Consider the following 57,671-nt stretch of genomic DNA (forward strand, 5'->3'; position numbering starts at 1 on the left):
AGCTAAACTTAATGGAAATGATTGAGATATAGTCTTATTAGGTCCACAAGTTGCATATGAACTTGATGAAGTAAAAACATATTTTGAAACACCAGTTTTTGTAATTGATAAAGAAGATTATGGAAAAGCAAATGGTGAGAAAGTTTTAAAATTTGCATTAGAAAATTGTAAATAAAACTAATAGAAATATTTTATTAAATATAAAATTAAATAATTAAAAAAAATTATCATAAAAGCATTTTTTTTTTTTTTTTTAATTAATATTTTAATAATAAAAACTATAATTTAAGTGAATAAGAAAAGGGTAAAGAATAATGGAATCAGTGTTAGAAAAATTAGAGAGAATGACTAAAAATATTGAAAATACAAGTTATAAAATAATTTCAAAAGAAATAGTATCTAAATTTTTTAAAGGTATATTTTATAATCAAGAAGATCTTGCAAATTCTTGTTATGTTTCAGTTTCACAAATAACTAAATTTGCCAAAAAAATTGGATATTCAGGATATAGAGAGTTATTATTTAATTTAAAAAATGAATATAGTCATTATGGATGAGATAAAAAAAATTTAGAAATATCAACAATTGAAAAATTTGATCAGCTTTCTAAATGAATAATGAAAAATGAAAAATTTGTAAAAACTATAGCAAAGGAAATTAAAAATAAAGAAATAATAAATGTTTATGTTTCTTATCAAGTTAGACATGCAGCAACGTTCCCCCCAAATTGGGAAAGTTTTTTTTTTTTTTTTATCATTTTTTATTCATTCTAATTCTATCATTATTATAAAAGTCCAATCATGCTCATGCTATTTCCATACATTGATTAATGTTTTCAATATGACATGTTCTTATAGTTTCATCTTTTAAACGACCATGAAAACTTTCATGTTTACCATTATGATGAGGTGTTCCTGGTTTTGAATAGCTTCTAATAATTTGAAAATCAATTTATAAACTTATGTAATCCAGAGAGGTATATTGATTTCCATTATCTGAATGTAATAATATTGAACCTAAATATTTTTTATTTTTATATGCCATTTCTACAGCTTCAAGAACAAAATCTGTTTTTTGATTATCAATTCTTTTAGATTTTCCTATTATTTCTCCAGTTAAATTATCTTGAACTGTGCAAATATAACCTTTTTTTGTTTTAACTGAAAATTCAGTTATATCACTAGTTCAAATATTTTCAAAACCAATTTCTTTTGCTTCTTTTAAATAATTCTTTCTAATAGTTTCGTTATATCTTTTAATCTCATGTTTAGATTGTTTCTTAATGTAATATGCAATATGATTAAATTTTTTAAATATACGTTCTAATTTTTTATGATTAATTCTGAAAGGGTCAATATAATTTAATTTAAAATATAGGGCTCATCTTTTAGCACTATAAGCACTAAGGAAATTATTCCTTTCAATTTCTGAAATAACTAAATTCATAATTCTTGTATCATCCAGGAAATTCATTAAAGTTTTATTTTTTTTATATGTTGATGTTCTATTAATATTTAAAATTTTACAAATCATTGTTCTATTGCTCTTGGTATTTATCAATAATTGTTGAACTATTTCTTTTTGGTTTTGGCCTTGGAGGCTCATTGCTTTTTTAAAATATCATTCTCCTTAATTAATTCCTTATTGTAATCAAATAGAATTCCTACAAACAGATCATTTGCCTTTTGAGATATACTGTAATCTATTTTATAAGGTAAACGAGTTTTTGAATCACCAATATCTGTATTTTTGTATTTGTTTATTATTGTTCCAATTGATCCTGTAGTTGAGTTAAATTTTAATGCTATTTCCTTTAGAGAATAACCATTCAAACTTAATTCAATAATTTTTTCTTTTTCTTCTTGAGTTCACTTTCTAAACTTTTGTCCTTTTTTTGCCATATACTTTATCCTTTTCTATTATTGTATAAAAATTGTTGCCTAAATGGGGGGAACATTCCAGCAAAATATATAGTTGAATTATTTTCATCTTTAGATAAAGTAGTTAAAATAATCTCTCATGAGTTGAGAAAAGATATGAAGCTAAATAAAGAAGAAGAAATAAATTTGGTCATTCTTTGTTCAAGAGATAATGATTCATTGTTAGCAGTTTATGAAATTCAAAATAATCCTAAACAAAAAAGTTTTTTAATAACAACTGAAAGACAAAGAGAAAAAATTAAAACTTTTTTTACAGATCAAATAATAATTAATTATGAATTTGACAATTCAAAAAAAATATATAGAAATATAGGTTTAGAAATGTTATTCTTGCATATCTTTGAAGTTGTTCAAGAACTTTCCATATAGTAAAATACTTTCTTAATATGGAAAATTTGTTACTTTTCTATTTATAAAGTGGAAAATATCACTGTAAGGAGGATAGAAAAGTGGAAATAAATTTATACGCGCCAGTTGAAGGTGAAATAAAAAATATTGAACAATGTAAAGATTCAATGTTTGCAGATCGTATGCTTGGTGACGGATTAGTTATAATACCTTCAGAAAATAATTTTAAAGGCTTTTTTGATATAGCAACAGTTACCATGATTTTTGATACAAAACATGCTTATGGATTTGAAGTTGAAGGATTGCAGTTTTTAATTCATTGTGGAATGGATACTGTTTCACTTAATGGAGAAGGTTTTGAAACAAATCTTAAAATTGGAAGTAAAGTTACAAAAGATGATATTTTGTTTAGTGTTGATATTGAAAAAATAAAAAACAAAAAACTTTCAATTGAAACTCCAATAGTTTTTGAGTTTAATGAATTAAATGAGTATAAAATTAAAAACCTAAAAGTTGGAAAAGTTAAACAGGGAGATTTAATATGTACAATTGAATATTCATTTGAAGAAAAAGAAAACAATGATTTAAGAACAATTATTGATCCTGTTGATTTTTTTAATACTTCGAATAAATATGAAAAAGGAGCAATACAAATTAATAAAAGCGTAGGAAGTCAATCTAATTATGGAGAAGTTTATAATTGTATGACTAGATTGCGTTTTACTATTAAAAATAGAGATTTAGTAAATGTAGAGGAGCTTAAAAAAATAAATCTTGTAAAAGGTGTAGTTTGAAATGGAAATGAACTACAAGTTGTTATAGGACAAGATGTATATAAAGTTAAAGATGAAGTTATTAAAAATAATAATGAAATAAGTGCTATAAGAACATCTTTGGGAATTACAAATAAGAAAACTCCTTTAGGAAGAAGAATGTTAGCAATGTTTTCTGGTATTATGGTAAAACTTATTCCAATTATGGTAGGGGCGGGATTAATACAAGCAATAATAGCTATTTTAATTCAAGTAGGAGTTATGCCAAATATTGTATTTAAAATTACTGAAAGTTCAGGACCTAACGATGTTCTTTTAACTCAAGCACCTGTTGGATGAGCAGTATTATATGCAATGGGAAGATCAACAACTTTCTTTATGGGTATATTATTGGCAGTTTCAGCAGCAAATTATTTTAAATTATAAGGATTAATGGGAGTTGCTTTAGGAGTTATTTTATGTTGCCCAATGTTTTTTTATGATGGAGGAGCAATGGGTTTAGGAAGTGATTTTGTTTTATTTGATTTAGGAACAATTGATACAGGAAATCCTATGTTAGATGGAATAACTAAGATAAAAGTAAATGCAATGAACACGAAAATATTTGTTATTATTGCAGCTATTTATACTGCAAAATTACTAGATACTTGATTAAAAAGTGTAATACCTGTAGCTTTAGAATTAATGTTTAGACCTTTTATTGTAATATTGGTTGTTGCACCACTAGCTTTTTTTGGTTATGGAATACTTTGAAACTTTGTAGAAACTTTATTTGGTGCTTCAATGTTTTATGTTGGTAAAATTCCATTTGGAATTGGAGTTGGTATATTTGTAGCCTTATGACAAGCTGCTGTAATATTTGGTTTACATATGATGCTTGGAATAATCAGTATGTTAGATCTTATTGCAAATGGTGGTCAAACAGCTTATGGTATTGCAGGATCAATTTCTGTTTGAGCACAAGTTGGAGCATTAATTGGTGTTATCATAGTTACACAAAACGCAAAATTAAGAAAACAAGGTATAGGAATGTTACCTGCTGGATTTCTAGGAATTACAGAACCAATATTATATGGAATTAACTTACCTAAAAAAAGACCATTATTTTCAGGTATTGCAGCTGCATTTATAGCTGGGGCTTTTGCAAATATTTTGAGTGTAACACAAAGAGCTTCATCAGGAATTGGAGTTTTTGAAGCAATTGGATTCTTTTCAGAACCTACTTTAAATGGAGTTGGAAAAATATCACCTGTTTTAAATGGATCATTCTATTTATTAGCATGTGCTGTTTCAATAGGTACAGCAATTTTATTTAGTATGTTAACTTATAAAGAAAGAATTACTGAAAAAACTCTATTAACAAAAACAATTGAAAAAACAATTTTACTAACAAAATTACAATTAAATTTAAATACAGAAGAAATGAAAACTCTTAAAGAAGTAGAAAAAGAAGTCTTAAATATTTTTACAAAAGACTTTAGCAAAAATATAACTAAAAATGAAAAAAATATCCAAAAATATTTAGCTACATCTGAAAAAATAAATACTATTCTCCAAAAAGAAGAAAATATGAAAGAGAGAATGATTGCAAAAGGTAAAAAATATATTCAAAGAAAACAATTTGAAAAATCTTCTTTATTAATGAATGAATATAATGCATTAGATTTTAGTGTAAAAATCAAAGAACTTGAAATTATAAAAGAAAAAGAGTTTAGATCTATTGATTTTAATCTTTTAAATAAAAATGCTTTACAGATTCAAAAGGATGTTGAAAAAATATTAGAAAAAGCAAAGTATTAGATCAAAAAATTATAAGAGAATTGCAACCTATTATTTTCAATAATTTAAATAGTGTTCAAATTCATTATGGACTGTTAGAATCAAAAAATCCAAATATTAATTTAATAGATTTAATTAATGAAAGAAAAAATGAATTAAAAATAGAGCAAAGGAAAAATAAAGTAAATGCTTAATATAACTTTTGATGTTGGTGGAACAGGAACAAAATGTGTAATTTTTGAGAATAACAAAGAATTTGAAAGGCGATATTTAAATTACATTAAAGAAGAAACAGAAGAGCAGAAATTAATGATTCAAACTCCTTTAGTAGTTGTTTTAGAAGAAATATCAAAAGTATTAGATAGTTTTGATAAAGAATTTAATTTAGCTATATCTTTTCCAGGCATTATAGATGCCAAAAATAAAAAGATATTGTCAGAATCAGCTATATCAAATATTGATCTAGATTTAAATAAATACTTCAAAAAGTATAAAAAATTAAATAAATTTATTATAACAAATGATGCAAAAGCTGCTGTACTTGGTGAATACCAAGAAAGAATTAAAAAAAATAAAAGTATTTTTAATATGGTTCATCTTACAATTGGTACAGCTCTTGGAGCAGGAATTATAATAAATAAAAAAGTCATTGATGGTAAGAATTTTCAAGCTGGAGAATTAGGAAAAATGTATTCTAGTTTAGAAAAAAATAATCCTTCAACAGTTGCTATAGACACTGGTTTAGGGTCATTATTATTAAAGTATTTTATGAAAACTGGAAAATCAATCTCAGGAGAGATGCTTTTTAAATTATTTAACAGTAATGATGAACTTGTTGTGCAAATGATGGATGAATTTACATCTCATATTGCTAAATTAATTATAAATATTGATTTTATGCTAGATTTTGATTTAGTAACAATTGGTGGGGGAATAAGTGTAAATGAACAATTTATAAATATGATAAAAAATAAAATCTCAATACATAAAGATTTTTATTAAGGGGAAAAATTGATTTATTCAAATGAAAAAATTGAATCAAAATTTGATGTGTCAATTTTGAAAAATAAAGCTGCATGTTATGGTGCTTTATATTTATTAAATGAGGAGAAAAATAAAAATGAGTAAATTTCCAAAAAATTTTCTATGAGGAGCATCAACTAGTGCTTATCAAGTAGAAGGAGCTATTAATCAAGGTGGAAAAGTTCCATCAATAATGGATAGATTCGATGAACGAGAATCTTATCCTAAAGGAATAACAGGTTTCAAAGTTGCATCTGATCATTATAATCATTGAAAAGAAGATGTAGCAATGATGGCTGAAATGGGGTTTAAATCTTATAGATTTTCAATTTCATGGCCAAGAATAATTAAAAATACTAAAGGAGATATTAATAAAGAAGGTATTAAATTTTACAGTGATTTAATAGATGAACTATTAAAAAATAAAATTGAGCCTGTTGTAACTATGTTACATTTTGATACACCTGATTTCATAGAAGAAATTGGAGGCTTAGACAGTCATAATTTTTCAAAATTATTTGAACATTATTCAAAAGTTTTATTTGAAAATTTTGGTTCAAGAGTTAAGTGATGATTAACAATTAATGAACTAAATATGTTTGCTTTAGCTGGACAAATTATTGGAGTTATTTCAGAAAAATCAAAAGCTACTAAATGACAAATTATGCATAATTTAAATGTAGCTCAAGCAAGAGCAATTAGATTGTGTAGAAAAATGTTACCTGAAGTAAAAATAGGACCTGCTCCAAATATATCTTCAGTATATCCTGCATCAAGTAAACCTGAAGATTATCAAGCAAAACTAAATTTTGATCAAATAAGAAATTGAGTTTTCTTAGATATAGTTTGCAGAGGAGAATATAGTAACTGATTTAAAAACTTCTTAAAATCTATTAATCAAGAAATTGAAATAACAAATGAAGAAAAAGAAATATTAAAAAACTCAAAACCAGATTTTATTGCTTTCAATTATTACTCAACTATGACAGTAGCTGATGTAACTGTAGAAGAATATAAAAAATCATTAGAAAGTAAATCAGATCAACAAATGGGAATGATAATTCCTGGTGTTGGAAAAGCAGTTAAAAATCCAAATCTAGATAAAACTCAATTTGGATGAGAAATTGATCCTTTAGGATTTAAAAATACATTAAAAGATGTTTGAGATAGATATCAACTACCTATTATGATTACTGAAAATGGAATTGGTTCAAAAGATGTTTTAACAAATGATGAAAAAATTCACGATGATTATAGAATTGAATATTATCAAAAACATATTTCATCAATGGCAAGTGCAATTAATGATGGAGTAGAAATGATTGGATATATGCCATGAAGTGCAATTGATTTAGTTTCAACTCATGAAGGAATTTCAAAGCGTTATGGATTTGTTTATGTAAATAGAGATGAGTTTGATGAAAAAGATATGAAAAGAATTAGAAAAGATAGTTTCTTTTGATATCAAGAGTTAATTAAAAATAATGGAGAAAATATATAATGAGCAAAAAAATAGAATTTCCAAAAGATTTTCTTTGAGGAGGAGCTACAGCTGCAACTCAAATAGAAGGAGCATATGATGTTGATGGAAAATCTCTTTCTATACTTGAAATGATTCCCTTCATAGAATTAGAAGATAGAAAAGATCTTTCTAAAACTCGAAACTTAACTACTCAAGATTTTCTAGATTCCATAGAAAATAAAAAGGGTTTACACTACCCAAAAAGATTTGGTAATGATTTTTATCATAGATATAAATAAGATATTAAATTATTTAAAGAAGCTGGTTTAAAAATATTTAGAATGTCAATTGCATGAACTAGAATTTTTCCAAATGGAGATGAAAAGGAAGCTAACAAAAAAGGTTTAGAGTTTTATAGAAATGTATTTGAAGAGTGCAAAAAAAATGGTTTAGAAGTTATGGTTACAATGAATCATTTTGATACACCATTTCCAATAATTCAAAAATATAATGGATGAAAAAATAGAGAAGTAATTGATATGTACTTTAAATATGCAAAAGTTATAATTGATGAATTTAATCAATATGTAAAATATTGATTACCTTTTAATGAAATTAATTTTGGTGTGCTTTTCTCAGCATTGGGTTTAGAAGGAGAAGTTGCTCCAAAAAGTTTAAGGGAAAGAATTGCTTCCAGTTATCAAGAATTACATCATCAATTTATCGCTCAAGCTAAAGTTGTTGAATACTCTAAAAAATTCAAAAATATCCAAATTGGATGCATGGTTGCTGATGCAACAACATATCCATTAGATTGTAATCCCATAAATGTTTTGGAAAATCAAAGAAAAGAACAAATGAAAAAATTCTTCTACTATGATGTAATGATTAAAGGAGAATATCCAAGTTATTCAAAAAGAATTTTTAAAGAAATGGGAGTAGAAATTAAAATGCAAGAAGGAGACTTAGAACTTTTAAAAAATAATCCTGTAGAATTTATTACATTTAGTTACTATATGTCATCAACAATAGCAAAACAAGAAGGTGAAATGACAGAAGGAAACTTAATGAAAATGGGAAAAAATCCTTTTTTACGAGCAACTGAATGAGGGTGACAAATTGATCCATTAGGATTAAGATATGTTTTAAATCAGTTATGAGATAGATATCATGTTCCATTATTTATTTCAGAAAATGGAATTGGTGTTTTAGAAAAACTAAATGAGAATAAAACTGTTGAAGATGATTATAGAATAGAGTATTTAGCTGAGCATTTTGAACAAATGAATGAAGCTATCAAAGATGGAGTTAATTTATTTGGTTATACTATGTGAACTCCAATTGATGTTGTTTCTGCAGGTTCAAATGAGATGTCAAAGCGCTATGGAATGATTTTTGTTGATTATGATGACTATCATAAAGGTAGTGGAGATAGATTTTTGAAGAAATCATATCATTGATTTAAAAAGTTCAGAGATACAAATGAAATTTAAAATAATAAAAAAATTACTTTTTTAAAGTGATTTTTTTATTGCTAAAATTATATTAGTGAGGAAATTTATGAAAAGAAAAATTGGAATATCAATCTATCCTGAGCAATCAACTTTTGAAAAAGACAAACAATATTTGGATTTAGCCAAAAAATTAGGATATGAAGTAGTTTTTACAAGTTTATTACATTTTGTAGGACAAAAAGATGATAAGAAAAAAGCAGAAATGGTTTTAAAAAGCGTTAAATATGCAAAAGAAATTGGTTTTTATACAATAATGGATGTTGAATATAAATCAATGGAATTAATAGCAATTAATGTCAATGATATAGCAAAATGTAAGCAATATGGAATTGATTGTTTAAGATTAGATTCTCCTAGTTTACCCTTTGAAATAGCAAATATTACGCATAATAAATTTGATATAGATATTCAACTAAACATGTCAAATAATGATAGTTTAATTGATAATGTTATGGACTTTAAACCAATCAGAGAAAGACTTAGTGGATGTCATAACTTTTATCCTTTAGAATATACTGCATTACCTTTTGAATATTTTAAGCAAGCAAATCAAAAATATTTAAAACATAATCTTTCAACAGCAGCTTTTGTGGGAAGTCACTTTGGACTAATGACAACAGCTGTTGATTGAAAAGAATTACCTACTTTAGAAGAACAAAGAAATCTTTCTATATCTGAACAAGCAAAAATTTTGTTTTATACTAATGAAATAAATCTTGTTTTAATTGGAAATGCATACGCAACAAGTGAGGAATTAGAAGAACTTGCAAGTATTGACAGATACGAGATAACTTTAAATGTAAAACCACTTTATAAATTAAGTAAAGTTGAAAAAGATATTTTAAAATTTAATCATTTTAGAAGAGGAGATATTACAGAATATTTTGTGAGATCAACTTTTTCAAGAGTTGAATTTAAAAATGAATCTATTGAAGTAAAAAATACAAAAAAAACTTATAATAGAGGAGATGTTGTCATTATAAATAATAATGATGCGAAATATAAGGGTGAATGTCATATTATTCTAAAAGATAATTTTGAAGATAAACAAGAAAAATATAATTGAATAGGTACTATTAAAGATAGTGAAAAAAGATTAATTGACTTTATTGGTCCATGAAATCATTTCAGATTTGGAATAGAGGAATAAATATGTTATTAGCAGGTTTAAGTACTGGAACTTTTTGAACATTATTTGGTTTTGGAATATTGGGATTATTATTAGGAATATGTTCAACTATTTTCTTTGTAGTTTTTAAAAGAAATAAGAAATTAGAAAAAGAATCATTTAAGGTAGTTTCTACAAAATTTAAGATATTTAGATTTTGACAATATTATGGAATTTTTACACTAGCATTAGTTGGTTATTTAATGGCTTTAATATTTTTAGGTATTTGTCTTGGAGAAATTATTTAATATAAAAATATTTTTATAGTGCATAAGAATAATATTTTTTCAAATTTCATACTAAAAAATGGAAAATTTCTTTACTTTTCCATTTTTTTTTTGTAAAATTTTCTTAGAAATTAATAGAAAGGAAATAGAATATGAAAGATAAAAGTATACATTTAACTAATGAAAAAAAGTTAAAGACGAAAAAAGTTAAAGATGAGAATAACTCTGGAAGTTGAAACAAATTTTTAACAATGCTTCAAGAATTGGGAAAAGTTTTGCAATTTCCAATTGCTGTTTTACCTTTTGCAGCTATTCTAAATAGATTTGGTGCTTTAGGTATTGGATATTCAACAGATGCTGCTGGAAATATTACTAATCAAGTAGGTTATTGAATATCATTGATTATTCAAAAACCAGGATCAATTCCATTTGATAATTTACCAATGTTATTTGCAATTGGTTGTGCATTTGGACTTGCAAAAGATCATAGAGGTGAAGTAGCATTAGTTGCAGTGATTTTTTACTTATCAGTTTCTGCTCTTACTGGAGAAGGAACTTTACCAAATATGATTTATGGAAAAACTTTAACATTTACAGATAAAGATGGAATAGAATGATCTAAACTACTTTATGTTAAAGTGATGCAAGATAAAGATGTTATTAAAGGAGGAACTTATGTATTAAGTACAGGAGTTCTTGGAGGGATTGTAACAGGTTGTCTCTCAGCATATTTTTATAATAGGTTAAAAGAAATTAAACTTCCAACCGCTTTATCATTCTTTGGAGGTCGTAGATTTGTTCCAATGGTTGCTTTAGCAGCATCTATTCCAACAGCATTTGCTTTTGCAATTATTTGACCTTGAATTCAATTAGGATTAATTAGTTTTGGAACAGCTGTTGCTAATCCAGACAATCCAGCTGTTGCTATTCCAGGAACAACAGCTTATGCAGTATTAAATAGATTATTGCTTCCATTTGGTTTACATCAAATTATGAATACATTCTTCTGATTCCAAATGCCAGTAACTGGAAATGTTGTATCACCTGGATTTGGTTCAAATCCAGTTATTGGTAGTGAAACAATAACAGTAATGGGAGATATAAATGCTTTTTCTAAAGGAATAAGTACATCAGGGTTATTCCAATCAGGATTCTTCCCAATTATGATGGGTGGATTGCCAATGGCAGCTGTTGCTATGATTATGACATCTGATAAAGCTAATAGAAAAGAAATAGCTGGATTCCTTGGAGGAGTTGCTGGAGTTTCATTCTTATCAGGAATTACAGAACCATTAGAATTCTCATTTGTATTTATTGCACCTGTATTATTGGGAATTCATGCAGGATTAACAGGAATATTTATGGCAATAACATCAGCAATGAAAGTTCAAATAGGATTTGGATTTAGTGCAGGATTTATTGATTATGCGGCTTCTCTACCTCAATCTTGAGCATTAGCTAATGCTCGTGACTCAATTATTTCAAATCCATTATGAGTACTTGTATTAACCGCAGGAGCAGGAGCTACTTATTACTTTGTATTCTACTTTACAATAAAAGGTATGAATCTAAGTACACCAGGTAGAAATGTTGAAGTTGCTTCAAATAATCAAGTAAATACAGCTAGCAAATTATCAACTATAAAAGAAAATTCATCAAAAACTGATAAATATGAAGTTATGGCAGAAAAAATAGTACAAGCAATTGGAAAAGAAAACTTTGTAAGTATTGACAATTGTGCAACTAGATTAAGACTTATACTAAAAGATAACAATAAAATTGATGATGCTCTTATAAAATCAGCAGGAACATATGGAATTAAACGATTAGGAAATGAAAGTTTACAAATTGTTATTGGACCAGATGTTGAACATGTTGCTAATTCTGTAAGAAAAATCGTTGAAAAATAGTTTAAAATCTAAAAAGAAATGATTTCATTTCTTTTTATTTTTGGAGGCATTTTATGGCATTTAATTTTGATAAAGATACTGATTGAATATTCACTTTTTGTAAAAACTGTTGAGATTTTAAAAAATTTGTATTTTCTAAACCTATAAATTTTGAAACAAGAGACTCTTATAAAGGTATTTGCACTAATTGTAAAAAAGATCAAAGAATAAATTTAAAAGAAGCAAGGGATTATTATGATCATTTAAATGATCATAATAATTAGTTAATATTATGAATAAATTTCCTTGATGAGTAATACTTATAGTTATTGTTGTTCTCTTGATACTTTATTTTATTATTCCTTGAAATAAAATTAAAAAGAAAAGAAAAGAAAAATCAGATTTGATAAATGAACCAAAAGAGTATATAGATTCTGAAATTGATAAAAAAATAACAGAAGCAAAGGAAAATCCAAATAATAAACCTATGTTAGGTATTTATAATTGATTTGGTAAAAAAGAAGCCTTAAGATTAAAAACTATTGTTTATGTTCAACCAGAAGAGGATAGTTGTGAATTGTGTAGACCTTTTGAAAATCAAATACTTTCACTTGAAGAGTATGATAATCAATATATTACAATGAAAGAAGCTATCTCTAAAGGTTATCATCATATAGGATGTAAGCATATTGATCTTGATTATTTTACTGGAACTACAAAAATTCCAGAGAAAAAGTTTAGTGAAAAAGAGCAAATTGAAAAACACAAGATAGTTTTAGGACTTTATAAATTAGAAAATGAGATAAGAAATTTAAAATATGAATATGATAATGTTAAATCTTCAGAAGAGCTAAATTCAAAAATAAGTCAAAAGTCTGATGAAATTGATGAATATTGTAAAAATAACAAAATTAATAGAAATCTGGAAAGAGAAAATCCAAGTATCACTGATCTTGAAAAATTCAGATAAAAAAACCTCATAAGAATAAGTTATTCTTATGAGGTTTTTTAAGTTAAAATTTCATCAATATCAGATTGTTTAATAGAATTTAAATTATTAGTATCTTTTACTATTTTTCCTTCTCTAAAATATATTAGTCTAGTGCAAATTTTTTTAATAATTTCTAAATCATGATCAATTATAAATACTATTTTAAAATTTTTACTCATTTCTATTACTTTATTTAATAATTTCTTTTTTCAAGCATTATCTAAAAAATTAAATGTTTCATCTAAAATTAAAACATCTGTTTGCATAAATTCAATTAACATAAATTTAAATCTTTGTTTTTGTTCTTCAGATAATTTGGAATAACTAGTTTTTTTATAGTTTATAAGTTTATATTCTTTCAATAACTCTTCTAAACTAATATTCTTTATTGTTTTAGATAAACTTGTAAATAATTCAACTATATTTAAAAGCGAGACGTTTACAAAATCACTTTTTTGTTTTAAAATTGTATAACTGTATTCTTTATCTAAATGAATCGCTTTTTTTGATTTATAAGTATTTGAAAGTAACTCCAAAAAAGAGGTCTTTCATGAATCATTTGCTCCCATTATCGCAATTATTTCATTTTCATTTATTTCCAAATTCTCGATTTTTAAAGTGAAATTATCAGATATATTTTTATTTACATTTATTTTCATACTATTTTTTCCTTCTTTAATTTTTCATATTGTTAAAAGCAATATTATAATAAAGTAATTCATTGCTAGTGCAACTCAAAAAAAGTTATTAATACTATTCATAATAGATATATTTAATATTGGAATTAAAGATATTATAATTAACAAAGCATTATTTTCTATTTGCATTATAGGTCCAACAGTTAATTGTGCTATAATCGCCAAATATATCAATAAACTACTTGTTAGAAATATAACAATATCTTTATATTTATGAAAAAATCTAAAGCATATAAATAAAATTGTAACTAACAAAAATAAATAAGTTATAGAAACAAATAGACTATCATTTATTAGATTTAAACACCCATATCTAGAGATGCTAGTACTATAAGCACTCATAACTCAGATAAAATTAATTAATATATTGACAAAAGAAATAATAAAACCATTTAAAAGATAAGAAAAAATAATTTTATTTGATTTAACATTCAAACTAATAAAATGATTTCAAAGACCACTCTTATAGTCCTTATACAAATATAGGATATAGAAAAGTAAAATAATAGTATTTCCTATACTTAAATAGTTAATTCTAATTATTAAAGTTATTTCACTAACATCTAATCAACTATTACTAATTAAATTACCAATATCTATAAAGATTCATCCATAGCTAAAAAATGCAGCAATAAGATATACATATCATAATTTTATAGATCTCTTATAATTAAATGAAACTATTTTAAACATAAATATCTCCTTTTTTATATAATACTCTCATAAAACATAATATAAGTTTTCTAAAAATTTCATAAATATTTTTTAAAAAACTTAGTATTTTTCAAAAAACTATAGTATAATAATTAAGGTTTAAAGAAAGAAGCGCACAGCTCACCGTAATTTTTAAAGAAACGGTAAAACTTATTTATTATTCGTATATACAATAAATAAATTTTAAGTGTGCTCCTAATCTTTTAACGGCACACTTTTTATTTTGGAGGACAAATGGCAGACAATAGAAATATAAAAACAGATTTTGTTAATAGAGAAATTAGAGCAAAACAAGTTTTAATTATCAATGATGATGGTACAAAGAACGGACCACTAAATAAGTTTGAAGCTTTAAAGTTAGCAGAAGAAGCAGGTTTAGATCTATTTCAAGTGGGTATGCAAGATAACTCAACAGCTATAGCTAAAATACTTGATTATGGAAAATATAAATACGAACAAAAACGTAAACAAAAAGAAAATAAAAAAAATCAAGTAAAAGTTGAAAACAAAGAAATTCGTTTAACTGTTGGAATTGGTGAACACGATATGGATACAAAAGCTCGAAAAGCTAGAGAATTCTTATTAGCAGGAGATAGAGTTAAAATTTCATTAAAATTTAAAGGTAGAGAAATTACTTTTCAAGAATTTGGAAAAGAAACACTAGATAAGTTTTTTGCAAAAATAGAAGATGTTGCAAAAATTGAAAAAGAAGCCAAACTAAATACAAGATTCTTAGATATGTATGTAGTGCCAAAAAAGGGTTAATTATAGGAGGAGAGAATTTATGCCAAAAATGAAGACAAAAAGCTCTTTAGCAAAAAGAGTTAAAAAAACTGGTGCAGGTAAATTAAAAAGAGGTAAAGCTTATAGATCTCACTTAGCACAAAATAAATCAACAAAACAAAAAAGACATCTTAAAAAAGCAACTTTCGTCTCAGCTGGAGATATGAAACGTCTAAAAGGATTATTACAAAACTAAAAGTAGGAGGTAGAACAATATGGCAAGAGTAAAATTTGGTAAAGTAACTAGAGCAAGAAGAAAACGTTGAATTAAAAGAGCAAAAGGTTACTATGGAACAAAAAAAGCAAACTATAAAAAGGCTCATGAACAAGTTGTACGTTCTATGGCTTATGCTTTTGTTGGACGTAAACTTAAAAAACGTGATTTTAGAAAGTTATGAATTATTCGTATAAACGCAGCTGTTAGACCATTAGGATTAAGTTATTCAAAATTCATGAATGGTTTAAAAATAGCAGGAATTGATATTAACAGAAAAATGTTATCTGAATTAGCAATTCATGAACCAAAACAATTTGAAGCAATTGTAACTTCATCTAAAAAAGCTTTAGAATCTAAAAAATAATACAAATGAGTTATAAGCTCATTTTTTTATTTGTGATAAAATGTTGTTATATTTGTAAGAGGTAAATTATGGCAAAAATTTTAGAAAACAATGAAATTGAATTTACAAAAGATGATTTAAAATTAGCTTGACAGAATTCTCCAACTCTAATTAACAAAGATGAAAAAGACTTTAGAATGTGTTTTATTTGTAAATTTTTTATGATTAGAGAAAATTTTGAACAAGGAGATCTAGCATGAATTTGTGAATTCATTGATTTAAAGCATTTTAGTTTAGAACCTGTAAATTTAATTGCAATTCACCCTGGATGTAGAGAATTAAGACATAAAGATGATTGTACAAAAATTGTTAAAAAAATAAAAGCTGCACAATGAAGTGCTGTTTAAATAAGATTTCTAAATAGTATTTAAAAAAATAAGTAAAATTTATTTTGACTTATTTTTTTATTTAAACTTAATAAATATTTATATTCTATTAGTTTAATATTAAATAAAAAGGTAATGAAATAATGAAAAAACAAACTAAAAAAATTTTAAAAAAGGCTTTAAAATTAAGAACAAAAAAAGAATATATTGATTCTAATTTATATTTAAAAAATATTATAGAAAGTGACAATAGTGCATATATAAATTATCAAATGGCTTGAAGTTATGATCTTTTAGGTGAAGAAAGTAAAGCAGTTATTTTTTATTTAAAAGCATTACAAGGAGTAGAACTTAAAAAGAAAGATCAATTAGAATGTTTTATTGGTTTAGGAAGTTCATATAGAGTTATGGGAAAATATATAGAAGCACAAAAAAATTTTGAAAAAGCACTATTAATATTTCTTTCAAATTTAGTTTTAAAATATTTCTATGCTATTGCCACTTCAAAATTTAAAAAATTACTCTTTATCTTTTAAAATATTAACTGAAATTATTCTAAACAAAAATTCTAAAAAATTATTGTTAAAATATAAAAAAGCAATTAACTTTTATTCTACAAATCTTGATATGATAACTAATTAATTTTATTAAAAACTTTATTGTAAACTTTTTCTATTTAAAAGATAAAGTTGTTTTAATGATTTAAAAACTAATACAAAAACCTTATACAGGCTATGATAGTGTGTTACTATTTTGATTCAAGATCAATCTTGGGTTTATAAGTGTAAAGGTTTTAACATACATAAAGAAATCTCATTTTTATTTTTAACTTTTTTTCTTGAGTTTTATTTTATCAAATAGTATAAATATACAATTCCAATTTTGTAAAATTTAACCAAATAATGTCATAAAAATACAGGTTTTAAAGCCTGTATTTTTATTTATGTAATATACTTAATTAATAAATAGTATTTGTTGTTGCTATATTTTTTCTTTGATTATTTTCTTTTGTAGTTAATTCCAGTTAAATTTTGAACTTTTGTAAGTTTTTTTCTAGCTATTTTTTTAGCTTTTTCAGCACCTTGTTCTAATCAAGTATCCACTAAATCTGAATTACTTAGTTCTTTAAAACGTTTTTGAATTTTTTCCAATAATTCAACTACAACATTTGAAACTTCTTCTTTTAAGAAACCATAGTCTTTTCCTTCAAAAAATGATTCAGTTTCTTCAATCGAGACATCTTTTAAAGCAGAGTATATTGTCAATAAGTTACTTACACCAGGTTTATTTTCTGGATCATATTTAATTAAATTTTCTGAATCAGTTACTGCTGATTTAATTTTCTTTCTAACTTCATTTATATCATCTAACAGTGCAATGAAACTTTTTGGATTTGCAGCTGATTTTGACATTTTTTTTGTTGGATCTTGTAAATCCATTATTTTTGAACCAACTTTAGGAGTATAGTCTCCTGGAATTGTAAACATTTCTCCAAATTTATTGTTCATTCTTTCTGCTATATTTCTTGCCAATTCAATATGTTGCTTTTGATCTTTTCCAACAGGTACAAATGCAGGATCATAAAGTAAAATATCTGCTGCCATTAAAACAGGATAAGTTAATAAACCTGTTGGAATATATTCAGTTCCATTTTCTGATTTTACTTTAGTTGATTTATCTTTAAATTGGGTCATTCTTTGCAATTCTCCAATTGTAGTATTACAAGTAAGTATTCATGCAAGTTGTGTATGTTCTAAAACCTCACTTTGAACAAAAACTGTTGATTTTTCAGGATCCATTCCACAAGCAAAGTACAAAGTTACCATATTTTTTATATTTTGTCTTAAAGTTTCTTTTTCGATTGGTGATGTTATTCCATGTAGATTTGCAACAAAAACATACATTTCAAATTCATCTTGAAGAGCAACAAAGTTTCTCATTGCTCCAATATAATTTCCTAATGTCATTTGTCCAGTTGTTGTTATTCCAGATAACATTCTTTTTTTATTCATATTTTTTGCTCCTTGATTTACAATTAATATTATACAATCTTTATATATTTTTCTTTTAAAAATAAGTAAAATTAATTGTAGTTTAGAGGTGAAATTAGTGTTTTCTTTTAGCATAATTAAAAATGATTATAAAGCCACAGAAGAGGTAGTTTCTAGTTTAAGAGAAAAACTTGAAAAAAAGGGCTGAAAATATAGTGAATTAAATCCTAATTATGTTTTTATATTCGGAGGAGATGGAACTTTTTTAAAAGCTGTTTCAATTTATAAAGATAAAATAAATGATATTGAATTTGTTCCTTTTAAATCAGGGGGAATTGGTTTTTATACAAATAAAAACAGAGTAGAAAATATTGACAATACAGTTAAATTAATTGAAAGTAAAAAATATAAATTAAATTATTTTGAATTATTAGAAATCAAAACTAAATCAAAAAAATTAATAGCTACTAATGAAATTAAAATATTAAATGAGAAAAATCCTTTATATATAGAAATTTATATAAACGATGAGTTTTTAGAAAGATTTCATGGAACAGGAATAGTTGTTTCAACTTCAAATGGAAGTAGTGGATATATGAAATCAACAGGGGGAGCTGTTATTCTTTCAAAAGATAGTCAAATTTATCAAATGCAAGAATTAGTTCCAGTAAGTACAAATAAATTTAGAACTCTAAATGCACCTTTAATTTTGAATAATAAACACGTATTGAAATTTAAATTTGAAAAACAATCAAATGAAATAATGATAATTGATACTGTTGAGTATCCAATTGATGAGGAAGAAATTGAAATAAAACCTTCAAAAATTAATATAAAAGTAGTAGCAGATGATAACTCTGTAAGCAAAATAAAAATATTAAGAGATATCTTTATAAAAGATAAAGAAAGTATAGAATAAAATGAATCTAATTATATATATTTTATTAGCTATAGCTTTTACAATTTGTTTTATATCTTTATTTGCTTATTTTTCAATAACAAAATTTGTTAAAAATAAAAAGACAAAGTTTGGAATTGATGCTGTTGAAAAAGCTTCAACCATTTATAATAAAATTCTAAAAGAAATTGGTACTATAGAAAATATTGATGAAATTAAAGAAGAAAAAATAATTGTTTTATCTAATCAATTAGTAAATATTGATAATTTAAGAAAATTAAAAATAAAAGCCCAATTAATAGAAAAGGAATTAACTTTAACATCAAAAGAATTTTCTATTAAACTTTTTATTAAAAGATTAAGAGAGGAAATAAAAAAATAAGATATTTTTATCTTATTTTTTTATTGTAATTATATATACCACCTTGAAGCGTTTTTGCATTGTAACCTAATTGACTTAAAAAATTGGCAACCTGACCACTTCTATTTCCAGCATTGCAGACAGTTACAATAGGCTTATTAGTTGGATTATACTCATCAAGATATTTTTTAAAATTATCTAAAAATTGATCTATATGAATATTTATTGCTCAACTAAAATGAGGAAGTGTTTTAAACTCTGTGCGAGTTCTTACATCTAGTGTAAAGTATTTATCCTTATTTAGTGCGTAATCTTCTACTGAAATAAACATACTATGACATCCTTTCTCGTAAATATTTTATTCTTTTATTTAAAAATAAAACAATATTTTTTTATTCAAAAACTTTACTTTAACTTTAAATAACTTATAATTAGAGAGTATTTAATTCTGATTGACGTTTATTTAAAAAGAACTAAACAAACAAATAATAAGAAATAAAGAAATGGAGAATAATATGGCAGATATAAAATTTATGGCCTTAGGTGGTCAAGATGAGAGAGGAAAAAATATTTTTGTTATCAGCGTTAATGATAACTTATATATATTTGATGCAGGAATTAAATTTCCAGAGAGAAGTGTTTTAGGAATAGATGTAATTATTCCAAATTTTGAGTATTTAAAAGCAAATTCAAAGAAAATTAAAGGGATTTTTCTTTCAAATCCAAGTTCAAATAACTCAGGAGCAATTAGTTATATTTTAAGAGAAATAGATGTTCCAGTTTATTGTAATGAACTTACAACAACAATTTTGAAGTATAGAAATATGAAATATAGAATTAAAAATAGAGAAAATAATTTTAAAATTATTAATGACAAAGATATAGTTTCATTTGGGGATGTAAAAATTGAAGCGTTTAGAACAACTGCAGCATTTCCAGAATCTTTTGGATTTGCAATTCATACAGAAGATGGAGTTATAGTTTATGCAGGAGATTACATTATTGATGGAAATGAGCAATCATATTTTTCAACAGATATGAATCATTTAAATCAAATATCTCAAAAAGGAGTTTTAGCTTTTATAAGTGATGCAGAGTATGCTTCAAGAATTGGCTATACTGTTCCAAATCACAGAATTGATAAATTTATTTCAGCACCAATGAAAGATAAAAAAAGACGTCTAATTTTAGGTATGTTTGAAGAAGACGTATTTAAACTATTTGAAATAATAAAACAAGCAAAAGCAAATGAAAGAAAAATTGCTGTTTATGGAAAAACAATTACAAAAGTAGTTGAATCAAAAGTAATTCAAGAGAGTTTACAAATTTCTTCAAAAGATATTATAAGTATTGAAGAGTTTATGAAATCAGAAGATGGAATTTTGCTTTTAACAGGAGCAGGAGATCTTTTATATACAAGACTTGCTAAAATTGCAGCTGGAAATGATGATAAAGTTGAGTTTACAGAAAATGATACAATTATTTTAGCAACTCCTCCAGCAGCTGGAGTTGAAAAAAGACATGCAGAAATTTTAGATGAATTGGCAAGAACAAATGCTAAGTTAGTATCATTGAGTGATAAAAATATTTGATCGATGAGAGCAAGTTATGAAGATATTAAATTAATGACAAGAATAATGAAACCAAAATCATTTATTCCTATTAAAGGTTTATATAAAGATTTTTTAAATGCAGAAAGAGCAGCTATTGAAGCAGGAGTAGACAAAAGAAATATTCAATTAATTAATAATGGGCAAATTTTAAAAATATCTAAAGAAGGTAAATTAGTAATCGCATCTGATTCAATCAAAACAGCAGATGTTTATGTAGATGGAATTGGAGTTGGCGATATTGGTGCGGTTGTTTTAAATGAAAGAAAACAATTGGCAACAGATGGAGCTGTTATAATTGGTGCTAATGTTAATAATAAAACCAAAGAATTAATATCATTAATTGATATTCAAATGCGTGGAGTTATTTATATAACAGAAGAAAATGCAATCTTTAAATTAATGCAAAAACAAATTATTGATATCTTAGAGAAATACAAAAATGAAGCAACTTCAAATCCAAATGCATATGATTTAAATGTTATTAAAAAAGAAATTGTTTCTAGAATTAGAACTACTTTAAAACAAGAAACAGGAAAACAACCTATTGTTTTAGTTATAATTAATGAACTTGATGGATCATTTTTTGAACCAAAATCTAATAAAATAAAAAACTCATAGTCTTTAATAACTATGAATTTTATTATTGATTTAAAAAGTCATTAAAATATATTAAAATTATAAGGTAAGGGCAAACAAATATAAGGTGAAATCATGAATAATTTCAATGGGCAAAATAATCAAAATGATAATGACCGCACAATAGCTTTTACTATTCAAAAAAAGCAAAGAAAAGTAGACTCAGTAGCTTGAATAGTTGGAGCTTTATTATTATTTTTTATAAACCTAATATCATTGGGCAGAATTACCATAATTGGTCAATTTATAGATGATGTAATTTTTAATTTGCCTTTTGGATGATTTAAGTATTTCTTATATGCTCTATTCTTTCTAATTGATTTTGCAATCTATTTTGGAATTAAATTTAAACCAAAAAAGAGATTTATTGCAATGATTTTTCTAACGTGAATTGTTTTGTGTTGAATAATTTCATCAATTTTATTTATAGTTGCATATCATGTGCAAACAGAACAATTTAAAGTTGAAAATATTTGATCAAAGACAATATTAAAAGATTCTATAGGTTCATATGTTTCAAATTGAAAGAATAACTCTTTGTGAGGAGAAGACAATGGAACTATTTGATTGGCTAAACCAAATACATACTTTACTTTTTGAGCTGGTGGGGGATTAATTGGAACAATTCTTTCAGGTATTGGAGCATATACTTCAATTTATTTTGGACTAATTATTTCACTATTTTTCTTCACTTTAGATATGATTTGAATTTTTACAGGAGATGCATTTTTCTTCTTTAAACCAAAATCAAAAAGAGTTGGAAAAAGATTGAGAATTTTATCTTTAAAGAATAATAAAATTAACATTAGAGACCATAATTATTCAAAACCTAAAAGAGAAAAAACAGCTAGAGGTATTTTCAATATTATAAATGTTGAAGATGATGTTACTTTTGATGAAAGACAAATTCTAGCATCTGTAAAAGAATCAGATATAACTATAGAATTGCCGAGCTTTAATAGATATAAAGAAAAAAATATTTATCAAGAAGTAGACAATGATTTTTACAATGATGACTTTGCAAATATTGATTTGGAAAGATATAATTTAAATAGAAATTATCCAGAAGAATTTGTTCAACAACCAAATCAAGGTATGAATAGGGTTGTAGATTTTGATTTGGATAAGCGAAGAGAAGAAGCTAAAAATCGAGCACAATCATTGGTAAAAGAAGAACCAACTTATATGCCAAGAAGAGAAAAAGACTATGAATACAATATTCCTATGCCAATGGAGTCAAAATATGGTCAAGTTTCAACAGAACAAGCACGAGAAGAATTGGCAAAAGAAACTAATATAACACCATTTGGAGCAAATGGTAAAACTCAAGAGCTTTTAAGAACAAGAAATAAAAAAGAAAAGATAAATGATAATTTAAATGGTCAAATTACTTTAGATCATTTTATTAATGAAACTCAAAAAGAAAAAGAAGAAGCAAAAAGACAAGTTGAGGACTATGGAACTTATACTTCACCAATGCAAGAAAATCTTGCAAGAAATATTTTATATTCTTCAAATGGATATCAATCAAGAAATAATTATAATCAAACAATTGAAGTCAATAAAAATAAAGCAGTTGAGAAAAAACAATATGTAAATAATTCTTATCAATTACCTTCAATTGATATTCTTAAAGAAAGTATTACAAATTCTAAGGATCAAGAAGAAACAAGAATGATTGCAAAAGAAAAGGCTGAAAGAATTAATGAGACATTTAAACAATTTGGTGTAAAAGCTGCTGTAAAACATATGAATATCGGTCCAAGTGTTATCAAATTTGAAATTCAACCAGAGCCAGGAACAAAAGTTAACAGTATTACGTCTCTTGAAAATGACTTAAAATTAGCACTTGCAAGTCAAAATGTTAGAATTGAAGCTCCAATTCAAGGTAAAGCTGCAGTTGGAATTGAAGTACCAAATGAAAAACCAGAGATGGTACCTATGAGAGGTGTTATTGAAAATACACCAATTGTTAAAATGTCAAATAAACTACTATTTGCAATTGGAAAAACTGTTACAGGAGAATTATTATTTGGAGAATTAGATAAAATGCCACATTTACTTGTTGCTGGTTCAACTGGAAGTGGTAAATCAGTTATGATAAATGGAATTATTTCATCTATTTTAATGAGAGCAAAACCTCATGAAGTTAAATTCTTAATGATTGATCCTAAAAAAGTTGAAATGTCAGTATATTCTACAATACCACATTTATTAGCACCAGTTATAAGCGATATGAATATTGCAAATAGTGCTCTTAAAAAAGTAATAAATGAAATGGAAAGAAGATATGCATTATTTACAACTCATGGTGTAAAAAACATAGCAGGGTTTAATGCAAAACAAAGCTCTGCTGCAAATAAATTACCTTACTTTGTAATTATTATTGATGAATTAGCTGACTTAATGATGACTTCAAATAAAAAAGATGTTGAAGATTCAATTATGAGACTTACACAATTATCTCGTGCTGCAGGTATTCATTTAATTGTTGCAACTCAAAGACCTTCAACAGATGTTATTACAGGAGTTATTAAATCAAATATTCCTGTAAGAATAGCATTTTCAGTTGCCTCATCAATTGACTCAAGAACTATTCTTGATTCAAATGGAGCTGAAAAATTAATTGGTAAAGGTGACTTGCTATATACAATTCCAGGAAGTACTTCACTTGTAAGAGCACAAGGTGCATATATTAGTGATGAAGAAATTGAAAGATTAGTACAACACTGTTCAAGTCAACAACAACAAATTTTTGAAACGGACTTTATAAAAGAAGAAGAGCAAACATATTCAGTTAATTTGGGAGCAGGAAAAGATTCAATGTTTGATGAAATTAAAGATTATGTAATTAGAACTCAAAAAGCTTCAACAAGTTTAATTCAAAGAAAATTTAATATAGGTTATAATCGTGCTGCAAGAATAATTGATGAACTTGAAGAAAGTGGAATTATTGGACCACAAAATGGTTCAAAACCACGAGAAGTTTATATTAAAAATGAAGATATGTATTAAAAATCAACAAAATAACTGTTGATTTTTTTTACACTATATAATAATAAAAAGGAGAGATTTTATGGAAAACATAGTGAAAAATTTACCAGAAAAACCTGGTTGCTATTTGTATAAAAATAAAGACAACAAAATAATCTATGTTGGTAAAGCAAAAAATCTCAAAAAGAGAGTTTCAAGTTATTTTAATAAAGCTCACAATTACAAAACTACTAAATTAGTAAGAGATATATGTGATATTGAAACAATAGTTACAGAGAATGAAAAAGAATCATTAATTCTTGAACAAAATTTAATAAAAAAATATAGACCAAGATATAACATTGTATTAAATGATGATAAAAAATATCCTTACATTGCAATCACAAAAGAAAAAGATCCAGTATATGTTTATACAAGAAATTATGATAATAAAAATCAGATATCTTTTGGACCGCTTCCTGATGGAACTAGTGCTAGAAATATTTTGAAAACCTTAGAGAGAATTTATCCTTTAAGAAGATGTAAAGGTAATTTAAATAAACCTTGTATTCATTTTCATATTGATCAGTGTTCAGGTGCTTGTTTTAAAGAAATTGATCAACAATACTATCAAAATCAAATCAATAACGTAAAGAATTTTTTTAATAGAACAAACGATGATTTTAAGAATAAGTTGGAAGAAAAAATGTTTATTGCTTCTAATAATTTACAATTTGAAGAAGCACAAAGAATTAAAAATATTATATCTCATTTGAATTTTTCAATTGTTGAACAATTTGTTGATTTTAATGATAATTTGAACAGAGATGTATTTAATTATTATCAAACACAAGAGTATATTTGTTTTATAGTTTTATTTTATAGAAGTGGAAAGTTAATATTAAAAGATCAAATAATAATTAAAAATGAAATAGAAGATATAAATTCACTCTTTGAAAATTTTATTATGCAAATATATTCAAAAAACATGCTCCCTGACTATATTGTTATTCCAGAATCTCTAAATAGTAGTAGTTTAAAATTGTTATTTCAAAATAAAATAACTTATGCTTTAGATGATTCGAGTTTAAAAATTTTGGAATTGGCAGAAAATAATGCAAAAGAATACATAAGACAAGAAGAACTTTATAAAAAACAAAAATCAATTAGTAAAGAAGAACTTTTAGATACAGTTCAAAAAACTTTAAAATTACCTAAATACCCTTATCATATAGAAATGTTTGATGTTGCAAATATTTTAGATGAGTTTGTAACAGGTGCTATGGTTGTTTTTAAAGGTGGTCAACCAAGTTTCAATGATTTTAGAAAATACAATATAATAATTAATGAAAAAGGTGATTTTCAAAGAATGCAAAATATGATTTATAGAAGATATCAAAAAGATCTTTCAAATAGTGCAAATTTACCAGATTTGATAATAATGGATGGAGGCAAAATTCAAGTACATGCTGCTAAATCCCAATTGGAGCTTTTAGATTTGAATATTCCAGTAATTGGACTTGTAAAAAATGATAAACACAAAACAGAGTATATTTTAAACTTTGATGAACAAGAACTATATCTGGAAAAAACATTTGAAGTTTTTAAGTTTTTAGAGTTAATTCAAAATAGAGTTCATAACTATGCAATATCTAGTTTCAGAAAAAAACATACAAAATCTTTCTCAAAAGATGATTTATCACAAATAAAAGGAGTAGGAGAAAAAATGATTCAAAAAATAAATCAACTTTATCCTTCAAGAATGGACTTTTATAATTTAAATTATGATGATATGAAAAAAATAGTTAAACAAGATCATATAGTATTTGCTATTCAAGAAATAAAAAGGAAAATAGAAAGTAAAAAATAACAATATATTGCTTATTTTTAGAATAAAAAAATGTATAATATTTTAGTTAAATAAAAGGGGATTAATATGACAGATAAAGATATTATTTTAACTGCAGAAGGTCTACAGGAATTAAAAGATGAATTAGCACATTTAATTAATAATGTTCGTCCACAAGTTATTGAAGAATTGGTGGAAGCGCGTGCTCAAGGAGATTTATCAGAAAATGCAGATTATGATGCAGCAAGAAATAGACAAGCAGAAGTAGAAGCAAGAATTAAAGAAGTAGAAGCTATGCTTTCTAAAGCAAAACTTATTGAAGACACTAACTCAAAAAATAAAGAAGTTAAAATTGGAAGTCAAGTAATTTTTGCAAATCAAAAAACTAAAAATGAAATGAAAGTAAAAATTGTTGGAGCTATTGAAGCAGATCCATTTGAAAATAAAATTTCAAACGAGTCACCATTAGCAAAAGCTATGATGGGTAAAGTTGTTGGAGATTCAGTTGAAGTTAGAGAACTTAAAGAACCTTACAAAATAACAATTAAAGAAATTAAATAATTTGACCTAATAAAGATATTAGGTTTTTTTATATAAGGAGAAAACTATGATAAAAGTTCAAAGTACATTTAAAAATAACTTACCAACAATTTATCTAGTTGGAACTCCAATTGGTAATTTAGATGATATTTCAAAAAGAGTTATAGATACTTTTCAAAAAGCAGATGTTATTTATTGTGAAGATACTAGAGTAAGTTTTAAATTATTTGAAAAACTAAAAATAAATAAAAAACTTAAATCCCTACATAAATTCAATGAACATTCAATTAGTGAGAGTTTTATTGAAGATATTAATAAATACAAAAATATAATTATTATAAGTGATGCTGGTATTCCTTGTATAAGTGATCCAGGAGCAATAGTTGTAAGTAAAGTTTTGCAAAGTGATATTCAAGTCAATATTACTTCAGTTAATTGTGGACCTGCATATATTCACGCAATTGCTTCAAGTGGTTTTATTTCTAGAAAAAACTTATTTTTAGGATTTTTAGATAAAAAAAACATTGAAAAAGAGTTTGACGAAATTCTTAACAAACATAAAAATAATGAAGTTATTATAAGTTTTTATGAATCTGTTCACAGAATTCAATCAACTATAAATCAATTATCTTTAATGTTAAATAAAAATACAAAAGTAGTAATTGCAAGAGAATTAACTAAAATAAATGAAGAGTTTCTAAGAGGTTCAATATCTGAAATTTGTGATTATATAAATGATAATCAATTAACTCTTAAAGGAGAATTTTGTATAGTTATTGATTCAAACTATGATTTAAATCAGGAATCAAAAATTGATATGGAAAAAATACTAATAGAAGTAGAGAATTTAATAAAAGAAAATGTAAGTAAAAAAGATGCAATAAAAACTATTTCAAAAAAATATAATATTAAAAAAAATGAATTAACTAAATTTTTTTATAAATAATAAAATTTTTAGATATTTATAACGATATAAATATCAGGAGGTTTTTATATGGAAAAATTAACTATAGAACAGTCAAAAAAAGTAGTAGGAGGAAAAGCAGTAAGTGGTGCTTTTTTAAGTGGTATAGGTTCAATCATGAAAGGTGCTTCAGAATTATTTACAAACTTTATTGGAGCAATTTCAACAACTGTATTTGGAGCTTTAACTATAAATAGAAATGATAAAGTTGAATTAAAAATAGGTAATTCTACTTTTAAAGTTGACAATACTGTTTCAAATAAAGCAAATGCGGAAAATAAAGTTTCACAAATGCCAAATGTTGTTAGTTTATTTTAAGGTTCTTAAGAACCTTTTTTAAAATAAATAAAAACTGTAAATCAATAGTTTTTCCTTTATAAAATAATTTTTATTGCTTTTTTTGTATTATTTAATTTTTATTATATAATTTAATAATATAAGGGGAAAAATAATTATGAAAAAACTATTATCATTTTTATCATCAATTGCATTTACAGCTTCTGCTTCATCAGCAGTTGCTAGTTGTAGCAATTTAGGAGATGGTTCTTCTAAAAATATTGATGAAATTATAAAAAACAAAGATTTGGGTAGGGTAAATAATGTTAATGAAAACATTTTAAAAAATGCTCTTAAAGAAAAAAACACAAAAATTGATGTAGACAAGTTGTCATTAACAAATGTTGATTTATTTGAAGGAACAGCTACTTTTGTACCAAAAAATAGAGCAGTTAATTATAATGGACAAGCAATTGTTAATTTTGATTTTGGAAATGTAAGAAAAGATTCTCAATATTTGTGAGAAGTTGTTAACAATACTTGATTAGGAACAATTACTAGTAACAATTCAAATGAAATATTAGAAGAATTAGTTGGATTAAATCCGCTTTTAGATAAAAAAGAACTTGAAGTTAAAGATATTAACACTTGAGGTGCAACAATAGCGGCAAAAAGTTCTTCATCAATGTATAAAGGACAAATAACAGTATCTTATAATGTTATTAATGAAACTGGAGACTCATCTGCAAAATCACTTTATTCAGTAATTACAAATAGTTGATTAGGAGAAATTAATAAAGGTGAAGATGATAGAAAAACTGAAGAAAATATTATTAATGCAGTATTAACTAAAAATAATAATTTAGATAAAAATGAATTAAAAGTTAAAGAATTAAATCAATGAGGTGCAACAATAGGTGCAGTTGAGAATTCAAAAAAATATAAAGATGAATCATATGTAAGTTTCACTTTAAAAGGTGATACTCAAGGAGAATCAAATGAAAATTCTAAATCACTTTATAGTGAAGTCAAAACTACTTGATTGGGAAATATAGAAAATACAAATGAAACTAGCATTTTAAATGCATTAAAGGCAAAAAATCCAAATTTAGATATTGAAAGTTTAACTTTAAAAGAAACAAATCAATATAATTCTATTTTAATTCCAAAATCGGGAACAACAAAATATAAAGATCAAGTATGACTTTCATATAGTGTTTCAGGAGTTGTCATTCCTAGTGAAAAAAAAGAATTAAATCAAGTAATTACTACAAAAGATTATGATAAGAATTTGGCAATTAATTTAAACAAGGAACAAGAACCTACTAGTCAACAAGTTAAGGATTTAATTTATAGATCAAATCCTCAATTAGATATAAATCAAATTGATATTAATAGCATTAGTCAAAAATCAACACAAAAAAATGAAGAAGGTAAAGAATATAGTCAATATTCAGCAAATGTTAAAGCTTTAGAAAATTCTTATAATTATAATGGGTCAGTAGAAATAACTTTTTACACTTCATATAAAAATCAACAACAAAAGGAACTAAGTACAATTATTAAAGAAACAAACTTAGGAGAAATTAGTGAAAACTCAGATTTAGTAATTTTAAATACATTAGTAGAAAAAAATAATGCAGAGAATTTAAATTTAGGAGAATTAGTTTTATCTAATAAAAATGATAGTTCAGCAACAATTAGTGCTGTTGAAAATAGTGCTAATTATAAGGGTTCTGTTAATATTGCATATACTGTTAAAAAGGAAAATACAGAACAACCTGAAAATATAATAAATTTATCAGAGCATATTAAAACTTCTGAATTAGGTGAGTTAAAAGATGCAAAAACAATTACAATTTTAGAAGAATTAAAGAATAAGAATAAAGATTTACATGTTGATGAAGTTGAAGTAAAAAATATTACATCATCATCAGCTATAATTAAAACAATTTCTAATTCAAAACATTATAATCAATCACAAGTAGAAGTAAAATTTTATTTAAAAGATAATGCTGAAAAACCAAAACCTTCAAACGAAGCATTATTAGTTGGTTACTGATATGAATGAGGAGGAGCAAATCAACATAATGATCCTGTTAAACTTTTAGAAAGTTCAGAATTATTAAATAGTGCATATAATGTAATAGATGTTTCATTTTTATATACATGAGAACCATATGCAATGCCAACATTTGATCCATTTAGTCCACAAAGTAAAAGCAGAATTATAGACGCAATAAAAAAATTACAAAACGCTGGTAAAAAAGTAATTTTATCAATGGGTGGAGCAACTGGTGGAGAAATGAGATTTAAATCAGATCAAGTTGATCAATTAACTGCTACATTTGTTAAATATATGGATGAATATAATTTTGATGGAATAGATATTGATTGAGAAGGTGGAGTACTTGGAGATAGACAAAGTCAACAAACTACAATCTCAGCATTAAAAAAAGCAAAAGAAATACAAAACTCTAAGGGGAAAGAATTTTTAATTACTATGGCTCCAGAATTGCCATACTTAAAATATAATACCGAAGCTGGTTCACAAGGAAGTTATATTCCTTTCTTAAAAGGACTTGAAGGTATATATGATTTTATCAATCCTCAATACTATAATGGTTGAGCATTTGGTCCATTTGTTGATCAAGAAGAAAAAGACTATTTAGGAATAAATACATCATACATTTCAAATGATGATGTTGAATATAGAGGAGAATTTTATTACTTAGTAACAAAATATTTAACTACAAAAAAAAGTGCACAAAATGATTTCTATGAAAAAATACCAACAAATAAATTTGTTTTAGGAGCAGCAACTAATGAACCTGCAGGAAGAGGAGCAGCAACTAGAGAATCAATTTATAATGCACATGTATTACTAGAAAATGACAATATTTATATTCGTGGATTAATGACATGAGCTATAAATTATGATGCTGTATTTAATTGACAATTTGAAGCTTAATTCAAAGAAACATGAGGTCAAAAAAATAAATAAAATTATTGTTTAATTTAATAATAAAAATACAAGATTAGATCTTGTATTTTTTACTAATACTCTTAATTTGTCTTTTAATAAATATGAAAAACTGCTTATTACATTTTTTCTATTTAAAAAAATAAAAAAAATGTAAATTTAGACCTAAATTAGTATAAAATAATTTAGGTTGCTAGTTTCAACCGCACTTTTGTATGTAAAAAAGTAGTTTGAAAGATAACTCACATACAAGGCGAGTCTAGACTGGAGGAATAAAGATGTTCGCAATTATAAAAACAGGTGGAAAACAAATTAAAGTTTCAAAAGATGATGAAATCTATGTAGAAAAATTAGACATAGAAGAAGGTAAAAAAGTTATTTTTGATGAAATTTTAATGATAGATGGAACTGTAGGTTCTCCTTTAATTAAAGGAGCAGCAGTTATTGGAACTGTTGTTAAACAAGGTAAAGGAAAAAAACTTAGAGTTGTTAGATATCATCCTAAGAAAAATGTTAACAAAGTATATGGTCACAGACAACCATACACAAAAGTGAAAATTGAAGAGATTTCATTAAGTGGTACAAAAGCTATAACAAATACATCAACTGAATCAAAAACTGCAGTTGCTGTACAAAAAACTGCTTCTGCACCAAAAACAGCTTCAACTGGTACACCAAAAGCTGCACCAAAACCAAAAACAACTACTGGAGCACCAAAAGCTACAGCAGCAAAACCAAAAACAACATCAGCACCAAAAGCTGCACCAAAACCAAAAACTGGAGAATAGTAGATGGTAAAAGCTAAAATTGTTGAAAAAAACAATATAATAAATTCATTTGTAGTAAAGGGACATGCAAATTTTGATAAATTTGGTCAAGATATAGTGTGTGCTGGAATTACAGCAATAGTTTCTGGATCATTAAATGCTTTAGATATTAAGTTTAAAAATAATGTTGAACTTAATGTTAATGAAAATGAAATAAGTATAAAAGTTATAAAAAATGATGATTTATTAAATCATTTATTAGAATTTATGATTATACAGCTAGAAACTATAGAGGTTCAATACCCAAAGAATTTTAAAATAGAAAGGATGATTTAATATGCGTTTCTTATTAGGATTACAATATTTTGCTTCTAAAAAGGGAGTTGGTTCAACTAAAAACGGACGTGACTCAGAATCAAAACGTTTAGGAGCTAAAAAAGCAGATGGACAATTTGCTAATGCAGGTTCAATTATTTTCAGACAAAGAGGAACAAAAATCCATCCAGGTGCAAATGTTGGACGTGGTGGAGATGATACACTTTTTGCTTTAGTTTCAGGTATAGTTAAATATCAAAAATTTGGTAAAAACAGAACTAGAGCAGTAGTTATTCCACAAGAATCTAAATAATAATATAAGACCCCATTAGAGGGGTCTTTTTTAATAAAAATGGAGAAGATGTTAATGTTAATTTGATTATTTGTAGGATTTTTTTGCATAATCTTAATATTTCTAATTTTTTATACTTTTAAAATATATAAACTTAGAAATAAAGAAAATGATAAGAAAAATATAAAAAAAGATTTAGAAGAATTTAAAAAGGCTTTTCAGAATAATCCAGATAAAAAAGTTTTAATTAAACACTTGAATATAACTGAGTATTTTAATATTTTTCCATTTATGAGTGAATTTAAAGAAATCAAAAAATTATACTCCAATGAAGATTTAATAAAATCTCTGAGACATACTCAAGATAGTTTTTATAAATTTTGAGCGAATAAAGAGTTTGATCTTTTTATTATTTTTGAAAAACTTACAAAAGAAAAACTCATAATATTTTCATCAGAAGTTGTGATTAAAATTTATATGGAATTTTCAATAGAAATTTTTAATTTATTTAAAAATACTTTTATTCAAGAAATAATTCCCGCAACTATATGCAAATTTGAGAATAAAAATTATAAGAAATTAAAACCAAATATGATAAATGATTTTATAGATGAACAGTTTATGGAATTTTGTAAAAGAATGGATAAAATAATTCAAATTATTCAATCAGAGCTTTATGGTAAACAAAACGAAAAATATTCAGAAACACAAAATAATTTTAATGATGACAATGAACAAAAAATAAGTAAGGCATATAAAACTTTAGAAGTATTACCATTAGATTCAGATGATAAAATTAAAAAGGCATATTTAAAACTTGCAAAAACTTATCACCCTGATAAAAATAATACAGAATATGCAAAACAAAAAATGGTTGAAATAAATAATGCTTATGATATTGTTCAAAAAGATAGAAAGAAAGATTAAGGTAATTAAAAATGAATGTAGAAAAAAATGTATTACTTGGTCAATATTTTGATCAAGCTTTAGAAGAAACAAAAAAAATAGTGGCAATTCCTTCATATAGAAGAGATTTAACATATGGAGCACCTGTTCATGAAGATATTAAAAAAGTTTTAGAACATTGTATAAATTTATTAAAATCTTTTAATTTTGAAACATTTATAGCACCAGATCACAGATATGGTTATGCTGATTATGGAACTGGAGATAAATTATTTGGTATTATTTGTCACTTAGATGTTGTTCCAACTGGAAACATCGATGAGTGAGAAACTAATCCATTTGAACCAATTATTAAAGATGGAAAATTAATTGGTAGAGGAACTTTTGATGATAAAGGTCCTACAATGATGAACATTTTTGCTTTTAAATATTTAATTGACCATGGATTTAAACCAGATTATAAAATAAGATTTATTTTTGGAACAAGTGAAGAAACAAATTGAGAATGTATGGAAGCTTATGTTAAAAATGAACAATTATGTGATTTAGGATATGTTCCAGATGGACATTTCCCAGTTGTTTATGCTGAAAAATGAATTGCTGATATAGATTTAATTGGTAAATACAGTTCGGAATTTGAATTAAGTGGGGGAGAAGTTTACAATGCAGTAAACGATTTGGTTAAATACAAAGGACCAAAACAAGAAGAAATAGCTTCTTGATTAAAAGAAAACTCAATAGACTCATATGAAAATGATGGATATTTATTTGTTAAAGGTGTTTCAGCTCATGGAAGTTTACCATTTAAAGGTATATCAGCTTCAACTTGATTGTTAAAAGCAATTGATGCAAATGGATTAAAACATCCTTTAGCACAATTTGTTGCAAAATATGGACATTTAAACTTTGATATGAAAGAAATCTTTGGTGATTTAACTGATGAAACTGGTGATTTAACAGCATGTAATGGAATTGTAAATATTTCAAAAAGCGATTTTAGATTTACAATAAATTTTAGAATTCCTTGTACAAGAGATCCTAGAAAAGATGTTGTAGATGTATTAGAAAAATTTGTAAAAGACAAAGGTTTAGAGTTAAAATTATCTGCAATTGAAGATAGAGTTTATTTCCCAAAAGACAGTGATGTTGTAAAAAATATTATGGAAGTTTACAAAGAAGTTACTGGTGACTTAAATGCAGAACCAATTGCAATTGGTGGGGGAACATTTGCAAAATCAATGCCAAATATGATTGCTTTTGGAGCTGAGTTTGATTTAAATGAATCAACAATGCACGCTTACAATGAATATGTAAAAATTGATGATTTGAAAAAAATGATGGAAATTTATGCAAAATCATTGGTTAAATTAACAAAATTAAAATAGTATTTTAAATATAGAAAACTTAAAGAGACATATAATCTTTAAAGTTATAATAATAAAGTGACAACGTTCCCCCCAAATTGGGAACGTTTTTTTTTTTTTTTTTATCATTTTTTATTCATTCTAATTCTATCATTATTATAAAAGTCCAATCATGCTCATGCTATTTCCATACATTGATTAATGTTTTCAATATGACATGTTCTTATAGTTTCATCTTTTAAACGACCATGAAAACTTTCATGTTTACCATTATGATGAGGTGTTCCTGGTTTTGAATAGCTTCTAATAATTTGTAAATCATTACATAAACTTATGTAATCCAGAGAGGTATATTGATTTCCATTATCTGAATGTAATAATATTGAACCTAAATATTTTTTATTTTTATATGCCATTTCTACAGCTTCAAGAACAAAATCTGTTTTTTGATTATCAATTCTTTTAGATTTTCCTATTATTTCTCCAGTTAAATTATCTTGAACTGTGCAAATATAACCTTTTTTTGTTTTAACTGAAAATTCAGTTATATCACTAGTTCAAATATTTTCAAAACCAATTTCTTTTGCTTCTTTTAAATAATTCTTTCTAATAGTTTCGTTATATCTTTTAATCTCATGTTTAGATTGTTTCTTAATGTAATATGCAATATGATTAAATTTTTTAAATATACGTTCTAATTTTTTATGATTAATTCTGAAAGGGTCAATATAATTTAATTTAAAATATAGGGCTCATCTTTTAGCACTATAAGCACTAAGGAAATTATTCCTTTCAATTTCTGAAATAACTAAATTCATAATTCTTGTATCATCCAGGAAATTCATTAAAGTTTTATTTTTTTTATATGTTGATGTTCTATTAATATTTAAAATTTTACAAATCATTGTTCTATTGCTCTTGGTATTTATCAATAATTGTTGAACTATTTCTTTTTGGTTTTGGCCTTGGAGGCTCATTGCTTTTTTAAAATATCATTCTCCTTAATTAATTCCTTATTGTAATCAAATAGAATTCCTACAAACAGATCATTTGCCTTTTGAGATATACTGTAATCTATTTTATAAGGTAAACGAGTTTTTGAATCACCAATATCTGTATTTTTGTATTTGTTTATTATTGTTCCAATTGATCCTGTAGTTGAGTTAAATTTTAATGCTATTTCCTTTAGAGAATAACCATTCAAACTTAATTCAATAATTTTTTCTTTTTCTTCTTGAGTTCACTTTCTAAACTTTTGTCCTTTTTTTGCCATATACTTTATCCTTTTCTATTATTGTATAAAAATTGTTGCCTAAATGGGGGGAACATTCTGAGTAGAAAAAAAGTCAAAAATTTGACTTTTTTTTTTTTTTTTATAATCATTGGTATCAATTTGAATTGTTTATTTGTATTTTAATAGCTCTTTAAAAAGGAGGAAAATGAAAAAATTATTAAGTGTATTGGCAACAATTGGAGTTGTATCGTCATTTGCCACTAGTGCAGTTGCATGTGGTACAAAATCAGAAATTAAAAAACCTGATAAACCAGAAGAACCTAAAAATAATATTGCTCAAATTATTCGAAGATTTGAACAAGATGTAACAAAAATATGAACAGAACATTATGAAAAAGAAATTGCTTCTAATTTAATTACTGTGGAAGATGGAGAAACTAATTATAAATTTTTAAATAAAGAAAATATTCAAAAATTCTCAAAACCAGAAAATAAAGATAAATTAACAACTGAAGAAAAAAAACAATTTACAAATGATGTTGAAAAATTATTTAAAACTGAATTGTTAAAAAAGAAATTAAATGATCTTAAAAAAGTTAATGAATATAAAATAATTCTTGATGAAATAGATTCAGTTTTTGAACATGTTGAATTGGTATTTAATGATAATTTTGAAATTAATTCAGGAGAAATAGTTCCTGGCAGTTACATAGGAAATGTGATAGTTGACTATAAAGTTGTGACTCAATATAAAGGACTTAAAGATGTTGAGAAGTTTAAACAATCTGAAACGTTAAAGTATACTTAAACAGAAAATGAAACATTTAAAAAAGTTGGAGATGTAATGTATAAAAACATTAAAAAAGATATGTTTACTATAAAAGAAACACAAAAATATGTGAATTTAAAATGAAATGATATTAAAGGAACAAGTCCTGATTCTGATGCTTATTTAAGTTCAAATGCTCAGTTAAAAAAATATTACAATAGTAATGAAGATTTTCATCAAGCTTTATTGAACTTAATTAAAAATAAGTACTTTAAAGATGCTTTTTCATCATTAGATATTTCTTATAATCAAAAAAGTATTTATAAAAGTGATAATTTTGCAGAGACAAATAAGAAATATTTAATTGTAAACAATTTTGATGAGCAAAATGCTATAGTTGTAAATCAAGAAAAAGATAGAGAAAAGATATCAAAAATTCTTTTGGGAGAGCAAGATGTTATAAAAGATACTTTAAAAAAAGAAGTATTCAATTCATTAGCTTTACAAAGAAATAGAAAAAAATATGAAATTGCTCAAAATAAGTTTTTGAATAGTTTTTTAACAAGTATTGAAGTTGAAAATTATAAGTTAAGTGATAGTTATCTCTTAGCAATAGCAATGGGATATGCTGATTTTATTGGTCCTATTATTAAAATTGGAGAAAAAGAAAATTCTTATATGCATAAACTTCCTGATTTTAAATTAGCTATTTCTTATTCATTAAATGGTGAAAACGATGAAATTAGTGAATCACTTCTAAATCTATCATTGAACTTATTTAATGTTTATAAAAAAGTTTGAGGTCCTAATAAAGTAAACCAAGATAGTTATTTATTTAATATTAATTATGACCAAAAACGAGTTTGAGATAATTTTTGATATAATACTGTTTCATACTATGTTTATCAAAAAACTATAAATAATTTTTTAAATAGATATAGTGATTTTTATAATGAAAACTTAAAAAAAGAATTGAATGCATTAAATATAACAAAAAATGTTTTTGACAAAGAAAATATCATTTCATATAATTTTGGCTTTAGTTTCACTGACTCTAAAGAAATAAGACAAACATTTTTTACTAATGCTAATGCATCAGATAAATTCTTCTTAAAGTTTGAAAATTTTAAGTCAGATAGTAGTGGAAATAATTGAAGTAATGTACTTGAATATTTGAAATTTAATTTGTTTGGCATAATAGAAATGAAGATTTTTTTAAATAAAAATCTTAATGAAGCAATCTTCTTTTAAAAGTAGAGTTGAGTAAATCTATTTATATCTATTCTTTTATGTATATAGTTTTCTACTGTTATTTATAAATGTTTTTTTCATTCCCATTGATATAAATAAAGTGTTTTAATTCAAAACATTTTCTTAGATCTCGTTTAAGGACTATATTCTTTAAATAATAATTTATTGTAACCAATAATAACACCTATATATTTTATCTATTAGTTATTAATCTTAAGAAAGTTGAATTTCATATTTAAAGATAATGCTTAAAGGCATTATTTTTTGTTTAAAATATAATTCTAAAAAATGATATACTATACTTGTTTGTATATTTATTTTGGGTATGCAATCACATTTGGGAATTTTATATCCTAGTGCTTGTTAACTTTAATTAAACGAGTGGATATATTTAGAACTATAATGGAAGACTAACGAATAAAAATTAAGGAGGCCTTAAAAATGGCAAAAGATTTAACAAGAGAACAGTTATGAGATGCTGGAGCTCAATTTGGACACCAAACTAAACGTTGAAATCCAAAAATGAAACCATATATTTATGGAGCAAAAAATAAAAATCATATTATTGATTTACAACAAACAATTTGAAGATTAGAAGATGTTAAAAAATATGTTACTTCAATTGGACTAAAAAAAGAAAAAATTATTTTTGTTGGGACAAAAAGAAGTGCTAAAAATGCAGTTAAAGAAGCTGCATTAAGAAGTGGAAACTTCTTTGTTAACTCAAGATGATTGGGTGGAACTTTAACTAACATGAAAACTATTTCATTGAGAATTAAAACTTTATGAGATATTGAAAATGAAGAAAAAACTGGAAAAATTAATTTAAGACCTAAAAAAGAACAAATTTTAATTAGAAAAGAAAAAGCTAAATTAGAAAAAACTTTAGGTGGAATTAAACAAATGCATAAATTACCTGCAGCTATGTTTGTAGTTGATCCAAAAACTGATGAAATTGCAGTTAAAGAAGCAAGAAAATTAAGAATACCAGTTATTGCAATTTGTGATACAAACGTTGATCCAGATATGGTTGACTTTGTAATTCCTGCAAATGATGATATTCAAGAATCAGTAAATATTATTACTAATTTTATAGTTGATGTTTATGCTGATGCTGCAGGAATTAAAATGCAACCAAGTAATTTAAAAGTTATTGCACAGAAAAAAGAAGATAAACAATATGATGGTGAAAGAAAACCATATACACCAAGAAACAATGATTCTAACAATGAAAGACCTACATATAAAAAACCTGCAGTAAAAAATGAAGAAACAAAATAGGAGAGATGAAAAATGGCAGTTACACCACAATTAATTAAAGAATTAAGAGAAATGACTTCTGCTGGAATGATGGACTGTAAAAAAGCTTTAGAAGCTACAAACGGTGACATTGACGAAGCAGTAGTATGATTAAGAGAAAATGGTTTAGCAAAGGCAGCTAAAAAAGCTGATAGAGTTGCAGCAGAAGGTGTTTCTTTTGCTAAAACAGATGGAAAAAGAGCAATTATATTTGAAGTTAACTCAGAAACAGACTTTGTTTCAAAAAACGACAAATTTATGGCATTAATTGAAAATATTGGAAATGCTTTATTAAACTCAAAAGCATCAACTTTACAAGAAGCTTTAGAAATTAAATTAGCTTCAGGACAAACAATTAGTGAAGCTTGTATAGAAGCAACAGCAACAATTGGTGAAAAAATTGAATTAAGAAGAATTGCTGCAGTTGAAGGTGGAAAATTATCAATTTACAATCATGCAAATAAAAGAATATCAGTATTATTAGCATTTGATGGAAATATTGGAGAAGAAGATGCATACAATGTATGTATGCATGTTGCTGCTATGGCACCAAAATATTTAGAAGAGTCAGATGTACCTCAAGATTTTAAAGATCAAGAAATGCATATTATTAAAGAAACAACTGATTTAACAGGAAAACCTGAGAATGTTGCTGAAGGAATCTTAAAAGGTAAGTTAAATAAAAAACTTGCTGAAGTTACTTTATTAGCCCAAAGTTTTGTTATGGATGAAAAACAAACTGTTGGAAATTTTGTTAAATCAAAAGGAGCAAAACTAACTCAAATGTTTAGATTTGAAGTTGGTGAAGGTATTGAAAAAGCCACTACAGATTTTGCAGCAGAAGTTGCAGCACAGTTAGCAGGTAACTAATTATGAATTTATTAGCTGCATTAGAAAATAATAATTTATTAGTTCTTTCAGTTGTGTTGCTTTTAATAATACCACTTGCTTCAATTTCATCATGATATATAACAATTAAATTTCAAAAATCAAAATCAGAAGTAAAATTTGCAAATAAAATTTTAGTCTCAACAATGTTGAGTTTTCAAATTATTTCAATTCTTACTTCAATCTTAGTTTTACTTTCATATTTAGGAGTATTAGTTTCTAACGATGCTAGTTTAAGTCAAACTTTAACAATAGTATTTATTGTACTTTCTGTTGTATTATCAGCTGCATGATTTATAATGGTAATTTTCTTTTCAAATCAAATATGATTTTATATTGAAACAGAAGAAGGAAAATTAATTACATTAGGAGAAACAATCAGATTATCTAAGGTAACAAAAATTATTGAAGATGATGAAAAAAGTGCAGTTTATATTAATTACTTAGAAGGAAAAAGAAACCTTAAAAAGCTTAAATTTAGTAAAAAAACAACAATTGGTATGTATTTTTTAGAAAATGTTGAAAAGATGGGTTTTGCTTTAGAAAAAGGTACAGAAATTACTTATTTTAAAGAAGAAATTGCCAAAATTAGAGCATTAGCTTTAGAAAATTCAGCAAAAGAAACTAGTAAAAAAGAAAATTCTAATGAAATAAAAGAATCTGATCAAAAACAAGATTCAAATCAAATAAAAGAATCAACTAAAACAAAAAAAGTTAGCAAAATAAAAGAAGCTAAAAATGACGATAATGATATTTCAAAAGAAGAAAAATAATTTTCAAAACACATTTAATATGTGTTTTTCTTTTATTTAAATATAAAATAATTATGAAAAAGGCAGAGGTAGCTATTGAAAGCTTGAGAAATACTCTTAGAACCTGATCTAGTTAATACTAGCGTAGGAAGTCCTTTAAAAGACAAGTTCTGCTTTTTTCATGGAGGAAATTCATGAATAAAAACACAATTAAATTAACAATTTGCTTATCAACTATTAGAATCTTGCTATTTTTAGCTCTAATAGTTTGAGCAATTATTTCAGTTATTAAAGTAGGCTCTGAGGGAGCAAAAATGCCTATAGGAAAAAATATTACTGTAAGTATTTGTTTTTCATTATTTTTTATATTATTTGTTTTAATGAATATTTCATTAATACTAAATATTATTTTTGATAGTTTAAATGTAAATAATAAAATAGTTATTGCACTTTCTATAATTACATTAAATATTGAAACAATGATTATATATTTAAAAAAAGTCAACTTTAAAAAAATAAGTCTTAAAATGCAAAAATGAACAGCATTTGATATAACATCAATTGCTCTACTTTTAGCTTTGTATTTTGCAATAGGGTTTGTATCAAGTTTAATTCCCCCAATGCCTTTTTATATAACTATTTCATTTAAGTATATACCTCTATTTTTTGGGGCATTTATTTTGCCTTTATCTGGGTGTATAACACTTTGCTTTCTGTCAGCAACTTTAACAGCTCTTATGCCAGGATCATATTTAGCCTTTTGACAATTTTTATTTGATTATTGAATACCCACATTTTGTCTTTTTGTTGCTTACTTCTTTGCACCCAATATTAAATCAAATAAATGAATGAATAAAATAACAATTTGATTTGCTTTTATAACTATTCCCATATTAATTATTTACTTTTCAAGAGTAATTTCAGGAGTTATTTATTGATTAAATCCAAATAAAGTAGATGTATGAAAAGAATTTGATTGAACAAATAATATAGAGTATTCATTTATTTATAACTCTTTTAACAGTATTTTTGACTATGTTTTATTAATGATTTGTGTACCTACTGTGTGTGAATCACTTTGAGTTATTAAAGAAAGATTTTTCTATAGAAATTTGAATAACTAAAAAACAAATACATTTTTGTTAAAAAAATTAGGGATTTTGTTATAATTTATCTAGCGAGGTAAATATGGCATTAAAATTTAAAAGAGTTTTATTGAAAATATCTGGTGAAGCCTTAAAAGGAAGCGGAGATATCTATGATAAGGAAAAACTAGATGAAGTTGCAAAACAAGTTATTCATTTAACAAAACAAGGATTGCAAATTGGTATTGTCATTGGTGGGGGAAATATTTGAAGAGGTAAATTAGCAGATACTCTTGAATTATTTAGAATAGAAGCTGACTATATGGGAATGCTTGCAACAATTATGAATGCTTTAGCATTTGAAGCTACATTGAGAAAACTTGGATTTGATAAAGTAAAAGTATATTCTTCTTTAGAAATCAAAACAGTTACCAGTTCATATAATTATAGAAATGCAAGAGAGAAACTTGACGAGGGTTATGTAACAATATTTGCTGGGGGTACTGGTTATAGTTACTTTACAACAGATACTGGAGCAAGTATAAGAGCTATAGAAATAAAAGCAGATGCTTTATTAATGGCTAAAAATGGAACAAAGGGAGTTTATGATTCAGATCCAAATACAAATGCTGAAGCGAAATTTTTAAAAAATTTAACTCACAATGATTTAGTAAGTAAAAATTTAAAAGTTATGGATTCAACAGCGGCTGCCTTATCAAGAGATGGTAAGTTAGAAATAGTTGTATTTGATATGAATGGAAAAGACAATATAATTAAAATTGCACATGGTGAATTAGAGTGCACTGTAATTAAATAAATAGAGGAGAAAAAATAATATGATAAATGAAATAGTTCAATTAGCAGAACTTAATATGCAAGATTCAATTGATAGTTTTAAAGATTACTTATCAAAAGTTAGAACTGGAAGAGCAAATGCAAATATGCTAAATAGTGTAATGGTTGATTTTTATGGGACTTTAACACCAATTAATCAAACTGCTCAAATTTCATCACCTGAACCACAACAATTAGTCATTAAACCTTATGATAGAAGTCAAGTTGGAGCTGTGATTGCAGGAATTAACAAAGCAGATTTAGGGTTAAACCCAATTGGAGAAGCAGATTTAGTTAGAATTAACATTCCTGCTTTAACTCAAGAAATTAGAAAAGACTTAGTTAAAAAAATGTTAAAAGAACTTGAACAGTTTAAAGTTAGAGTAAGAAATGTAAGAAGAGATGCTAACGATAAAATTAAAAAAGATGCAAGTTCACCTGAGGATATTAAAAAAGATTTAGAAAATCAAATTCAAAAATTAACAGATAAGTATATCGATATTTTAGATAATTTAGCAAAAGAAAAAGAAACTGATTTAATGAAAATATAAAAAAGTTATTAATTTATAAAAATTGTTAAAAAAAGACTGTGAATTCTTAAAAATTTACAGTCTTTTTTAATTTGTATAAAAATATTTTATTAATATTAAATTATTTTTTTAAAAAAAGTTTAGAAACTTATTCTATACATATATTTTAAAATAAATTTAGAATTTTAAATTCAAGAAGGAGAGAAAAAATATGAGAAAAATATTAACAATGTTAGGTTCATTTGGATTAGTTGCTTCAAATGGATTTATTTTATCAAATGTTGTATCTTGTGGTAATAATTTTAAATTACCTTCAGAGCCCAAAGATTTAGAAGAAGCTCAAAAATTATTAGAAGAATTAACTAAAAAAAGTGATGAGTTTCAAAAAAAATTACAAGAAGAAATGAAAAGTACAAATATAGATGATAGAGATGAAAAATTTCCTGATTTTGCTAAAAAAAGTACAGCAGCTCAAGAAATGTATCAATATCAAGCTTTAACATTTGCATACACAAGTAAAATCTCTTATTTTAAAAATGAAGATAAGGATAAAATTATTTCTTTTATTAATGAACTTCAAAAACAGTTTGATAAGCATTTAAAACCTTGTGCTACTGATAAAACTTATAAAAATATTATGTCAATTTTAGAATGACCTAAAAAAGATCCAAGACAAAAATAATCAATTTCTTATATATAAATAAATGAATCTAAGTTTTTAAAAATTTAGATTTTTTTTATATTTTTTATAAAGTTAGGAAATATATAGGCATCAGAAAAAAGCATATTAATTATTCAATAAAATATACTTAAACTTAAAATAATTTATATACTGAGAGATATACTTTTGCTAAAAAATAGTGTATAATTATAACAAATTATTAATAAAAAATACTCAAAAAGTTTTGAAGTGGGGTAAATATAATGAAAAAAATATCTTTTTTCTTTTTATCAATCTTATTATTAATATCAACAACAATGTTTACAAGATCTTGTATCACAATTGATGTAGAACAAAATAAATATGTAACTCAACAATTTTCAGTAAATTACACTAGTGAAAGTGAATATACAATTTCAGATTGGGATACATATAAAAAAAATCATAATAGTTTTAAAATATATTCTATGGATGAAAGTATTTTGCAAGTAACCTCAAATATTGACGATAATGGTTCATTTAAGATGATTGCAAATGGTATTGGGGAAGCAACTTTAACTTTAGAAGCATATAGTAATAGTAAAATTCCTAAAAAAGTAAAGTGAAAATTCAAAGCAGATGTAGTATTTTTTGAATTATCAGAAATAAAAATTAATAAATCTTTTGTTGAAATTGAACCAGAAAAAGGTTCAAGTATAATTGAAATTGAAAACTTTGATGAGTTGGAAGATGTCAAAGTTAGTTCTTTAAATGAGAATGTTGCAACAGCAGAAATTGATGAGCAAGGAAATGTTCAAATAACTGCTTTAAATGAAGGAAAAACTAAAATCTCTGTTAATGCAGAAAATGCAATAGAATCAGTTTCAATTGATGTAGAAGTTTTAAAACAAAAAGTTGCAGTTGAACTTTCAGCAAATAGTTTAAGTATAAATGAAAAAGCTAAAAATGAATCAATTTACATTAAAAATTTTAATAAATTAGAAGGTATTGAAGTTAGCTCAACAAATAAAAATATAGCAACTGCAAATGTTAATGAATTAGGACAAATTGAAGTATTTGGTTGAAATGAAGGAAAAACTGAAATTACTGTTAATGCAGAAAATGCAATAGAATCTGTTTCAATTGCTGTAACTGTTTTAAAAGAGAAATTTGAAATAGAAGTTTCTTCAAATAACTTAACTATTAATGAAAAAGTTAAAGATACATCAATATATATTAAAAATTTTGATAAACTGCAAGATGTTAAAGTTGACTCTTTAAATGAAAATATAGCAACAGTTACAATTAATAAATCAGGAAATATTGAAATATTAGGCTTAATGGAAGGAAAAACTGAAATTACTATTAATGCATCAAATGCAATAAAACCAATTAAAATTGAAGTAATAGTGTTAAAACAAAGATTTTTAATAGAAGTTTCATCAAATAACTTAATTATCGATGAAAAAACTGAAAATAACTCAATTAATATTACTAATTTTGATAATTTAGAAGGTGTTGAAGTTAGCTCTTTAAATGAAAGTATAGCAACTGCAAATATTAATCAAACAGGAAATATTAAAGTATTTGGTTTAACAGAAGGAACAACCAAAGTTGTTGTTGATGCAAAGAATTCAATAGAATCTGTTTCAATTGCTGTAACTGTTTTAAAACAAAAAATAGCAATTCAAATATCATCAAATACTTTAAATATTGATGAAGATGCTAAAGATAATTCAATTAAAATTAAGAATTTTGAAAAATTAGAAAATATAGAAGTAAAATCAGTAGATGAAAATATTGCAACAGTAACAACAAATGAATTGGGATATATTGAAGTTACTGCATTAAAACAAGGAAATACTGAAATTACTATTAATGCATCAAATGCAATAGAACCAGTTGAAATTAATATAATAGTTGTAAAACAAAAAATTTCAATTCAAGTTTCAACAAACAGTTTGAGCATGGAAGAAAAAACTGAAAATAGATCAATTAATATTAATAATTTTAGTGAATTAGAAAACGTTACAGTTAGCTCTAAAAATCAAAATATAGCAACAGCAATAGTTGATAAATCAGGAAATATTGAAGTATCTGGGTTAATGGAAGGAGCAACTAAAATTATTGTTAATGCATCAAATGCAATAGAACAAGTAGAAATTGATGTGGTTGTATTAAAACAAAAAATAGCAATTCAAATCTCTTCAAATAATTTAAGTATTGAGGAAAAAAACAAAGATAGTTCAATTCATATTAATAATTTCAGTGAATTTGAAAATATTGTAGTTAATTCAGCAGATGAAAATATAGCAAAAGCAAGTACTGATCAATTTGGAAATATTGAAGTTACTGCATTAAAACAAGGAAATACTAAAATTATTGTTAATGCAGAAAATGCAATAGAGCTAGTTGAAATTCATATAAATGTTTTAAAACAAAAATTTGCAATTAATGTTTCTTCAAATTTCTTACAAATAGAAGAAGAAAGTAAAGATAATTCAATTCGTATTAATAATTTTGCTCAATTAGAAGATATTGAAGTTAATTCATCAAATGAAAGTATAGCAACTGCAATTGTAGGTCAAAATGGAAATATTGAAGTATCAGCTTTAAAAGAAGGAACAACTAAAATTACTGTTAATGCATCAAATGCAATAGAACCAGTAGAAATAGAAATTAGTGTATCACAAAAAATGTTTGATATAAAATTAAACAAAACAAAAGTAAAAATAACTTTATTAAATGGTATGGGCGGTGAAACTGTTAAAATAGAAAATTACAGTGTTCTAAAAAATGTTCAAGTTACCTCAAAATCTTCAGGAATTATTGGTGTTTCAGTTAAAGATGATATTATAAAAATTAATGGACTTTTAGTTGGTAAAGGAGAAATTACTGTTAATGCAGATAATGCAAAATCAGCAGTTATTATAAAAGTTACTGTAGGACTGTTGATGTAAAATTATTTATTCTGTAAAAATATTTTAAAGCATAAAAATATTTTATAAAATACTTGAATTTTTAGACATGTTTGTAGATAATAATCTTATAATTTAATAAATTTTTAAAGGGGAAAAAGTATGAAGAAATTATTAAGTATTTTAGGAACATTGACTTTAACATCAATGCCTATCACATCTGTTGTAAGTTGTATTAGTCCTGATCCAGGAAATAATTTTGGAGATTCTAACTTACAAACTGGAAATGAATGAAAAGGAAAAAGTGAAATATCAAAAGATGTAACAGAATTAAAATCTACTTCTGTAAAACTACAAAAATCACAAGATGTTTTGTATACTGATTATTCAAATTTCAATAAAACTAATTATTCAGCTAGTTTATCTAATACTGAAAAAACTTCAGGATATAAAAACAAATTAATAAAAGAAAAATATCTTAAAACTGAAGATCATCTAACATTTAATCCTTATGCAGATATGGGTATTGTAGAAGATACTGCAGAGTATCTAATGAAAGATAAAGGTGTTGGTGGAGCTAGTAGAGCTGATGCAGAAAAATGACTTGAAGGAAGAAATAACGCTGTTTACAATGATGTAGGTGAATATGCTACTAAATATTTTAACGAGGGAAATCAAAAAGGAAATGGTATAAAATTAGGATTTATGCAAAATGCTTCAGATACTGGAGAGTTAGTTCCTATGTGAAATGCTGCTCCTTCACAAGGAAGTAAAGAAGGTATTTTAGCAACAGGAAAAAATCAAAAAGAGTATGCAAGATGATTTAATGATAAATATGAAAAATGAACAAATGGAAAACCAGAAGAAAATTGACAAAGACCTTCAGAAGGTGGATTAAATAAAGAAGATGTTACAATATCTTTTGGACCATTTGCAAATTCATTATGACATACTGCATATATTAACAATAAAACTCCAGAAGAGTTAGCAACTACTATTAAAGCTGTTGGTGACAGATATGGAACAAAGAAATTTGATTTCTATTTTTCTTCACCATATTTAACTAAAAGTGGACAATATGGAGATTCTCAAAGATTATTGGCAAGTGCTTTAAAAATTTTAATGGAATCAGATTCTGGATATGATATTACATTATCTTTAGTTGTTTCAACTAAAGATGGAGTTGCAGTTCAAAAAGGATTAGAATCAGTTAAACAAATTGGAGATGAAGCATATCCTTTATGAAACTTCACAGAATATTTAGGTATGAACTTTAGATTAAATTTAATTCCATATTTAACTAATAGTAGTGTAAATGGAGCAGTTTATGAAGGTAATTGAGAATTAGATACAATTAAAAAGGCAATTACAAATACTAAAACTACTTGAACACAAATGTACAAAAATATTCATGGAAATGATGCAGCTCAATATACACCAGAAGAAATAAGTAGAAGAATGTCAATTACACCATGAATTGGAAGAAGAGCTGAAGAATCAGTTTATAGTTTTACAACAGAAGATGCTGCAAAATTAAGAGAATTTGCAGTAACAGAAAAATTAGGTCAAATGTCAATGTTTTATATCTCAAGAGATATTCCTTCATTATTTGAACCAAATAAAGAAGTAAAACCAGGAGAATCAGTTTATGGATTAGCAGATAAAAATGCATTAGATCAAAATATTAGAAGTGGTGCAGGTTATAAAGCTCATTCATTCTCAGATATTCTAAGTGGAAAAGTTCAAATAAATGAAGAATTAAAAGTAGAAGCTAAAACAAAAGAGGACATCAAAAAAAATGGTGGTATAGATTATAAAGAAGATATTGAAGCAAATAAAACTTTAATACCAGGAACAAATGGTGGATGAGAAAATCCAGGAGTGGATCCGGAAAATCCAGGAGGAGGTTCTGCAGGTTCAGGAGCTGGTGGAGGAAACATAGTTCCTCCAACACCTCCAACAGGTCCAGGAGCAAGTTTATACACTAGTTGAGCTCAAGCAAATCCAAATCGTAAAACAAATATCACAAGTAAGACAAAAGCAAATGGTTCTACATACTTTTCACCATATTTAGATGCAGGATTGTATGAAGGAAATGATATTGCAGGAATTAAAAATAAAGTCTCAGGATTTGATAATTTAACATTATCATTTGTACAACAAGTAAATAGCAGTGATAATAAAGAAATAGATTTATCAATTGCAGGTATTCCTAATAAAGATGCTAATTATCAATATTGAGAAGAGTATCAATTATATGGAAAAATGTTAAAACCAATGATAGATTCAAATAACTTTGAAAATATTAAAGTAGCTTATGGTGGAGCAACTACTGGTGGATATGTTGAAAAAAATCCATGAGATGTTGCTTTGAGAATGGCAGGAGCATCAAGAGATTCAAAAGCATCTGATCTACAAATTAGTCAAGCTACAGGTCATTTAGAAAAAGCCTTAATAAAATATCAAGAAGATTTAGTAAAAGTTGGAGAACGTTATTCTAAAAAAACTGGTCTTAAAATGCCAAAATCAATAGACTTTGATATTGAAGGTCATGCACAATACCAAGAAGATGAATTAAAAGTACTTGGACAAACAATGGCAAATATGAAGAAAAAAGATCCTTCATGAGACTTTTCATTAACTCTTCCTGTGCTTCCAACAGGTTTAACAAGTGTTGGATATAATGTAATGAACATTATTAATAAAGAATTCAAAGCCGCTGGTTTATCTCAAAATCAAGTTCCAATTGTTAATTTAATGTTAATGGATTATGGTGATCCAATTTATGTTACTGCAAAAGCAAATGGAGAAACAAACTTTGATTTAGCAAAACAAGCAATTGAAAATACAAGAAATAATTTAGCTACTTCTTTAGAAGAAAACTGAGGTACTGTAGGAGTAAGTGGTAATAAATTATATTCATTAATTGGAGCAACTCCAATGATTGGTGTTAATGATACTGTTCAAGGTGTATTTACTCTTGAAGATGCAAAAGAATTATATAATTATGCTCAAGTTAGAAACTTAGCATATATAGGAATGTGATCAATGAATGATGATAGAGGAAGACAAGGTACTAGACCTGTTAATAAATCTCTTGTTACTCATGGATTAGCTTACTTAGAAGAATATGACTTTGCAAGAGCATTCTCTGGAGATTGAACAAATGAAGTAAAAGTTCCAAGAAAAGAATGAAAACATTAATTTAATATAGAGTTAAAAAAGAAAATATTTTACTATTAGTAAAATATTTTTTTGTTTTATAACAACATTAATAAGTTTTCTTTTTAATAAGTTGTAAAAGATTTATTTATATATATACTAATTATTAGAAGAGGTGTATTATTATGGGCTTTAATATGGGTATGGTTGTTTCATATAATCAACAAAATTATGTAATAATAGAAATAATTGAAAAAGAAGTTACTGGTGGTTTTATTCAATTTTTAAAGCTTAAAAATCTAATAAATCAAGAGATTTTAACTGTTAATTCACAAAAAGTCAATCATATTCAATTAAAAGGAAGCCAAAAAAATTCAGAAATTAATTTTGAAAATGAATTGACTGATACAAGTTATATTGAATCCCTATTTCCAGAAATATTGTCAGATACAGATAGTGAAGATATGGAACTTTTTGACTTATCAGGAGAAAATACGTTTACATTAGATGATGTAATTTTTGAAGAAGAAGATATTGAGAAATTTGAAGTTCAAGATAATTTAGACTCTTTAACAAAAGAATCAGCTGCTTCTAGTATAGGTTTAATTCAAAACTTTCAAACACCTGAAACTAATATACATCTAACTCCAAGAAGATCAACAACTTTTGAAAAAATTTCACCCATTAGTGACACTTTTAGTAATTTAAAAATGGTTGGAGAATTGCCAACTGAAACAACTGAAATAATTCCAAGAAGAGTTTTAAATGAGCAAAAGAAGCAAGTGTTATTTGAAAAGCAAGTAAAACCTAAAGATTCTGAAGAACAAGTTGTTAAAAAGCAAATAATTGAACAACAAGTAAATCAAAATAATAATGTTAAAAAAACTGAAAATATTGAAATAAGAAAAGAAGTAAAAATAGAACCTTTAAATCAAGTAAAATCAAATAATTTGCAAAAAGAAACTATTAATAGTAATATTAATTTCTTAAAAGAAAATAAAGTACAAAATGAAAAACAAGATTCTGCAAAAAAACTTGAAAAAGAAGCAGTTGAAAAACAAATACTTGAAAAGCAAGACTCTTTAAATAAATTAGAAAGAAATATATCTAATAGTTCAAAAGAAGAACAATTGGATACTCTTGAAACAGAACCATTAAATACAAAAGCATTTTTTGAAAATTTTAATAAACAAAAAAAACTACATGAGGATTTTAATAGTCAATTTAAAAATAACAAAGAAAATACAAATACAATATTTGGAAGCAATAATAAATTTGATCAAGATGCACTAAAAAACTCAAGAATCTATAAAAAATTCAAATTAATGAGTAGATTATTAATCTTATTTTTAGTACTAGCTTTAATTACTCCAATTATTGGAATAATAGCAAAAGCAGTTGTAGAGTTAATTAAAACCAAAACTGTTGATTTAAAAACTTTATTCTCATTTGATTTATCAAAAACAAGTAATATAGCTATAACTGCAGTGTCAATTTTAATGTCAACTGTATTTGTTATTTATTTAGTAATATATTTAATTTCAATAAGTGATAAACAATATAAGAAAATTGCATTCTATAACTTCCAATTAAAAAATAATATTGAAATTATTGACTCTATTCAGGAGTATAATAATGAATCAAGTATTTATTTAATTAAAGTTCATAATGAAATAAAAAAAATGAAGAAGGATATTAAAAAAAGTAATAAGCAATATTTAAATCAACCAATATCAAATAATAAACAAGAAAACCAAAAAGTTTCACATTAAAAAGTCATTTATATGACTTTTTAATTTTTATTTGTAATAAAATATATATTGAGGTGCAAAATGCAAGATTGAGATTTAAAAATTCTATTTCCCTTATTATTCATAGCATGTATTATTTCTATGGTCTTTTTGTGTATGAAAGAAAAACTGCAAAAAGGAGCATTTTTATGATTAGTTCAAATTATTTTGTTCTGAATTGCAGCAGGTTTTATGGGAAATCAAATAAAAAATCAAATTAGTTCTTTGAATTCAATAAGCTTTATAATTGCAAGTGTTTTTACAACATCATTTTTTCTAATTATTTTAAAACCACTTGCAACATTTTCAACTGGTATATTAAAAAATAGAAAAATATGAATTCAAATAAGTAGTTTGATTATGATTATTTTATTATTTTTCATATGTTTATTTAATTTACCAGTATGAGCTTTAATAATAGTTTCTCTTTTATTTTCTTTTTGCTTAGCAAGTTCAACTTTGTTTTATTTATTTCTAAATGAACAAAGTTTTTATAGAATATATATATTACCCTCAATTTGAATTACATTTATTTTTATAACTTTCTCAACAACTTTTGGTATATATTTAAGCAATTTAAATATAGTTATTGGAAATAGTTCGAATAGTTCAAATATTTCGTTGTTAGTTATACTAATTTTAATGATTTGTTCAGGTTTTGCTTTAAGTTTTTTATCAAAAGAAAATAAAAATATGGTTCAAACTTTTGATCAAGAAATATTAGAAGATATCCCTAAAAAGAATAATGCTTTATTCTTAATTATCTATTTATTAGCTTTTCTTTTAACAATAACAAGTGCAATAAATAATTCTTTATTTATAAAATTGTATATAGCATTGAATTTAAAAAATCTGAATTTCAATAATGAAGGAATAAGAATGTGACTTAGAATTAATGACTTTGCTTATTTAATTCCAACAATAATAGCTTCGGTTATAAGTTATAAACTTTTAAGAAAATTTTTTGAACAAAAATATTTAGTATTTTTAAATATGTTTGTATTATTTGCTATTTATACAGCTATGGCTTTTGTTCAAAATCCTTTTATTTTCATAGTTTTAAATATTATTGCGGGAATTTGCTTTAACCAAATTATCTATTCTTTATTTTCAGCTTGTTTATTTTGAAATTATAGAGCTAAAAGAAATCCAGTAACAGGGTTTTATGGAAGTGCTATGTTTGCAAGCTATTTTATTGTTGATTCTGTTCAAAGTACATTAGCTGATTTGAAAGTTGGAGTATTTAAAAACTTCTCAAATTTGGATGAACTTTTAAATAGTAAATTTGATTTTCAAACTTCATTAAAAGAGTTTGATGATATATCAACAATAATTATGTCAATTTCTTGTGTTATGATTCTTATAGCAATATTAATATTTTACTTTATGAATAATAAAATATTTGCAGATTATAGCAACTATAAGATAGCAACACAAAATTTAAAAATTTTAATTAAAAAAAGGGTAATAACAAAAACTAAAACAAAACTTGATATTAAATCTATTGAGAAAGGAATAATAGAAAGCAATGAATAAAATCTTTAATAATAGCTTTGAAATACTATATAATATAAATCCCTTTGAAATTAAAAGTATAAAAAAATCTGGTGTAGAGATTTTGTATCAAGCTAATGGAAGTTGAGATAAAACTTGACCAATTCTTTTCCCAATTTGTGGAACAATTAATGGTATTTTAGAACATAATGGAAAACAATTAGGATTAAAAAGACATGGTTTTTTCAATGAAATACAAAACTGAAAAATAATAGAAGAAAGTAATAAAGAAGTTAAAATTGAATATATTTCAAATAATGATTTTTATGATATTTATCCTTTTAAATTTTCTATAATCATTGAAATGAACTTAAAAGAAGAGATGTTTTCTTTAAACATAATTGTTAAAAATTTAGAAAATGAAAAAATGTATTTTTCTATAGGACATCATCCAGGATTTATTTTTAATCAAAATTCAAATTTGAAGTTGTTAGAAGAACAATTATTTACAAATAAATTTAAATCAGGTTTAGTAGAAACTCTTGAAAAAGACATTTTAATTAAAGAAATTAATCATACAAATATTGATTTTTCTAACAATATATCTTATATGACAGATAAATTCAGTGGTAAAGACATACAATTAAATAATAAGAGCATAGAGTTTACCCTTAAAGTTAAGAATTTCAAGAATTTGGTTTTATGAAAGCAAAATAATGAAAGTGAATTTATTTGTGTTGAGTATTGAAATGGTATTCCAGATATGTTGGATAAAAAATCAAATGAGATAAAAGATAAACCCGAAATTCTTTCATTAGAATCTAATGAAAGTAAAGATTTTTTATTAGAAATTCATTTTTAAAAAAAAGATGCTATTGCATCTTTTTTCATTGTTCATAATATTCCATAATTAATTTTTTTAATTCTGGAACTAATTCATCTTGTTTAACAGTTTTAAAAATTTTCCCTTTTTTGAAGATTATTCCACCTTTATTTCCCCCAGCAATACCAATATCTGCTTGACTTGCTTCACCAGGTCCATTTACTACACAACCAAGTATGGCAACTTTTAATGGAAATTGAAGTTCTTCAACAAATTCTTCAACTTCTTTAACAACTTCTCTTAAAGAAAATTCTAATCTTCCACAAGTTGGACATGCGATAACTTCAACCATATTGTGAAAAAGTCCTAATGAATTAAGCAATCTTTTTGCCACTTTTATTTCTTCAACGGGATCTTCACTTAAACTTATTCTAATTGTACTTCCAATACCTTTTTGTAATAAATATCCTAGTCCAAAACTAGATTTTATAGCTCCGTTTAATAAACTTCCTGCTTCTGTTATTCCTAAATGTGCAGGATAATTTCAATTTTCACTTGCCATTTCATAAGCTTCAATTGCCATTAAGGGATCTGTTGCTTTTAAAGAGTAAATTATATTTCTAAAATCATATTTTTCTAAAATTTCAATATGCTCTCTAAGAGATTCAACCATTGCTTTTGCAGTTCACCCATATTTTGCAACCATATTTTTTGGTAAACTTCCAGAATTAACTCCAATTCTAATAGGAATATTTTTTTCTTTACATTTTTCAACAACTGCAATTGTATTTTCTTCAATTCCAATATTTCCTGGATTAATTCTGATTTTTGCACAACCTGCATCAGCTGCTATTAGAGCAAATTTATAGTTAAAATGAATATCTGCAACAATTGGAACAGGAGAGTTGTCAACTATTTCTTTTAATGAATTTGCATCATCAATTCCTAAAACTGCAACTCTAACTATTTGACAGCCTTCTTTAAAAAGAGAGTTAATTTGTTTTAATGTTTCTTTTACATCATGAGTTTTTGAAGTTGTCATTGATTGAATGACAACTTCATTATTGCCCCCAATTTCAATATTTCCAACTTTTACTTTTCTAGTATTTAGTCTATTTACCATATTAATTCCCCATCAAATTGTTTCTCCTAAAATATTATACACTTGTTTTTTTATATGTATTTTTAGATATCAAAATAAGAGTATAAAATTATTTTTATGTATAATTAATATAGTAAGAGGTGAAAAAAGTGTCAAAAAAAACTACATTAAAAGATATAGTTCAAATTAATAAAATACTTACCTCTAAACAATACAACTCATTAGAAGAATTTGATGAATATAGTAATATTATTCAAGAATATGTAGATGATACTTTCTTTAAAAATAATGCTATTGTTGAAAAATTAGTGCAATATTGTGAAAAGAGCAGTAGATATTTAGATATTAATTTTAAATTTTTAAGTGGAATTGAGTTAAAAACAGAAGATGTTCACAATTATTTATCAATTACTAAAAAAGCTATTGAAAAAGCAATTTTTGTAGAAGATAGTATTTTTGAACAGTCAATATTTGTAGAAATCAAAAGTATTTTCAAATATTTTTTAGAAAAAAGTTATGAGTTAGAAGCACTAAAAAATTACGAAACTTTGTATGGAATAAATTCATTAGAATTTCATCAACAAAATGAAAGTTTTAAATATCTTTATACAATATTTGATAAACTTACTTATATTGCAAGGCATTTAAATGACAAATATTGTAAAAGAGAAAATAATCTCACAGAAGCATTAAAATTTTCAAATGACTTTTTAAAAGATATTTCTTTTTTAACAAATAATGCAAGTGATTTTCAAAAACTAAGTGACATTATTGATCAAATAACTTATTCAAAAGCTTGACACTATATTAGAAGATTGAGAAACTCTATAGAACACGATTTTGTAGATCCATCTTATAGATACAATATTTGTTTTTCTTTACAATTATTATTTATAATTATTGGTAGAATAATTTTAGCATTAAATAAATATATTCAATCTGAAAGTGAAGTTAGAAAAACTTTGGACAATTTAAAACAACAAAAATAAGTTTAAAATGAAAGGGTACATAAATGGATAAGTGAAATAAAATAGAATTAAATAATTTTAATGGACCTTTAGATTTATTGCTTCATTTAATTAAAGATAAAGAAATGGATATAATGGATATTAATCTTTTTGACTTATCTTCACAATATATTTCTTATATTAAAAAATATGAAGATTTAAATATTGAAATAGCAAGTGAATACCTAGTTATGGCTGCTTATTTAATAGAATTAAAGTCAAAATTATTAATACCAAAAGAAGAAGTTGAAATTGATTCAAATTATGAAGAACAAGAACGAGATGAATTAATTAGAAGGTTAATGGAATATCATAAAATTAAAGAAGTTACAGACTTCTTTAAAACTAAACAAGAAGAATTTTTAAAGACTTTTAGTAAATCAAAAAGTATTATAAAAATCTCAAAAATAGATGATGATAAATTACCATTAGCAGAAAATAATATTGATATTGAAAAATTCTCAAATATCTTTTTAAGAGCTATTGAAAAGAATAAGTTTAAAAAAATGGAAGTGAATACAATTACTTCTGTTGAAATATCACCAGAAGAAGTTGCAGAAGATATTATAATTTTCTTAAATAATAATAATATTAAAGAAATTGAATTAGGGAAACTTATTGAAATAAAAGAATTTTCAATAAAAATGATGGTAGCAACATTTTTGGCAGTTTTAGATTTAGCAGCTAAGAAATTTATTTCACTATCTCAAGATCAAGAAGAAGTAATTGTCAAATATTTAGATTGTTAAAAGGGAGGTAAATTATGGATAATAAAAAAAGAATGTCAATTATTGAAGGACTATTATTTGTAAATGGTGATGAAGGAACTTCAATTGAAGATCTTCAATTCATTTTAGGTGATATCAAAGAAAATGAAATTAGCGATTTAATTGATCAACTAATTAAGAAATACAGTAAAGACGATTCGTCAGGATTAAGTATTCAAAAGTTTGCTAAAAATAGATATAGAATGATTACAAAAAAAGAAAATGCTGATTTTTATGCAAAACTTGCAAATGTTAAAACTGAATCAAAATTATCAACTGCAAGTATTGAAACATTATCTATAATTGCTTATAGAGGACCAATTTCAAAAGCAAATGTTGAAGA

57 protein-coding genes, 2 pseudogenes, 1 riboswitch and 1 other annotated feature (2 of these 61 cut by a window edge) are annotated in these 57,671 nt (G+C 25.0%); of the genes and pseudogenes, 50 read left to right on the top strand and 9 right to left on the bottom strand.

Annotation, left to right across the window (positions count from 1 at the left end; genetic code table 4):
- Both SFLOR_RS01325 and SFLOR_RS01330 read left to right on the top strand, forming a co-directional pair.
- Positions 1-175, top strand: the 3' portion of a protein-coding gene (locus SFLOR_RS01325) for a PTS sugar transporter subunit IIB (protein ID WP_100916298.1). 125 nt of this gene lie to the left of the window's left edge; 175 of the gene's 300 nt are visible here — the last part of the coding sequence; its start codon lies off the left edge, out of view; the stop codon is at positions 173-175.
- A 139-nt stretch (positions 176-314) separates the two neighbouring features.
- Complete coding sequence (locus SFLOR_RS01330; RefSeq protein WP_100916299.1) at positions 315-773, top strand: MurR/RpiR family transcriptional regulator; 459 nt, start codon at positions 315-317, stop codon at positions 771-773.
- Here the strand turns inward: SFLOR_RS01330 and SFLOR_RS06140 are convergent.
- The 3 genes from SFLOR_RS06140 to SFLOR_RS01345 are packed head-to-tail and all read right to left on the bottom strand — an operon-like array spanning position 751 to position 1,901.
- Positions 751-951, bottom strand: coding sequence for an integrase core domain-containing protein (locus SFLOR_RS06140; protein ID WP_100917128.1), 201 nt, complete (start codon positions 949-951; stop codon positions 751-753). The two genes, SFLOR_RS01330 and SFLOR_RS06140, sit on opposite strands and share 23 nt — an antisense overlap.
- Positions 952-1,605 carry a DDE-type integrase/transposase/recombinase gene (locus tag SFLOR_RS01340; protein ID WP_157806917.1) on the bottom strand — a complete coding sequence of 218 codons (654 nt, stop codon included), beginning with the start codon at positions 1,603-1,605 and terminating at the stop codon, positions 952-954.
- On the bottom strand, positions 1,572-1,901 hold the full coding sequence (locus SFLOR_RS01345; RefSeq protein WP_100916301.1) for a hypothetical protein: 330 nt from the start codon (positions 1,899-1,901) through the stop codon (positions 1,572-1,574). Before SFLOR_RS01345 ends, SFLOR_RS01340 begins: the two co-directional genes overlap by 34 nt.
- 135 nt (positions 1,902-2,036) lie before the next feature.
- Here SFLOR_RS01345 and SFLOR_RS01350 point away from each other — a divergent pair, with 135 nt between their 5' ends.
- The 12 genes and pseudogenes from SFLOR_RS01350 (at position 2,037) to SFLOR_RS01400 (ending at position 13,093) form a co-directional block, all read left to right on the top strand.
- Complete coding sequence (locus tag SFLOR_RS01350; protein WP_100916302.1) at positions 2,037-2,309, top strand: hypothetical protein; 273 nt, start codon at positions 2,037-2,039, stop codon at positions 2,307-2,309.
- A gap of 80 nt (positions 2,310-2,389) precedes the next feature.
- Positions 2,390-3,487 carry a PTS glucose transporter subunit IIABC gene (locus SFLOR_RS01355; RefSeq protein ID WP_100916303.1) on the top strand — a complete coding sequence of 366 codons (1,098 nt, stop codon included), beginning with the start codon at positions 2,390-2,392 and terminating at the stop codon, positions 3,485-3,487.
- Between the two features lie 6 nt (positions 3,488-3,493).
- Positions 3,494-4,861: a PTS sugar transporter subunit IIC gene (locus SFLOR_RS01360; protein ID WP_100916304.1), complete on the top strand. Its 1,368-nt coding sequence runs from the start codon at positions 3,494-3,496 to the stop codon at positions 4,859-4,861.
- A gap of 20 nt (positions 4,862-4,881) precedes the next feature.
- The gene (locus SFLOR_RS05845) at positions 4,882-5,034 is read left to right on the top strand and encodes a hypothetical protein (protein ID WP_157806918.1); all 153 of its coding nucleotides are present in this window, start codon (positions 4,882-4,884) and stop codon (positions 5,032-5,034) included.
- Positions 5,027-5,842 carry an ROK family protein gene (locus SFLOR_RS01365; RefSeq protein ID WP_100916305.1) on the top strand — a complete coding sequence of 272 codons (816 nt, stop codon included), beginning with the start codon at positions 5,027-5,029 and terminating at the stop codon, positions 5,840-5,842. Before SFLOR_RS05845 ends, SFLOR_RS01365 begins: the two co-directional genes overlap by 8 nt.
- Positions 5,843-5,960: 118 nt before the next feature.
- On the top strand, positions 5,961-7,364 hold the full coding sequence (locus SFLOR_RS01370; RefSeq protein WP_100916306.1) for a glycoside hydrolase family 1 protein: 1,404 nt from the start codon (positions 5,961-5,963) through the stop codon (positions 7,362-7,364).
- Positions 7,364-8,818, top strand: a pseudogene (locus tag SFLOR_RS01375) (glycoside hydrolase family 1 protein). The gene SFLOR_RS01370 and the pseudogene SFLOR_RS01375 overlap by 1 nt, the downstream one beginning before the upstream one ends.
- A 67-nt stretch (positions 8,819-8,885) precedes the next feature.
- Positions 8,886-9,989 carry a MupG family TIM beta-alpha barrel fold protein gene (locus SFLOR_RS01380; RefSeq protein WP_100916307.1) on the top strand — a complete coding sequence of 368 codons (1,104 nt, stop codon included), beginning with the start codon at positions 8,886-8,888 and terminating at the stop codon, positions 9,987-9,989.
- A 2-nt stretch (positions 9,990-9,991) separates the two neighbouring features.
- Entirely contained in the window at positions 9,992-10,255 is a 264-nt protein-coding gene (locus SFLOR_RS01385; RefSeq protein ID WP_100916308.1) for a hypothetical protein, read from the top strand.
- Between the two features lie 131 nt (positions 10,256-10,386).
- Positions 10,387-12,144: a PTS transporter subunit EIIC gene (locus SFLOR_RS01390; RefSeq protein ID WP_100916309.1), complete on the top strand. Its 1,758-nt coding sequence runs from the start codon at positions 10,387-10,389 to the stop codon at positions 12,142-12,144.
- 53 nt (positions 12,145-12,197) lie between these two features.
- Complete coding sequence (locus SFLOR_RS01395; RefSeq protein WP_100916310.1) at positions 12,198-12,407, top strand: hypothetical protein; 210 nt, start codon at positions 12,198-12,200, stop codon at positions 12,405-12,407.
- A gap of 8 nt (positions 12,408-12,415) precedes the next feature.
- Positions 12,416-13,093, top strand: coding sequence for a phage minor capsid protein (locus SFLOR_RS01400; RefSeq protein ID WP_100916311.1), 678 nt, complete (start codon positions 12,416-12,418; stop codon positions 13,091-13,093).
- A gap of 38 nt (positions 13,094-13,131) precedes the next feature.
- Here the strand turns inward: SFLOR_RS01400 and SFLOR_RS01405 are convergent, their stop codons facing one another.
- The gene (locus SFLOR_RS01405) at positions 13,132-14,505 is read right to left on the bottom strand and encodes an ATP-binding cassette domain-containing protein (protein ID WP_100916312.1); all 1,374 of its coding nucleotides are present in this window, start codon (positions 14,503-14,505) and stop codon (positions 13,132-13,134) included.
- 255 nt (positions 14,506-14,760) lie between these two features.
- Between SFLOR_RS01405 and infC the strand changes: the two genes are divergently transcribed.
- The 5 genes from infC (at position 14,761) to SFLOR_RS01430 (ending at position 16,791) form a co-directional block, all read left to right on the top strand.
- Positions 14,761-15,291, top strand: coding sequence for a translation initiation factor IF-3 (gene infC, locus SFLOR_RS01410; protein WP_100916313.1), 531 nt, complete (start codon positions 14,761-14,763; stop codon positions 15,289-15,291).
- Positions 15,292-15,310: 19 nt separating this feature from the next.
- Positions 15,311-15,505 (top strand): 50S ribosomal protein L35, encoded by a 195-nt coding sequence (gene rpmI / locus SFLOR_RS01415; protein ID WP_100916314.1) that lies wholly within the window; start codon positions 15,311-15,313, stop codon positions 15,503-15,505.
- A 19-nt stretch (positions 15,506-15,524) separates the two neighbouring features.
- The gene (gene rplT / locus SFLOR_RS01420; RefSeq protein WP_100916315.1) at positions 15,525-15,890 is read left to right on the top strand and encodes a 50S ribosomal protein L20; all 366 of its coding nucleotides are present in this window, start codon (positions 15,525-15,527) and stop codon (positions 15,888-15,890) included.
- A gap of 68 nt (positions 15,891-15,958) precedes the next feature.
- Positions 15,959-16,276, top strand: a complete 318-nt coding sequence (locus SFLOR_RS01425; protein WP_100916316.1) for a hypothetical protein — start codon at positions 15,959-15,961, stop codon at positions 16,274-16,276.
- Positions 16,277-16,398: 122 nt separating this feature from the next.
- On the top strand, positions 16,399-16,791 hold the full coding sequence (locus SFLOR_RS01430; protein ID WP_100916317.1) for a hypothetical protein: 393 nt from the start codon (positions 16,399-16,401) through the stop codon (positions 16,789-16,791).
- A gap of 462 nt (positions 16,792-17,253) precedes the next feature.
- Here the strand turns inward: SFLOR_RS01430 and trpS are convergent, their stop codons facing one another.
- Positions 17,254-18,267: a tryptophan--tRNA ligase gene (gene trpS / locus SFLOR_RS01435; protein WP_100916318.1), complete on the bottom strand. Its 1,014-nt coding sequence runs from the start codon at positions 18,265-18,267 to the stop codon at positions 17,254-17,256.
- Positions 18,268-18,364: 97 nt separating this feature from the next.
- On the opposite strand from trpS, the gene SFLOR_RS01440 reads away from it, so the two are divergent.
- Both SFLOR_RS01440 and SFLOR_RS01445 read left to right on the top strand, forming a co-directional pair.
- Positions 18,365-19,165, top strand: coding sequence for a diacylglycerol kinase catalytic domain-containing protein (locus SFLOR_RS01440; protein ID WP_157806919.1), 801 nt, complete (start codon positions 18,365-18,367; stop codon positions 19,163-19,165).
- A gap of 1 nt (position 19,166) precedes the next feature.
- The gene (locus SFLOR_RS01445; protein WP_100916320.1) at positions 19,167-19,526 is read left to right on the top strand and encodes a hypothetical protein; all 360 of its coding nucleotides are present in this window, start codon (positions 19,167-19,169) and stop codon (positions 19,524-19,526) included.
- A 7-nt stretch (positions 19,527-19,533) separates the two neighbouring features.
- Here SFLOR_RS01445 and SFLOR_RS01450 read toward each other — a convergent pair whose 3' ends face one another.
- Positions 19,534-19,836 carry a rhodanese-like domain-containing protein gene (locus SFLOR_RS01450; protein WP_100916321.1) on the bottom strand — a complete coding sequence of 101 codons (303 nt, stop codon included), beginning with the start codon at positions 19,834-19,836 and terminating at the stop codon, positions 19,534-19,536.
- Between the two features lie 184 nt (positions 19,837-20,020).
- Here SFLOR_RS01450 and SFLOR_RS01455 point away from each other — a divergent pair, with 184 nt between their 5' ends.
- The 12 genes and pseudogenes from SFLOR_RS01455 to SFLOR_RS01510 all read left to right on the top strand — a co-directional run bounded on the left by SFLOR_RS01455 (position 20,021) and on the right by SFLOR_RS01510 (position 35,004).
- The gene (locus SFLOR_RS01455) at positions 20,021-21,736 is read left to right on the top strand and encodes a ribonuclease J (RefSeq protein ID WP_100916322.1); all 1,716 of its coding nucleotides are present in this window, start codon (positions 20,021-20,023) and stop codon (positions 21,734-21,736) included.
- A gap of 93 nt (positions 21,737-21,829) precedes the next feature.
- Positions 21,830-24,769 carry a DNA translocase FtsK gene (locus SFLOR_RS01460; protein WP_100916323.1) on the top strand — a complete coding sequence of 980 codons (2,940 nt, stop codon included), beginning with the start codon at positions 21,830-21,832 and terminating at the stop codon, positions 24,767-24,769.
- A 61-nt stretch (positions 24,770-24,830) separates the two neighbouring features.
- On the top strand, positions 24,831-26,597 hold the full coding sequence (uvrC, locus tag SFLOR_RS01465) for an excinuclease ABC subunit UvrC (protein WP_157806920.1): 1,767 nt from the start codon (positions 24,831-24,833) through the stop codon (positions 26,595-26,597).
- 66 nt (positions 26,598-26,663) lie between these two features.
- Positions 26,664-27,137, top strand: a complete 474-nt coding sequence (greA, locus tag SFLOR_RS01470; protein ID WP_100916325.1) for a transcription elongation factor GreA — start codon at positions 26,664-26,666, stop codon at positions 27,135-27,137.
- 46 nt (positions 27,138-27,183) lie between these two features.
- Positions 27,184-28,062, top strand: coding sequence for a 16S rRNA (cytidine(1402)-2'-O)-methyltransferase (rsmI, locus tag SFLOR_RS01475; RefSeq protein ID WP_211282855.1), 879 nt, complete (start codon positions 27,184-27,186; stop codon positions 28,060-28,062).
- Between the two features lie 48 nt (positions 28,063-28,110).
- Complete coding sequence (locus tag SFLOR_RS01480) at positions 28,111-28,398, top strand: hypothetical protein (protein WP_100916326.1); 288 nt, start codon at positions 28,111-28,113, stop codon at positions 28,396-28,398.
- Positions 28,399-28,534: 136 nt separating this feature from the next.
- A complete protein-coding gene (locus tag SFLOR_RS01485; protein ID WP_100916327.1) occupies positions 28,535-31,327 on the top strand; it encodes a glycoside hydrolase family 18 protein in 2,793 nt (930 codons plus the stop codon).
- Between the two features lie 203 nt (positions 31,328-31,530).
- Positions 31,531-31,610 (top strand) — a sequence feature (ribosomal protein L21 leader region).
- 7 nt (positions 31,611-31,617) lie between these two features.
- A pseudogene (gene rplU, locus SFLOR_RS06030) lies at positions 31,618-31,911 on the top strand (50S ribosomal protein L21); the annotation flags it as partial.
- Positions 31,912-32,130: 219 nt separating this feature from the next.
- Positions 32,131-32,442: a ribosomal-processing cysteine protease Prp gene (locus tag SFLOR_RS01495; protein WP_100916329.1), complete on the top strand. Its 312-nt coding sequence runs from the start codon at positions 32,131-32,133 to the stop codon at positions 32,440-32,442.
- Position 32,443: 1 nt separating this feature from the next.
- Positions 32,444-32,734: a 50S ribosomal protein L27 gene (gene rpmA / locus SFLOR_RS01500; RefSeq protein ID WP_100916330.1), complete on the top strand. Its 291-nt coding sequence runs from the start codon at positions 32,444-32,446 to the stop codon at positions 32,732-32,734.
- A 54-nt stretch (positions 32,735-32,788) separates the two neighbouring features.
- On the top strand, positions 32,789-33,640 hold the full coding sequence (locus SFLOR_RS01505) for a J domain-containing protein (RefSeq protein ID WP_157806921.1): 852 nt from the start codon (positions 32,789-32,791) through the stop codon (positions 33,638-33,640).
- 11 nt (positions 33,641-33,651) lie between these two features.
- On the top strand, positions 33,652-35,004 hold the full coding sequence (locus SFLOR_RS01510; protein WP_100916332.1) for a Sapep family Mn(2+)-dependent dipeptidase: 1,353 nt from the start codon (positions 33,652-33,654) through the stop codon (positions 35,002-35,004).
- A gap of 101 nt (positions 35,005-35,105) precedes the next feature.
- Here the strand turns inward: SFLOR_RS01510 and SFLOR_RS01515 are convergent, their stop codons facing one another.
- Both SFLOR_RS01515 and SFLOR_RS01520 read right to left on the bottom strand, forming a co-directional pair.
- Positions 35,106-35,960: a DDE-type integrase/transposase/recombinase gene (locus SFLOR_RS01515; RefSeq protein WP_100916333.1), complete on the bottom strand. Its 855-nt coding sequence runs from the start codon at positions 35,958-35,960 to the stop codon at positions 35,106-35,108.
- Complete coding sequence (locus tag SFLOR_RS01520; RefSeq protein ID WP_100916301.1) at positions 35,927-36,256, bottom strand: hypothetical protein; 330 nt, start codon at positions 36,254-36,256, stop codon at positions 35,927-35,929. Before SFLOR_RS01520 ends, SFLOR_RS01515 begins: the two co-directional genes overlap by 34 nt.
- A gap of 166 nt (positions 36,257-36,422) precedes the next feature.
- Between SFLOR_RS01520 and SFLOR_RS01525 the strand changes: the two genes are divergently transcribed.
- From SFLOR_RS01525 to SFLOR_RS01590, 14 genes are all read left to right on the top strand, one after another.
- Positions 36,423-37,025, top strand: coding sequence for a lipoprotein (locus tag SFLOR_RS01525; RefSeq protein ID WP_100916334.1), 603 nt, complete (start codon positions 36,423-36,425; stop codon positions 37,023-37,025).
- Between the two features lie 36 nt (positions 37,026-37,061).
- Complete coding sequence (locus SFLOR_RS01530; protein WP_100916335.1) at positions 37,062-38,237, top strand: hypothetical protein; 1,176 nt, start codon at positions 37,062-37,064, stop codon at positions 38,235-38,237.
- Positions 38,238-38,678: 441 nt separating this feature from the next.
- A complete protein-coding gene (rpsB, locus tag SFLOR_RS01535; RefSeq protein ID WP_100916336.1) occupies positions 38,679-39,518 on the top strand; it encodes a 30S ribosomal protein S2 in 840 nt (279 codons plus the stop codon).
- Positions 39,519-39,530: 12 nt separating this feature from the next.
- Positions 39,531-40,406 carry a translation elongation factor Ts gene (gene tsf, locus SFLOR_RS01540; protein ID WP_100916337.1) on the top strand — a complete coding sequence of 292 codons (876 nt, stop codon included), beginning with the start codon at positions 39,531-39,533 and terminating at the stop codon, positions 40,404-40,406.
- A 2-nt stretch (positions 40,407-40,408) separates the two neighbouring features.
- A complete protein-coding gene (locus tag SFLOR_RS01545; RefSeq protein WP_100916338.1) occupies positions 40,409-41,197 on the top strand; it encodes a hypothetical protein in 789 nt (262 codons plus the stop codon).
- A gap of 54 nt (positions 41,198-41,251) precedes the next feature.
- Positions 41,252-41,345: riboswitch (TPP riboswitch) on the top strand.
- Between the two features lie 25 nt (positions 41,346-41,370).
- Positions 41,371-42,300, top strand: coding sequence for an energy-coupled thiamine transporter ThiT (locus SFLOR_RS01550; protein WP_100916339.1), 930 nt, complete (start codon positions 41,371-41,373; stop codon positions 42,298-42,300).
- A 64-nt stretch (positions 42,301-42,364) separates the two neighbouring features.
- Positions 42,365-43,078, top strand: coding sequence for a UMP kinase (gene pyrH / locus SFLOR_RS01555; RefSeq protein WP_100916340.1), 714 nt, complete (start codon positions 42,365-42,367; stop codon positions 43,076-43,078).
- A 19-nt stretch (positions 43,079-43,097) separates the two neighbouring features.
- Positions 43,098-43,646, top strand: a complete 549-nt coding sequence (frr, locus tag SFLOR_RS01560) for a ribosome recycling factor (protein WP_100916341.1) — start codon at positions 43,098-43,100, stop codon at positions 43,644-43,646.
- 190 nt (positions 43,647-43,836) lie between these two features.
- Complete coding sequence (locus SFLOR_RS01565) at positions 43,837-44,307, top strand: hypothetical protein (RefSeq protein WP_100916342.1); 471 nt, start codon at positions 43,837-43,839, stop codon at positions 44,305-44,307.
- 242 nt (positions 44,308-44,549) lie between these two features.
- On the top strand, positions 44,550-47,225 hold the full coding sequence (locus tag SFLOR_RS01570; protein WP_100916343.1) for a hypothetical protein: 2,676 nt from the start codon (positions 44,550-44,552) through the stop codon (positions 47,223-47,225).
- A 120-nt stretch (positions 47,226-47,345) separates the two neighbouring features.
- Positions 47,346-50,387: a lipoprotein gene (locus SFLOR_RS01575; protein WP_100916344.1), complete on the top strand. Its 3,042-nt coding sequence runs from the start codon at positions 47,346-47,348 to the stop codon at positions 50,385-50,387.
- Between the two features lie 143 nt (positions 50,388-50,530).
- Positions 50,531-52,117, top strand: coding sequence for a hypothetical protein (locus tag SFLOR_RS01580; RefSeq protein ID WP_100916345.1), 1,587 nt, complete (start codon positions 50,531-50,533; stop codon positions 52,115-52,117).
- A gap of 60 nt (positions 52,118-52,177) precedes the next feature.
- Positions 52,178-53,671, top strand: coding sequence for a hypothetical protein (locus tag SFLOR_RS01585; protein ID WP_100916346.1), 1,494 nt, complete (start codon positions 52,178-52,180; stop codon positions 53,669-53,671).
- Positions 53,664-54,491: an aldose epimerase family protein gene (locus SFLOR_RS01590; RefSeq protein WP_100916347.1), complete on the top strand. Its 828-nt coding sequence runs from the start codon at positions 53,664-53,666 to the stop codon at positions 54,489-54,491. Before SFLOR_RS01585 ends, SFLOR_RS01590 begins: the two co-directional genes overlap by 8 nt.
- 10 nt (positions 54,492-54,501) lie before the next feature.
- Here SFLOR_RS01590 and ispG read toward each other — a convergent pair whose 3' ends face one another.
- Positions 54,502-55,575: a flavodoxin-dependent (E)-4-hydroxy-3-methylbut-2-enyl-diphosphate synthase gene (ispG, locus tag SFLOR_RS01595; RefSeq protein WP_100916348.1), complete on the bottom strand. Its 1,074-nt coding sequence runs from the start codon at positions 55,573-55,575 to the stop codon at positions 54,502-54,504.
- A gap of 128 nt (positions 55,576-55,703) precedes the next feature.
- Between ispG and SFLOR_RS01600 the strand changes: the two genes are divergently transcribed.
- The 3 genes in view from SFLOR_RS01600 to scpB are tightly spaced (at most 23 nt apart) and all read left to right on the top strand, a layout consistent with a single transcriptional unit that may run on beyond the window.
- Positions 55,704-56,543, top strand: a complete 840-nt coding sequence (locus SFLOR_RS01600) for a hypothetical protein (RefSeq protein WP_100916349.1) — start codon at positions 55,704-55,706, stop codon at positions 56,541-56,543.
- A gap of 23 nt (positions 56,544-56,566) precedes the next feature.
- A complete protein-coding gene (locus SFLOR_RS01605) occupies positions 56,567-57,310 on the top strand; it encodes a segregation and condensation protein A (RefSeq protein ID WP_100916350.1) in 744 nt (247 codons plus the stop codon).
- Positions 57,311-57,324: 14 nt separating this feature from the next.
- On the top strand, positions 57,325-57,671 hold the 5' portion of the coding sequence (gene scpB, locus SFLOR_RS01610) for an SMC-Scp complex subunit ScpB (protein ID WP_100916351.1). It continues 211 nt past the right edge of the window; only the first 347 of its 558 coding nucleotides appear in the window; its start codon is at positions 57,325-57,327; its stop codon lies off the right edge, out of view.

Origin of the sequence: Spiroplasma floricola 23-6, assembly GCF_002813555.1 — a bacterium.
Lineage (GTDB): Bacteria > Bacillota_I > Bacilli_A > Mycoplasmatales > Mycoplasmataceae > Spiroplasma_A > Spiroplasma_A floricola.